The 55,902-nt window shown below is 69.9% G+C and carries 56 protein-coding genes (2 of these 56 cut by a window edge); 28 read left to right on the top strand and 28 right to left on the bottom strand.

Going from position 1 to position 55,902, the window contains the following annotated elements:
* Together ACFWQC_RS00565 and ACFWQC_RS00560 are read right to left on the bottom strand one after the other, a co-directional pair.
* Positions 1-596, bottom strand: partial view of a methyltransferase gene (locus ACFWQC_RS00565; RefSeq protein ID WP_378671686.1) — the 5' end (the start) only. 883 nt of this gene lie to the left of the window's left edge; 596 of the gene's 1,479 nt are visible here — the first part of the coding sequence; it begins with the start codon at positions 594-596; its stop codon lies beyond the left edge, outside the window.
* A 25-nt stretch (positions 597-621) separates the two neighbouring features.
* The gene (locus tag ACFWQC_RS00560) at positions 622-957 is read right to left on the bottom strand and encodes an anti-sigma factor antagonist (protein WP_091044749.1); all 336 of its coding nucleotides are present in this window, start codon (positions 955-957) and stop codon (positions 622-624) included.
* A 186-nt stretch (positions 958-1,143) separates the two neighbouring features.
* On the opposite strand from ACFWQC_RS00560, the gene ACFWQC_RS00555 reads away from it, so the two are divergent.
* The 3 genes from ACFWQC_RS00555 (at position 1,144) to ACFWQC_RS00545 (ending at position 5,791) form a co-directional block, all read left to right on the top strand.
* Positions 1,144-3,474: a DEAD/DEAH box helicase gene (locus ACFWQC_RS00555; RefSeq protein ID WP_378671683.1), complete on the top strand. Its 2,331-nt coding sequence runs from the start codon at positions 1,144-1,146 to the stop codon at positions 3,472-3,474.
* 15 nt (positions 3,475-3,489) lie between these two features.
* Complete coding sequence (locus tag ACFWQC_RS00550; protein ID WP_355017392.1) at positions 3,490-3,786, top strand: hypothetical protein; 297 nt, start codon at positions 3,490-3,492, stop codon at positions 3,784-3,786.
* A gap of 106 nt (positions 3,787-3,892) precedes the next feature.
* Positions 3,893-5,791: a VWA domain-containing protein gene (locus ACFWQC_RS00545; protein ID WP_378671682.1), complete on the top strand. Its 1,899-nt coding sequence runs from the start codon at positions 3,893-3,895 to the stop codon at positions 5,789-5,791.
* Here the strand turns inward: ACFWQC_RS00545 and ACFWQC_RS00540 are convergent.
* The 9 genes from ACFWQC_RS00540 to ssd form a co-directional block, all read right to left on the bottom strand.
* Entirely contained in the window at positions 5,784-6,746 is a 963-nt protein-coding gene (locus ACFWQC_RS00540; RefSeq protein ID WP_378671681.1) for a serine/threonine-protein kinase, read from the bottom strand. The genes ACFWQC_RS00545 and ACFWQC_RS00540 overlap by 8 nt on opposite strands.
* Positions 6,739-7,203, bottom strand: a complete 465-nt coding sequence (locus tag ACFWQC_RS00535; protein WP_378671679.1) for a DNA-binding protein — start codon at positions 7,201-7,203, stop codon at positions 6,739-6,741. The genes ACFWQC_RS00540 and ACFWQC_RS00535 overlap by 8 nt, the downstream gene beginning before the upstream one ends.
* 130 nt (positions 7,204-7,333) lie before the next feature.
* Positions 7,334-7,705, bottom strand: coding sequence for an Rv3654c family TadE-like protein (locus ACFWQC_RS00530; protein ID WP_378671677.1), 372 nt, complete (start codon positions 7,703-7,705; stop codon positions 7,334-7,336).
* Entirely contained in the window at positions 7,702-8,109 is a 408-nt protein-coding gene (locus ACFWQC_RS00525) for a TadE family type IV pilus minor pilin (protein WP_378671676.1), read from the bottom strand. The genes ACFWQC_RS00530 and ACFWQC_RS00525 overlap by 4 nt, the downstream gene beginning before the upstream one ends.
* Positions 8,110-8,112: 3 nt before the next feature.
* Positions 8,113-8,289: a DUF4244 domain-containing protein gene (locus tag ACFWQC_RS00520; protein WP_355223688.1), complete on the bottom strand. Its 177-nt coding sequence runs from the start codon at positions 8,287-8,289 to the stop codon at positions 8,113-8,115.
* Between the two features lie 260 nt (positions 8,290-8,549).
* Positions 8,550-9,266, bottom strand: coding sequence for a type II secretion system F family protein (locus tag ACFWQC_RS00515; protein WP_378671674.1), 717 nt, complete (start codon positions 9,264-9,266; stop codon positions 8,550-8,552).
* Positions 9,263-10,036 carry a type II secretion system F family protein gene (locus ACFWQC_RS00510; RefSeq protein WP_378671673.1) on the bottom strand — a complete coding sequence of 258 codons (774 nt, stop codon included), beginning with the start codon at positions 10,034-10,036 and terminating at the stop codon, positions 9,263-9,265. Before ACFWQC_RS00510 ends, ACFWQC_RS00515 begins: the two co-directional genes overlap by 4 nt.
* The gene (locus ACFWQC_RS00505) at positions 10,033-11,199 is read right to left on the bottom strand and encodes a TadA family conjugal transfer-associated ATPase (protein ID WP_378671671.1); all 1,167 of its coding nucleotides are present in this window, start codon (positions 11,197-11,199) and stop codon (positions 10,033-10,035) included. The genes ACFWQC_RS00510 and ACFWQC_RS00505 overlap by 4 nt, the downstream gene beginning before the upstream one ends.
* Positions 11,196-12,251, bottom strand: coding sequence for a septum site-determining protein Ssd (gene ssd / locus ACFWQC_RS00500; RefSeq protein ID WP_378671669.1), 1,056 nt, complete (start codon positions 12,249-12,251; stop codon positions 11,196-11,198). Before ssd ends, ACFWQC_RS00505 begins: the two co-directional genes overlap by 4 nt.
* Before the next feature lie 124 nt (positions 12,252-12,375).
* Here ssd and ACFWQC_RS00495 point away from each other — a divergent pair, with 124 nt between their 5' ends.
* Positions 12,376-13,170, top strand: coding sequence for an HAD family hydrolase (locus ACFWQC_RS00495; protein WP_378671667.1), 795 nt, complete (start codon positions 12,376-12,378; stop codon positions 13,168-13,170).
* A 297-nt stretch (positions 13,171-13,467) separates the two neighbouring features.
* Here ACFWQC_RS00495 and ACFWQC_RS00490 read toward each other — a convergent pair whose 3' ends face one another.
* A complete protein-coding gene (locus ACFWQC_RS00490) occupies positions 13,468-14,199 on the bottom strand; it encodes an oxidoreductase (RefSeq protein WP_378671666.1) in 732 nt (243 codons plus the stop codon).
* A 195-nt stretch (positions 14,200-14,394) separates the two neighbouring features.
* Here ACFWQC_RS00490 and ACFWQC_RS00485 point away from each other — a divergent pair, with 195 nt between their 5' ends.
* Positions 14,395-15,303 (top strand): class I SAM-dependent methyltransferase, encoded by a 909-nt coding sequence (locus ACFWQC_RS00485; RefSeq protein ID WP_378671664.1) that lies wholly within the window; start codon positions 14,395-14,397, stop codon positions 15,301-15,303.
* A gap of 9 nt (positions 15,304-15,312) precedes the next feature.
* Here the strand turns inward: ACFWQC_RS00485 and ACFWQC_RS00480 are convergent, their stop codons facing one another.
* On the bottom strand, positions 15,313-16,143 hold the full coding sequence (locus ACFWQC_RS00480; RefSeq protein ID WP_378671663.1) for a hypothetical protein: 831 nt from the start codon (positions 16,141-16,143) through the stop codon (positions 15,313-15,315).
* Between the two features lie 349 nt (positions 16,144-16,492).
* Between ACFWQC_RS00480 and ACFWQC_RS00475 the strand changes: the two genes are divergently transcribed.
* A complete protein-coding gene (locus ACFWQC_RS00475) occupies positions 16,493-17,692 on the top strand; it encodes a glycosyltransferase (protein WP_378671661.1) in 1,200 nt (399 codons plus the stop codon).
* A gap of 85 nt (positions 17,693-17,777) precedes the next feature.
* Here the strand turns inward: ACFWQC_RS00475 and ACFWQC_RS00470 are convergent, their stop codons facing one another.
* Complete coding sequence (locus ACFWQC_RS00470) at positions 17,778-18,650, bottom strand: S1 family peptidase (RefSeq protein ID WP_378671660.1); 873 nt, start codon at positions 18,648-18,650, stop codon at positions 17,778-17,780.
* A 195-nt stretch (positions 18,651-18,845) separates the two neighbouring features.
* On the bottom strand, positions 18,846-19,718 hold the full coding sequence (locus ACFWQC_RS00465; RefSeq protein WP_378671658.1) for a S1 family peptidase: 873 nt from the start codon (positions 19,716-19,718) through the stop codon (positions 18,846-18,848).
* Positions 19,719-20,102: 384 nt separating this feature from the next.
* On the opposite strand from ACFWQC_RS00465, the gene ACFWQC_RS00460 reads away from it, so the two are divergent.
* Positions 20,103-21,008, top strand: coding sequence for a hypothetical protein (locus tag ACFWQC_RS00460; protein ID WP_378671657.1), 906 nt, complete (start codon positions 20,103-20,105; stop codon positions 21,006-21,008).
* A gap of 61 nt (positions 21,009-21,069) precedes the next feature.
* On the opposite strand, the gene ACFWQC_RS00455 is transcribed toward ACFWQC_RS00460, so the two are convergent.
* A complete protein-coding gene (locus ACFWQC_RS00455; RefSeq protein ID WP_378671655.1) occupies positions 21,070-21,903 on the bottom strand; it encodes a hypothetical protein in 834 nt (277 codons plus the stop codon).
* Positions 21,904-21,955: 52 nt separating this feature from the next.
* Positions 21,956-22,729 carry an IclR family transcriptional regulator gene (locus ACFWQC_RS00450; RefSeq protein WP_355223666.1) on the bottom strand — a complete coding sequence of 258 codons (774 nt, stop codon included), beginning with the start codon at positions 22,727-22,729 and terminating at the stop codon, positions 21,956-21,958.
* Positions 22,730-22,878: 149 nt separating this feature from the next.
* On the opposite strand from ACFWQC_RS00450, the gene ACFWQC_RS00445 reads away from it, so the two are divergent.
* The gene (locus ACFWQC_RS00445) at positions 22,879-23,562 is read left to right on the top strand and encodes a maleylpyruvate isomerase family mycothiol-dependent enzyme (protein ID WP_378671653.1); all 684 of its coding nucleotides are present in this window, start codon (positions 22,879-22,881) and stop codon (positions 23,560-23,562) included.
* A gap of 12 nt (positions 23,563-23,574) precedes the next feature.
* Here ACFWQC_RS00445 and sigJ read toward each other — a convergent pair whose 3' ends face one another.
* Positions 23,575-24,456 (bottom strand): RNA polymerase sigma factor SigJ, encoded by an 882-nt coding sequence (gene sigJ / locus ACFWQC_RS00440; protein WP_378671651.1) that lies wholly within the window; start codon positions 24,454-24,456, stop codon positions 23,575-23,577.
* Between the two features lie 138 nt (positions 24,457-24,594).
* Between sigJ and ACFWQC_RS00435 the strand changes: the two genes are divergently transcribed.
* The 3 genes from ACFWQC_RS00435 (at position 24,595) to ACFWQC_RS00425 (ending at position 27,010) form a co-directional block, all read left to right on the top strand.
* The gene (locus tag ACFWQC_RS00435) at positions 24,595-25,047 is read left to right on the top strand and encodes a carboxymuconolactone decarboxylase family protein (protein ID WP_378671649.1); all 453 of its coding nucleotides are present in this window, start codon (positions 24,595-24,597) and stop codon (positions 25,045-25,047) included.
* Positions 25,048-25,246: 199 nt separating this feature from the next.
* The gene (locus ACFWQC_RS00430; RefSeq protein ID WP_378671647.1) at positions 25,247-26,011 is read left to right on the top strand and encodes a hypothetical protein; all 765 of its coding nucleotides are present in this window, start codon (positions 25,247-25,249) and stop codon (positions 26,009-26,011) included.
* Positions 26,012-26,107: 96 nt separating this feature from the next.
* Complete coding sequence (locus ACFWQC_RS00425) at positions 26,108-27,010, top strand: endonuclease/exonuclease/phosphatase family protein (RefSeq protein WP_378671645.1); 903 nt, start codon at positions 26,108-26,110, stop codon at positions 27,008-27,010.
* 4 nt (positions 27,011-27,014) lie between these two features.
* Here the strand turns inward: ACFWQC_RS00425 and ACFWQC_RS00420 are convergent, their stop codons facing one another.
* Positions 27,015-28,238: an alanine racemase gene (locus tag ACFWQC_RS00420; RefSeq protein WP_378671644.1), complete on the bottom strand. Its 1,224-nt coding sequence runs from the start codon at positions 28,236-28,238 to the stop codon at positions 27,015-27,017.
* A gap of 98 nt (positions 28,239-28,336) precedes the next feature.
* Between ACFWQC_RS00420 and ACFWQC_RS00415 the strand changes: the two genes are divergently transcribed.
* Positions 28,337-28,942, top strand: coding sequence for a TetR/AcrR family transcriptional regulator (locus ACFWQC_RS00415; RefSeq protein WP_378671642.1), 606 nt, complete (start codon positions 28,337-28,339; stop codon positions 28,940-28,942).
* Positions 28,943-28,951: 9 nt separating this feature from the next.
* Here the strand turns inward: ACFWQC_RS00415 and ACFWQC_RS00410 are convergent, their stop codons facing one another.
* The gene (locus ACFWQC_RS00410) at positions 28,952-30,160 is read right to left on the bottom strand and encodes an amino acid deaminase/aldolase (protein WP_378671641.1); all 1,209 of its coding nucleotides are present in this window, start codon (positions 30,158-30,160) and stop codon (positions 28,952-28,954) included.
* A 128-nt stretch (positions 30,161-30,288) separates the two neighbouring features.
* Between ACFWQC_RS00410 and ACFWQC_RS00405 the strand changes: the two genes are divergently transcribed.
* Both ACFWQC_RS00405 and ACFWQC_RS00400 read left to right on the top strand, forming a co-directional pair.
* Positions 30,289-31,596: a D-arabinono-1,4-lactone oxidase gene (locus ACFWQC_RS00405; RefSeq protein ID WP_378671640.1), complete on the top strand. Its 1,308-nt coding sequence runs from the start codon at positions 30,289-30,291 to the stop codon at positions 31,594-31,596.
* Positions 31,597-31,641: 45 nt separating this feature from the next.
* On the top strand, positions 31,642-33,687 hold the full coding sequence (locus ACFWQC_RS00400) for an acyltransferase family protein (RefSeq protein ID WP_378671639.1): 2,046 nt from the start codon (positions 31,642-31,644) through the stop codon (positions 33,685-33,687).
* On the opposite strand, the gene ACFWQC_RS00395 is transcribed toward ACFWQC_RS00400, so the two are convergent.
* The 3 genes from ACFWQC_RS00395 to ACFWQC_RS00385 form a co-directional block, all read right to left on the bottom strand.
* On the bottom strand, positions 33,684-34,976 hold the full coding sequence (locus ACFWQC_RS00395; RefSeq protein WP_378671638.1) for an MFS transporter: 1,293 nt from the start codon (positions 34,974-34,976) through the stop codon (positions 33,684-33,686). The two genes, ACFWQC_RS00400 and ACFWQC_RS00395, sit on opposite strands and share 4 nt — an antisense overlap.
* Before the next feature lie 181 nt (positions 34,977-35,157).
* On the bottom strand, positions 35,158-36,081 hold the full coding sequence (locus tag ACFWQC_RS00390) for a serine hydrolase (RefSeq protein WP_378671636.1): 924 nt from the start codon (positions 36,079-36,081) through the stop codon (positions 35,158-35,160).
* On the bottom strand, positions 36,078-36,941 hold the full coding sequence (locus ACFWQC_RS00385) for a LysR family transcriptional regulator (RefSeq protein ID WP_378671635.1): 864 nt from the start codon (positions 36,939-36,941) through the stop codon (positions 36,078-36,080). Before ACFWQC_RS00385 ends, ACFWQC_RS00390 begins: the two co-directional genes overlap by 4 nt.
* A gap of 108 nt (positions 36,942-37,049) precedes the next feature.
* On the opposite strand from ACFWQC_RS00385, the gene bla reads away from it, so the two are divergent.
* Positions 37,050-37,928: a class A beta-lactamase gene (bla, locus tag ACFWQC_RS00380; protein ID WP_378671633.1), complete on the top strand. Its 879-nt coding sequence runs from the start codon at positions 37,050-37,052 to the stop codon at positions 37,926-37,928.
* Positions 37,929-38,006: 78 nt separating this feature from the next.
* Here the strand turns inward: bla and ACFWQC_RS00375 are convergent, their stop codons facing one another.
* Positions 38,007-38,888 carry an SDR family oxidoreductase gene (locus ACFWQC_RS00375; protein ID WP_378671631.1) on the bottom strand — a complete coding sequence of 294 codons (882 nt, stop codon included), beginning with the start codon at positions 38,886-38,888 and terminating at the stop codon, positions 38,007-38,009.
* 81 nt (positions 38,889-38,969) lie between these two features.
* On the opposite strand from ACFWQC_RS00375, the gene ACFWQC_RS00370 reads away from it, so the two are divergent.
* Genes ACFWQC_RS00370 through yidC form a run of 5 tightly spaced genes read left to right on the top strand, consistent with a single transcriptional unit; the run spans position 38,970 to position 42,558 of the window.
* Positions 38,970-39,713: an enoyl-CoA hydratase family protein gene (locus ACFWQC_RS00370; RefSeq protein WP_378671630.1), complete on the top strand. Its 744-nt coding sequence runs from the start codon at positions 38,970-38,972 to the stop codon at positions 39,711-39,713.
* Complete coding sequence (locus ACFWQC_RS00365) at positions 39,710-40,780, top strand: NAD(P)H-dependent flavin oxidoreductase (RefSeq protein WP_378671628.1); 1,071 nt, start codon at positions 39,710-39,712, stop codon at positions 40,778-40,780. Before ACFWQC_RS00370 ends, ACFWQC_RS00365 begins: the two co-directional genes overlap by 4 nt.
* A gap of 16 nt (positions 40,781-40,796) precedes the next feature.
* Positions 40,797-41,366: a GNAT family N-acetyltransferase gene (locus ACFWQC_RS00360; protein ID WP_378671627.1), complete on the top strand. Its 570-nt coding sequence runs from the start codon at positions 40,797-40,799 to the stop codon at positions 41,364-41,366.
* A gap of 35 nt (positions 41,367-41,401) precedes the next feature.
* A complete protein-coding gene (locus ACFWQC_RS00355; RefSeq protein WP_378671625.1) occupies positions 41,402-41,689 on the top strand; it encodes a hypothetical protein in 288 nt (95 codons plus the stop codon).
* A gap of 56 nt (positions 41,690-41,745) precedes the next feature.
* Entirely contained in the window at positions 41,746-42,558 is an 813-nt protein-coding gene (yidC, locus tag ACFWQC_RS00350; RefSeq protein WP_378671624.1) for a membrane protein insertase YidC, read from the top strand.
* 70 nt (positions 42,559-42,628) lie between these two features.
* Here the strand turns inward: yidC and ACFWQC_RS00345 are convergent, their stop codons facing one another.
* The 3 genes from ACFWQC_RS00345 to ACFWQC_RS00335 form a co-directional block, all read right to left on the bottom strand.
* On the bottom strand, positions 42,629-43,777 hold the full coding sequence (locus ACFWQC_RS00345) for an acetyl-CoA C-acetyltransferase (protein WP_378671623.1): 1,149 nt from the start codon (positions 43,775-43,777) through the stop codon (positions 42,629-42,631).
* A 140-nt stretch (positions 43,778-43,917) separates the two neighbouring features.
* Positions 43,918-44,727, bottom strand: coding sequence for an SDR family oxidoreductase (locus ACFWQC_RS00340; protein WP_378671622.1), 810 nt, complete (start codon positions 44,725-44,727; stop codon positions 43,918-43,920).
* Positions 44,724-45,902: an acyl-CoA dehydrogenase family protein gene (locus tag ACFWQC_RS00335; protein ID WP_378671620.1), complete on the bottom strand. Its 1,179-nt coding sequence runs from the start codon at positions 45,900-45,902 to the stop codon at positions 44,724-44,726. Before ACFWQC_RS00335 ends, ACFWQC_RS00340 begins: the two co-directional genes overlap by 4 nt.
* A 47-nt stretch (positions 45,903-45,949) precedes the next feature.
* Between ACFWQC_RS00335 and ACFWQC_RS00330 the strand changes: the two genes are divergently transcribed.
* From ACFWQC_RS00330 to ACFWQC_RS00305, 6 genes are read left to right on the top strand one after another with little or no spacing between them, the layout of a single operon-like run.
* Positions 45,950-46,795 carry an enoyl-CoA hydratase gene (locus tag ACFWQC_RS00330; protein WP_378671618.1) on the top strand — a complete coding sequence of 282 codons (846 nt, stop codon included), beginning with the start codon at positions 45,950-45,952 and terminating at the stop codon, positions 46,793-46,795.
* Positions 46,792-47,922: an acyl-CoA dehydrogenase family protein gene (locus ACFWQC_RS00325; protein ID WP_378671617.1), complete on the top strand. Its 1,131-nt coding sequence runs from the start codon at positions 46,792-46,794 to the stop codon at positions 47,920-47,922. The genes ACFWQC_RS00330 and ACFWQC_RS00325 overlap by 4 nt, the downstream gene beginning before the upstream one ends.
* A complete protein-coding gene (locus tag ACFWQC_RS00320; RefSeq protein WP_378671615.1) occupies positions 47,919-49,019 on the top strand; it encodes an acyl-CoA dehydrogenase family protein in 1,101 nt (366 codons plus the stop codon). The genes ACFWQC_RS00325 and ACFWQC_RS00320 overlap by 4 nt, the downstream gene beginning before the upstream one ends.
* Positions 49,016-49,972 (top strand): acyl-CoA dehydrogenase family protein, encoded by a 957-nt coding sequence (locus ACFWQC_RS00315; protein WP_378671613.1) that lies wholly within the window; start codon positions 49,016-49,018, stop codon positions 49,970-49,972. The genes ACFWQC_RS00320 and ACFWQC_RS00315 overlap by 4 nt, the downstream gene beginning before the upstream one ends.
* Entirely contained in the window at positions 49,969-50,805 is an 837-nt protein-coding gene (locus tag ACFWQC_RS00310; RefSeq protein WP_378671612.1) for a CoA transferase subunit A, read from the top strand. The genes ACFWQC_RS00315 and ACFWQC_RS00310 overlap by 4 nt, the downstream gene beginning before the upstream one ends.
* A complete protein-coding gene (locus tag ACFWQC_RS00305; RefSeq protein WP_378671610.1) occupies positions 50,802-51,551 on the top strand; it encodes a CoA-transferase subunit beta in 750 nt (249 codons plus the stop codon). Before ACFWQC_RS00310 ends, ACFWQC_RS00305 begins: the two co-directional genes overlap by 4 nt.
* 159 nt (positions 51,552-51,710) lie before the next feature.
* On the opposite strand, the gene ACFWQC_RS00300 is transcribed toward ACFWQC_RS00305, so the two are convergent.
* Positions 51,711-52,328, bottom strand: coding sequence for a TetR/AcrR family transcriptional regulator (locus tag ACFWQC_RS00300; protein ID WP_378671608.1), 618 nt, complete (start codon positions 52,326-52,328; stop codon positions 51,711-51,713).
* Positions 52,329-52,374: 46 nt separating this feature from the next.
* On the opposite strand from ACFWQC_RS00300, the gene ACFWQC_RS00295 reads away from it, so the two are divergent.
* Positions 52,375-53,940 (top strand): FadD3 family acyl-CoA ligase, encoded by a 1,566-nt coding sequence (locus tag ACFWQC_RS00295; RefSeq protein ID WP_378671606.1) that lies wholly within the window; start codon positions 52,375-52,377, stop codon positions 53,938-53,940.
* A 70-nt stretch (positions 53,941-54,010) separates the two neighbouring features.
* On the top strand, positions 54,011-55,902 hold the 5' portion of the coding sequence (locus ACFWQC_RS00290) for an FG-GAP-like repeat-containing protein (RefSeq protein WP_378671604.1). It continues 898 nt past the right edge of the window; only the first 1,892 of its 2,790 coding nucleotides appear in the window; the start codon lies at positions 54,011-54,013; its stop codon lies off the right edge, out of view.

Below are 55,902 nucleotides of genomic sequence, written 5' to 3'. Positions count from 1 at the left end.
TCCGCCACGTCGTTGAGGGCGGCGTTGAAGGTGGTGATCCACAGAGCTCGCTGGTTGACGTCGGTCGCGACCACCCGGTCGCTGTGCGTGGCGAGGTGAAGGGCCTGGACGCCGCAGCCGGTGCCGAGATCGAGCGAGGTGCCGACCTGGTCGCGGATGGTCAGCTGCGCCAGGGAGGTCGAGGCGGGGCTTATCCCGAGCACGTGCTCGGGGCCGACGCGCTGGGGGCCGCCATCGAGCCCCGGCGTGAGGTCGGAGACCACCCAGAGGGCGGTGTCCTCGGTGGCGTACGGACGTACGTCGAGGCGGGCGGCGACCTCTCCGACCGACTGCTCCAGGATCCCCTCGACGGCGAGCCGGTCGACGAGCCCGGGCAGGGCTGCCTCGGCGTGGTCCAGAGGGACGGTCGTCTGCAGCAGGAAGAGCCGGATGAGGGTCTCCAGCGGGGTGCCTCCGTGGGTGCGCCGCCTGCCCGGCAGCGTCTCGTTGCGACTCAGCGCGCTGTGCGCGGTCGGACCGAGCAGCTCGGCGACGGAGTCGTAGGAGAAGTCGGCCTGCTGGAGGGCGTCACGGAGCCGGTGCGGGAGGTCACTCACACCTGGAGCCTAATGTGGGCTCGGGTCAGCCCGCTGCCGCGCCCTCGGCGCTGGCGTGGATGTCGAAGACCTTGGCAAGACCGGTGATCCGGAAGATCTTGAGCAGCCGCTCCTGGGTGCAGACCAGGCGGAGCATGCCGTTGTGCTGGCGCACCTTCTTCAGGCCACCCACCAGGACGCCGAGGCCGGTCGAGTCGAGGAACTCCACGGCTTCGAGGTCGACGACGATGTCGTAGTGACCCCGCGCGACGAGCTCGGTGATCTTGTCCCTCAGCTTCGGCGCGGTATAGACGTCGATCTCGCCGCCCACGGCCACGATGGTGGCCGAGTCGAGCTCGCGAGTCGCAAGCGTCAGATCCACTTCGAAGTTCTCCTGCCAAGGAACGTGAGACAACCAGCTCCGGTCGACATGCCTGGTGTCCGATACCCGGAGTCGATCGTAATGTAACCACGGCTCACCAGGATGCGCGCAAGAAACTCGCAACGTCATGGACACGATGCGGGGCCGCAAGCGAGGCGGCCACCAGGATTCTGGGAGAATAGACAGGTGTTGACGACAGCGACCGGTGACCCTTCGACAGGCTCAGGACACCGTCTCGTACGCCGGCTCGCGGACGTCCCCGGCCGCGAGGACCGGCTGGCTCACCTCGAGCAGATCCCGCCACGAGAGGCCGTCTTCGCCGACTGGCCGACGTGGGCTTCGACCGATGTGGTCGCCGCCTTCGCCGCTCGCGGGATCGAGCGTCCTTGGCAGCATCAGGCGGTGGCCGCCGAGGCCGCCCACCAGGGCACCCATGTGATCGTCTCGACCGGCACCGCCTCCGGGAAGTCGCTGGCCTATCAGCTGCCCGCACTGACCGCGATCCGAGACGGGCGTGGTCCACGTGGTGAGCGCGGGGCCGGCGTCCTCTATCTCGCGCCCACCAAGGCGCTCGCTCAGGATCAGCTGACCGGGCTGCGCGAACTGGGCGTCGACGTGCGCGCGGTGACCCACGACGGTGACAGCACCCGGGAGCAGCGGGACTGGGCGCGCGACTTCGGCGAGTACATCCTGACCAACCCCGACATGCTGCACCGTTCGCTGCTCCCCGGTCATCAGCGATGGACGTCCTACTTCCGCTCGCTGCGCTACGTCGTCATCGACGAGTGCCACCACTACCGCGGCGTCTTCGGGGCGCACGTCTCGCACGTGCTGCGGCGGCTGCGGCGCATCTGTGCGCTCTACGGCTCATCGCCGACGTTCATCCTCGCCTCGGCGACCGTCGCCGAGCCGTCGATCGCGGGCGAGCGGCTCACCGGCCTTCCGGTGCTCCCGGTGACCGCCGACGCGTCACCACGCGGGGAGCTCTCGATCGCCCTGTGGCAGCCGCCGCTGACGTCGCACGCCGGCGAGAACGGCGCTCCCGTGCGCCGCGCGGCCTCGGCCGAGACCGCCGACCTCCTCGCCGACCTGGTCTCCTCGGACGTACGCACCCTGGCCTTCGTACGCTCCCGGGTCGGTGCCGAGCAGGTCGCCCTGACCGCGGCCGCCGAGCTGGAAGAGGTCGACCCGTCGCTGCCCGGGCGGGTGGCGTCCTACCGCGGTGGTTATCTGCCCGAGGAACGCCGGGCGATCGAGGCATCGCTCCGCTCCGGCGAGCTGCTGGGGCTGGCGGCTACGAACGCGCTCGAGCTCGGCATCGACATCAGCGGTCTGGACGCCGTCGTGCTGGCCGGCTATCCCGGCAGGCGCTCGGCCTTCTGGCAGCAGATCGGCCGGGCAGGTCGGGGGGCGGGTGACGCGCTCGGCATCCTGGTCGCCCGCGACGACCCGCTGGACACCTATCTCGTCACCCATCCGGACGCGCTTCTCGGCCAGCCGGTCGAGGCCACCGTCTTCGACCCGGCGAACCCGTACGTCGTCGGCCCTCATCTGTGTGCCGCGGCGCAGGAGCTGCCCTTGACCGAGCCGGACCTGCCGCTCTTCGGACCGGGTGCCAGGGAGATCCTGGACAACCTGGTCGCCTCGGGGCTGCTGCGCAAGCGGCCGCGTGGCTGGTACTGGCCCGACCGCCGACGCGCGGCCGACCTCGCCGACATCCGCTCCTCGGGTGGGTCTCAGGTGCAGCTGATCGAGGCCGAGACCGGCCGGGTGGTCGGCACGGTCGACGCGGCGAGCTCACACGCGAGCGCACATGCCGGCGCCGTCTACGTGCACCGTGGCGAGACCTATCTCGTGCACGAGCTCGACCTGGAGGAGAACGTCGCGGTCATCTCCCGCGACGACCCCGGCTACTCCACCTTCGCCCGGGAGATCACCGAGATCTCGATCATCGCCGAGCGGGAGCAGGTGGCGTGGGGAGAGTGCCGCCTGGCGTACGGCGACGTCGACGTCACCCACCAGGTCGTCTCCTTCCTGCGCCGCCGACAGCCGAGCGGCGAGGTGCTGGGAGAAGAGCTCCTCGACCTCCCCGAACGTACGCTGCGCACCTCCGCCGTCTGGTGGACCGTGCCCGCCTCTGCCCTCGAGGCGGCCGGCCTGGAGACGGCGGACATCCCGGGCGCCGCCCACGCCGCCGAGCACTGCTCCATCGGGCTGCTCCCGCTGATCGCGACCTGTGATCGCTGGGATATCGGTGGCGTCAGCACCGCGTCCCATCCGGACACCGGCATGCTCACCGTCTTCGTCTACGACGGACATCCCGGCGGGGCCGGATTCTCCGAGCGTGGGTTCCGTGCCGCCCAGGAGTGGCTCGGCGCCACGCTGGAGACCATCGAGGCCTGCGAGTGCGACGACGGCTGCCCCTCCTGCGTGCAGTCGCCCAAGTGCGGCAACCAGAACAACCCTCTCGACAAGCAAGGCGCGATCGTGTTGCTGCGGCTGCTGCTGCACAAATAGGCCTACTCTGGGGAAATGCTGATCCTGGGCCTTGTGCTGATCGTCGTTGCCGCAGTCCTCATCGTGCTGGGTCTCTTCACCACCGGTAACGGTGATCTCGACGACCCGACCGCCACCCTGCTCGGCCTCCCGGTCGGCTCGACCACGATCTTCGTGATCGGCCTCGTCGCCGGCGTACTTCTCCTCTTCGGCCTCTCGCTCACCAAGTGGGGCGGCAAGCTCCAGGCGAAGAACATGAAGGAGAAGCGTCAGATGCGGAAGCTGACCAAGACGCTGCAGGACGTGACGCCCGAGTCGAAGGACGAGGCGTAGTCCTCGCTTCGGAGCATCGCTGGAGTCTCTGCGGGCCCCGGATTTGCTATTGCAAAGATGGTCGGGCGGCCGCTAAGTTTGCGATAGCAAACTACAAGGAGAATACGTGACCCCCACACGTCGCAAGCCCCGACTAGCCCTCGCGTTCACCATCATCGCCCTTGCCCTGACCACCAGCCCCGCTGTTGCCGATGAAGCCGGCGGCACCGGCAACACCGAGAACCAGCGACTCCAGCTGGTCCTGGACGCGTCCGGTTCGATGAAGGAACCCGCAGCCGAGGGCACCAAGATCCAAGCCGCCCGCAAGGCTCTCGGCCAGGTCATCGACACCCTGCCGGACCAAGCCCAGGTGGGCCTGCGGGTCTATGGCGCCAAGGTCAGCACCGGGCCCAAAGCCTGCACCGACTCCCAGGAGGTCGTTGCCCCCGGAACCGACAACCGCGACCAGCTCCGCGACGCGGTCACGGCGTACAAGCCCCTCGGTGAAACCCCGATCGGATATGCCCTCCAGCAGGCAGGCAAAGACCTCGGCAGCGAAGGCAAACGCACCATCGTCCTGGTCTCCGACGGCGAGCCCACCTGCTCCCCCGACCCCTGCAAGGTCGCCAAGAAGCTCTCCCAGGACGGCATCGACCTCAAGATCGATGTCGTCGGGCTCTCGGTCGACGCCAAGACCCGCAAGAAGCTCCGCTGCATCGCCGACGCGGGACACGGCAGCTACTTCGATGCCGACGACGCCGAATCGCTCACCGAACGGCTCACTGTCACCTCCACCCGGGCCTTCCGCCCCTTCGACTTCTCCGGGACTCCAGTGACCGGATCGGCGAACCCACTGGACGCGCCCGAGATCGGCGTGGGCCAGTACCTCGACCGGCTGCCGGCGAAGGACGGCGTCACCTTCTACAAGATCCCGCGCACGGTCCCTGGTTCCACCCTCCATGTCGGCACCACCGCCCGTACGACAGTCGAAGGCGGCGGCACCGGCCTCTTGATGACGCTGAGCGACGACCCCAACGGCGTAACCGAGTGTGACCGCGCCACCTCGTTCGATGGGATCTCCGGTGGCGTCAGGCTGTTGAACGCAAGCCTCAACAGCTGGTCGTCCATCCCGGACGACAGCTGCGCCACGGCCGACTTCCTGGTGCTGGGCATCAAGCAGTCGATCAACAACGACCTCGAGGACAGCCCCGTCGAGATCGTGGTCTTCGAGGAGCCTCCGCTGGCCGAAGGCACGGAGCAGAGCCTTCCGCCTGCCGACAAGGCCATCGAGTGGGAACCGATGACTCCCGGCACGCCGGCCGGCGAGGTCGTCCCCGGGACCAGCATCGCGAGCGCCCCCGAGATCGAGCCCGGCAGCTACACGCTCGACATCCGCTCCGGCGAGCGTCAGGTCTTCGCGATCCCTCTGAACTGGGGCGAGCGCCTTCAGGTGCAGATCGACGCCGATCTGTCGGAGAAGACCATCAACAGCCACAGCGTCAACGGCGGGTTCGAGCCCAACATCATCAGCCCGACCCGCGGCGACGAGACCTACAACTTCGGCGTCCACATGCCTGACGACTGGTCCGACCTTCCGCTCGCCAACATGCCGAACGTCGACAGCTGGCATTGGCGAAAGGGCGCGGCCAGCCACCCGGTGAGCTACCTCAACCGCTCGGTCGTCGACCAAGACATGGTCGCCTCTTCTCTGGCCGGCTATCGCTACATCGACGTCGGCTACAACATCGACAACCCAGATGCCGTCGTCGAGTACGACCTGACGGTCAAGGTCCTCGGTCAGGCAGGCGACGGTGTGCCCGAGTACGCCGAAGGCGGCGACGCGGTCGCGCCGGACGGCGACCAGGACGTCGCGGCCGAACCGCAAGAGCCCGCCAAGTCGGGCTCGGCAACCGATGACGACTTCCCCGTCGTCGGTGCGACACTCACCGGCGTCGGCGCGCTCGTGCTGGTCGGCGGGATCATCGCCATCGTTCTGGCAACGCGCAAGCGCCGTCAGATCAGCTGAAGAGAATCCAGACGCCCGTCGACAGCAATCCCAACCCCACGATGGTCGCCAGCATGCCGAGCACCGCTGATCGGGACCACGGGGTTCGAGGAGGAGATTGAGCTGGAGGTTGAGTAGGCAGGTCGAGATGCTCCAGCACCTCGACCTGCCTGCCCTCGTCGTTGGGCGCAACGCCCTCGGGTGGAACCTGGCCGGTCTGCGCAAGCAGGCGACGGGCATCCAGGGCAGAGGCCGGCCGGAGGGCCGGGTCTCTGCTCGTCAGAGAGCGCGCCACCTTCCACAGCCGCTGGTCGACGCCGTCAGGAGCGACCGCCGCCAGGCTTCCGCTTTCTGCCGGCGGTCGGGTAGCCGTCAGCATCTCCATGAGTACGACGCCAGCCGCCCACAGATCCTGCGCTGGACTCGGATCACTCATCACGCCCTGCTCGGGGGCGCGATAGCCAGGCGTTCCCAGCAGCTGATAGGCCTCGGTCAACCGCGGCTCCTCAGCGGCGATCGCAATGCCAAAGTCCGAGAGACGCAGATGCGGGCGCCCCAGCCCGGTCGGCTCCAACAGCAGGTTGCCGGGCTTCACGTCGCGATGAACGATCCCGGCACTGTGCACCGCGTCGAGCGCGACGAGCAGCTGATCGAGCAGGCATGCGGCCCATTGCCCGGGCAAGGGGCCGTAGTCCTTCAGCAGGCTGTGCACCGATCCACCGCGTACGAGGTCCATCGTGAACAGGACCCGATCGTCCTCGGCCGACCAGCCCAGCGGTGACACACAATGCTCACTGTCGATCCGGAACGACTGCTCACGGACAAAGCGGATCAACGACGCTGCGTCGCTGTGGCGCAGCATCTTGGCAGCACGATGAACGCCCTCACGCTGGTCCCAGGCGAGCCAGACCGTCCCCATGCCGCCTTCGCCGATAGGGTCGAGAAGCTCGTAGCGGCCCGCGAAGACCTCACCCATCGTTGACGCCGAAGGTCTGCAGGAGCTTGGCAATCGCCGGATGACTCGCTCGCAGCTGTTCGGCTGCCGCTTCGAACTCTTGGGATGACGCGGCAGCGCGGAACACCGCACGTACGGCCGCAGGGTCGGCTTCGGTGTGATGCGTGACGACCGCCTCCGAGGTGCGCGCGGCCTCGAGTTGTCGTACGGCATCGTCGAGCGACTGCTCACCAGCGGCGACGCGGCACGCAGCGGCGTACATCAGCTGCAGGCGTTTGACCGCCGCAGGATTACCGATCTTGACCCTCCGCGCATTCATGAGCTGAGACAGCATCGGCGCTGAGATGCCCAACAGATCGGCGACCCTGACCTGCGTCAACGACAACACCGAGGAACACCGCTTGATCAAGTCACCGAGCGGCTCGCCATAGAGGTGGGCCTGTGCCCGTCGGTTGTCATCCGCGCTACTTGCGGTCATGGCGGTCACACTATCGAGATGAGCCTCGTAGCCTGACCCGGACCGACCCCGCCTGGACGCGGCCTCTGCGGCCTCTACGGCATGTCTGGTAAAGACACGGCGTAGCGGGCGTGGATTTGTCAGACCTGCTCTAATCCGGCCGAGGCTCGGTCGGACCGGCCCTCGCCTCGGCCACCGGATCTCCGGGCTGACCGAGCCAGCGCGGGCCCTCGACCCGCACCGTGACGGTGACGTCCTCTCCTGCGAGTTCGCAGGACTCCAGTGTGGCCCCGTTGCGGTCGGTGATCCTCGCCGCTGCCGCGCACGCGTCGCCGGCGACCTGGAGCGCGTCGGCTCCCGCCAACGCGGCCAGGTCGGCCGCTGACTGCGCGGTGCGGTGGGCGACGAAGACCGCGCCCACCACACCCAACGCCGCGCCTAGGAAAAGCAACAGGCCGATAGCACCGACCGCGAACGGGGCTGCCGACCCGCGTTCGTCCTCGCCCGCCCGCAACGTGCTCACTGCTCCCCCTGCGCGGTGTCCTGAGCCTGTCGAAGGGTCGCCTCGGTCGCAGCGACCGCCTCGCCGCGAACGGTCACGCCCGGCATCCAGCTGAAGATCCCACCGGGCCCGGTCACCCGGGCTCGGGCCGAGGCGACGACCTCCTCGGTGCCGGCGCTGACACTCACCTGTGTGCCCGCAGGCCCGACCCGACGTCCGCGGGCGGCGGCGGAGCCGCTGTCGTCCCCTCGGGCGACGGCCCGGGCGGTCTCCCGGGCTGCGTCGACCACCTGGATCTGCGCCGCTCCCACTGACAGCAACCACACCAGCCCGATGGTCACGGCCACCAGGAGCGGGATCACCATCACCAGCTCCGCGGTGGCGGCGCCTCGCTCGTCCCGCTCGACCCACTGCCCGCGGACCACGGCTCAGATCCCCAGCAGGCTGAGCACGTGCTGGAACAGCCTGTTGAGCAGGTCATTGCCGAGGCCACCGGTGAGCAGCTTGTAGAGCAGGCCGGCGAGCCCGGCACCTGCCGCCGTCCCGACGGCGTATTCGGCCGTCGTGATCCCCTTCTCGTCCTTCCGAAGATGTGCCTTGGCCATGGTTGGTCCTCTCTGGTCGATGGCCGTCGGTACGGCCGCTCATGACGACAATGACCCGCTCCACCGACATCCGCGACCGCTATGTCGCCGGCTGTGGACAACCCGATCCCGAACCCGCCCTGTGGATGACAAACGGCCCGATGACCAGGGAAAACAACACCGCCGAGACGTCACGTACGTCGGCCGAGTGGGCAGTCGACTGCCCACTCGGCCGACGCGGGTGACGTCTCGGCCGACGCGGGTGACGTCTCGGCAGGGGGTCAGATGCCGAGGTTGGAGAGGAGGCCGCCGACGACCGGGACGACGCCCAGCAGCAGGAAGGCGGGGAGGAGACAGATGCCGAGCGGTACGGCGGCCTTGACGCCCACCGCACGGGCGCGGTCCTCGACGTCGGCGCGGGCGTTTCTGGTCAGATCGTCGGCAAGGCGCTTGACCGTCGTGGCCACCGGGGCACCGGTCGCCTGAGCTCGGGCCAGTGCTCGGCCCAGCGGCGCCAACGCGGGATCGTCCACCAGGGTGCGCCAGGTCTTCTCCGGATCGGCTCCCAGACGAAGCCGCGACGCCGCCGGCAGGAGTCGGGCGGCTGCCGGCCCGGGCAGCGCTGCGGCGACGGCCACGAGCGCCTCGGCGGGCGCCGCGCCGGAGGAGAGCGCGGCGGAGAGCAGGCGGACCAAGGCAGGCAGCTCGGCCTTCGCGGCCTCCCGCTCGCGCCGGAGCTCGGCGGGCTCGACCCGGCCGATGACCAGCCAGCAGACGACACCCGCCGGAGCGGCGAGTACGGCACCCGCCGAGCCGCCGACGAAGGAGTAGACGGCGCCGGCGGCGAGCAGCGCCAGCACCGGCCGCCAGCGCATCATCCAGCCGCCGGGGTCATCCCGGTCCGCAACGGCCGCGATCCTGCCGGGAAGTGGTGAGGCCGGCGCGGGCAGCAACGCTGCTGCCAGCCCGAGCGAGACAGCCGCGAACCAGATGCTCATCTCGCCTCCACCCCACGCGCGATGCCCTCGATCCACCACAGCCCCAACCAGCCGAGCAGCAGGCCGAGACCGAGACAGGCCAGACCCACCGGCGATCCGAAGAGGAACGCGAGCGGGTCGCCGCCGACGCCGCTGCCCATCGCCAGGGCAGCCACCGGCAGCCCTGCGATCAGGCGGGCGGTGGAGCGCGCCGAGCCGAGCTCGCCGTCGACGACCCGCTGGGTGGCGGCTGCGGCCCGCAGGTCCAGCGCCACCCGGTCGAGTGCGTCCGCGAGACCGCTCCCGGTCTGGTGAGCGATCTGCCAGGCCGCGGCGACCACACGGAGCGATCCCGCCCCAGGCACCTCGGCGACCTGCCGCCACGCGGCGGGGACGTCGGAACCCATCCGCTGCGCCTCCGCGACCGGCTCGATCACCGGCCACTCCGTGGCGAGCTGCGTCAGCGCGGGACCAGGCGGGTGCCCGGCGGCGAGCTCGGCGGCCATCTGCTCGCAGGCCTCGACGACACGGTTGGCCGTACGCCCAGCCTCGATCCGCTCGCAGCGGCGCCGCCACAGGGCGACACCGCCAAAGGTGGCGATCCCGAGCAAGACAGCCGCGACGACCGCCTTGCCCGGGAAGACGATGGGGATCAGGGCGACCAGGAGGAACGACCACCGCGGCACCCGCCACTCAGGCGACCGTGGTCCGACGGCTGCTCGTGGGCGGAGCATCAGCGCAGCGGCGGCACCGACCAGGCCGGCGACCACCCCGAGGCTCAGCCCGCTCACCGCTCGGCTCCGAGCAGCGCTTCGAGCCGGTCCGCGGCCGGTCCGGCGACCACGACGTCACCGGCGGCCACCGAGAAGGCGGTCTCCATCCGGACCAGCCCATCGGCTCCGCGACACGGGACCGCGATCTCGGTCAGCACCCGGCGGCCGTCCCGTCGCCGCAGGTGCACGACCACGTCGACACCGGAGGCGAACTGGCTGTGCGCCGCCTCCCTGCCGAGACCGGCGGCGAGCGCCAGCGCCTCCACCCGCGCCGGCACATCGGCAGCGGAGTTGGCGTGCAGCGTGCCGCAGCCGCCCTCGTGGCCGGTGTTCAACGCGGCGAGGAGATCGACGACCTCAGCGCCACGCACCTCCCCCACGACCAGCCGGTCCGGCCGCATCCTGAGGGCCTGGCGGACCAGCGTATGGAGCTCGACGGCGCCGGCGGCCTCGATGTTGGCCGGGCGCGCCTCGAGGCCGACCACATGCGGGTGGTCCGGACGCAGCTCGGAGGCGTCCTCCACCAGCACCAGCCGCTCCTCCTGCGGTACCAAGGACAACAGCGACGCCAGCAAGGTGGTCTTCCCGGTGCCGGTTCCTCCGGAGACGAGAAACGCCGACCGTGCCAGCACCAGCCGGCGCAGCAGGTCGGCCACGCGGGGAACGACCATCCCCGAGACCTCCAGCTCGGCGAGCGTGAACGCCCGCGCCGACGGCACCCGCAGCGAGATCACCGTGCCTGGTCGAGCCAGCGGCGCCAGCACCGCATGGAACCGGCTGCCGTCGCCCAACCTCAGGTCGACGTAGGGCGAGGCATCGTCCAGGCGGCGGCCGGCCCCGGCGGCCAACCGCTGCGCCAGCCGCCGAACCGCGTCGTCGTCAGGAAACGCGACCGGAGCGGGCTCCAGACCGGATCCGCGGTCGATGAAGACCTGGTCGGGCCCGTTGACGAGGACGTCGGTCACCCCCGGCAACCGCAGCAACGGCTCCAACGGCCCCGCGCCGACCACGTCGCGGCGCAGCATCTCGAAGACGGCCAGCACGGTCGCATCACCGACGATGCGTCCCTCCGCACGGAGAGCTTCCTGGACCCGGTGCGGGGTGAGCTCTCCCGACGTACGCGCCAGGTGGTCGCGGACGAGGTCGACGACCTGGGGCGCGATGTCGACAGCGCCGATCATGCGACCATCACCCCCGCGCGGACCCGGCAGCGCGTCAGCACCTCGGCCGCGGCGCGGGCCAGCGGCGCCCGCTTCGAGCGGATCGGCCCCAGACCCAGATCGATGGCCTCCGAGAGTCCGCGCTGGTCGGACATCGACGCGATCACCGGGAGCCCGAGCGCACGCCCGACGGCCTCCGGTTCGGCAGCGCGGCCACGGACGACGACCCGCACCCGATCCCGCTCGGGAAGACGGGCGATCAGCCGGGCGGCGGACGCCGTGCCGGTGACGTTCGCCCGAACGACGACGAGGACGATGTCGCACCCGGTCAGCAGCGCCTCGGTCCCGGCATCCGGCTCGCGTGGCAGATCGACCACGACCAGGTCATGGCCGCGGCGCGCCGCGGCGAGCACCTCGCGCACCACCTCCGGCCGCGGTGGCACAACGTCGCCGCCCGGCCACCCCAGCAGGCCCAGTGACCCGACGTGCGGCACCGCCTCACGCAACGCCCGGGCGCCCAGCCGCCCGGCGGTCTGCCCGAGATCGCCCCAGGTCACGCCGGGGATCTCGTCGAGGCCGAGCACCCGCCCGGCTCCGGGGCCGAGCCGGTCGGCGTCGATCAGCAGCGTCGACCCGCGGTCGGCCCCCAGACTGGCCAGCGCCGCGGCGTACGTCGTCGCACCGGCGCCACCCGATCCGGCCATCACGCCGACGACCAGGCCGGCACCACCTTCGCCGTCGCCGATGTCGGCGAGCAGCCCGGCGACAGCGGCCTCGCCCGAGGGCAGCTCCAACAACGTCTCCGCGCCGATCTCCAGCGCGGCCCGCAGCAGCGGCTCCCCGGTCGACCCCCAACCCACGACATAGACCCCATCCCGGCGAGGTGGGCGCAGCGATGCCACCTCCGCCAAGAGGTCTGCGCCGACGAGGATCAGTGGTGGTCGTTGCCATCGGCGCAAGGCACCGACGGCGTCGGCGCACTCCTCGACGGTGACGCCCGAGGCGGCCGCCAGACGAGCCGCCTCAGCGGCCAGCAGCGAGTCCGAGGTGATGACGAGAGGTTCCGAGGTCATGACAGCAGGATCCGCCGGGACACCGACAATTCCACTCGCAAATCCAGGACCTGTGGATAACCCCGTCCCGGACCCGCCCTGTGGATGGTGATCGGCCCGCCCAACGGCCGTCTACGATGTGCCCATGACACGCATCGCTGCGTTCTTCGACCTCGACAAGACGATCATCGCGAGGTCGAGCACGCTTGCGTTCTCCAAGCATTTCCAGGCCGGCGGCCTGATCACCCGCGCGGCCATGATCCGCTCGGCCTACACGCAGTTCGTCTACGTCGTCGGCGGTGCCGACCACGACCAGATGGAGAAGATGCGCAAGGCGCTCTCCGAGATGGTCACCGGCTGGGACGTGGCGACCGTCAAGGAGATCGTCGCCGACACCCTCCACAACGTGGTCGACCCGCTCGTCTACGAGGAGGCGGTGCAGCTCATCGAGCAGCACCACGCCCAGGGTCACGACGTCATCATCGTCTCCGCCTCCGGCACCGAGCTGGTCGAGCCGATCGGCACGATGCTCGGCGCCGACCACGTCGTCGCGACCCAGATGGAGATCGAGGACGGCCGCTACACCGGCGAGATCGCGCTCTACGCCTACCGCGAGGAGAAGGCCCGCGCGGTCCAGCAGCTTGCCGAGCGCTTCGGCTACGACCTCGAGCAGTCGTACGCCTACTCCGACTCCGTCACCGACCTCCCCATGCTGGAGGAGGTCGGCCACGCGTTCGCGGTCAATCCCGACAAGGACCTCCGCAGGGCCGCCAAGGAACGCGGCTGGGACATCCTGGTCTTCAACAAGCCGGTCGCGCTGCGCAGCCGCGTGCTCACCCCGTCCACGCCGACCCTGGCCGCGCTGGCCGTCGGGGGCGCTGTGGCGATCGCCGGCGGCGTCATCTGGGCGGGCACGAAGCGTCGTCGCCTCGGCGCCTGACCTGCTCGAGAACAGGGATCGTGCAGACGCGGCATCATCCTCCTCATCCTGCAGAATTTCCAGCCTTGTATCTGGCCGCCGATCGGCGTAGAAACAGAGGTGTAACAAGACGTACACGAGTGAGAGGCACCCACGCGGCGATCCACCCATCTGATGGGGTGCTGTAGCCGGGGAGAAATCCCGACGCAGTGACCAGACCTTGCACGCTTGGTAACCAGAAACGCTCGTGTCAGCGGTGGCACCCGGTGCTCACAACCCACCGGGTGCCACCTGCTTTTGCCCTCTACTGGGCCACCTCTATGGGGCCGCGTCCAAGCGCAGCGGCGAGGCCTCGGCCCCGGCTGCGAAAGCCTCGGCCGCGTAGAGCAGCCATGAGTGCGCGCCCGCCAGGCCACCCTCCCGGAAGCCACGCAGGTTCGACTCGTAGGCGGCCCGCAGCGCCAGATGGCCGGCCTCGGGCACGACCAGCGACTTCTCGTCCACGCCACGCGCGACCAGGATGAGCCGCTCCGCGGCACGCGCGACCAGCCCGTTGTGGGACGCGAACGGAGCCGCGGTCGCCAGATCAGCGTGCACGAACGCCGCCACGACCAGCGCCGGCGCGGACGTCGGGGCGAGCAGCAGATCGGAGAGGCGCCGCAACCGCTCGGCCGACTCGGCCGAGCGCGGACGGCCCAACTCCTCAGGGTCCAGCGACGCCGCCGCCGCCAGCGCGTGCAGCCGCGCGAAAGCCTGCAGCGGCGCGTGCTTCACCACCGGCACCAGCGAGAGCAGCTCGGTCGAGAGCCGTACCGCGTCCTGCGCGATCGCGTCCCCGCCCGAGCCGCGAACCTCGCCCAAGGACGACGAGGAGCCTTCCAGCACGGCAGAGGCGTGCGCACCGCGCAGCAGCGACTCGGCGGTGGTCTCCGGAGACGTACGCCGCAGCCCCCGGTCACGCAGCATCACGTCGATACCGTCACGAGCTGCGGCGAAGCCCGAGGCCACACCTTCGAGCGACACCAACCGGGCAAGCGGATCGTCCTTCACGCGTCAACCTTATGGCCTTATCCGCCGATCGCCGACGTCGCGAGCGTCACGAGACGGGTGTGATGGCAAGGCGACGCCGCGAGGGCATACCGGGTGTCTGTTGAGCGGCGTCAACGCCGCCAGCGCGCCCGTATCGTGGCGCGCAGCAGGCGGAGATCGGCGGATATGGCCATCCCGCGCGTTACCCTGACCGAGATGACGGACCCAGCCAACCCCGATCCGGCACGCTCCTTCGGAGGCGTGGCGGACAGTTATGACCGCGGGCGCCCGTCCTACCCGGTGGATGCGGTGAAGTGGCTGGTCGGCGCGGAGCCGTGCTCGATCCTCGAGCTCGGGGCCGGGACCGGCAAGCTCACCGAGGTGCTGGTCGGCCTGGGCCACGACGTCTTCGCGACCGACCCGGACGACGCGATGCTCGACATCCTCTCCGGGAAGCTCCCGGACGTACGCGCCACCAGCGGCACCGCCGAGCAGATCCCGACCGGCGACAGCCTCTACGACGTGGTCGTCGTCGGCCAGGCGTTCCACTGGTTCGACCACGCCAAGGCGCTGGCGGAGATCGGGCGGGTGCTGCGTACGGACGGACGACTCGCCGTGGTCCAGAACGAGCGCGACGAGCGGATCCCCTGGGTGCGCAAGCTCGGCAAGCTGATCGGCAAGCAGACTGGACTCACAGAAGAGGGCGGCTTCGACCCGACCTCGATCCTCGACGACTCCGGGTTCTTCTCCGCGGTGGAGGCGCAGACGTTCCGGCACTGGCAGGTCGTCGACCGCCACTCGATCCAGGACCTGGTCCAGTCGCGCTCCAACATCGCCACCCTCGAGCCGGAGGCTCAGCAGCAGAAGCGGCGCGAGGTGCTGGCCTTCTACGACGACTACGGCCGCGGCATGGACGGCATGCAGCTGCCCTACAACTGCCGCGCCTGGCGTGCGCAGGTGCTCCCGCACGCACAGGTCAAGCACACCGTCGTGGTCGTCGAGACGGACGAGGAGCCGGAGCCGAAGGTGCCGCTGGCCAAGCGCACCGACACCGCCGTACGCCTCCCCCGCGTCATCACCGACCCCGAGAACGGCGACGACGACCTGCTCATCGACTTCCAGTGAGCCCCGCGATCAAAGCACTGTTCTCGGACGCGTCGTGAGCGCGTCGCGCTCCGGGTCCATCAGGTCGAAGCTCTGGATGACCCAGAAGATCGTGAAGCAGACCAGCAGCGAGACCTCGGTCGCCAGCAGCCAGTACGTCCAGCCGGTCAGGCCCAGCACGATGCCCGCCGCCAGCAGCACCACCATGGCCACGACCAGCGCCCAGTAGGTCTTGTCCAGCCGCGTACGCGCCTTGTCGGCCTCCCGCGCGATCCTCCGCACGCCCCAGTCGGTGTTGAGCACGACCGCCAGCGCGAACGGCGTGAAGGTGAAGATCGCCGCGAGCCCGTGCGCCTTGGTCGCGAAGGTCTCCTGGTCGATCAGCAGCCAGCCGACGCCGACGACCCATGCCCCCGCGACCGAGACCAGACCGATCAGCCCCCAGCGCGAAGGCCAGGCCCCGGCGGCGGCGCGCTTGCGCAGCCCGAAGATCAGCACGACCACCCAGCCGATCGCCATCACCGCCAGGTAGCTCCAGGCGTTGTTGACGATGGCGGCCTTGTCGATCTGCTGCCCGATCTCCGGGGTCGGCACGAAGCCGACCATCGGCGCCGAGAGCCCGGCGAGGTTGAGCGCGGTGTCCTCCGCGTCGGTATAGCCCCGCAGCACCACCAGGCACACGCCCAGCGCACACAGCACCGCGGTGAAGACCGGGCCCGCCGGGGTGTAGTAGTAGGACGAGATGGAGGTCTGCCACTCCCCGCTCGTGATCGTCTCGGCGCCCACCGAGATCGCGAGCCCCGCGAGCAGACAGCACAGAGCGAAACGGACATAGCGGTACGTCGTCACCTCGGTCGTCATAGCCCCGAACGTAGCGGGATCCGGCCACCCTCGGGGCCCTATTCAGCAGCGCGTCCGAGACCCGCGCCAATCGTTCACCGAGCAATGTCGAGGAACGCATAGCGTGACGAACGCCACATCAGATACCGTAAATCGAACCCGGATCCCCGCCGGTTTCGATAAATCCTCCGTCGCTCCTACGATGCGCGCGTGAAGATGACGATCAAGTGAAATCCTTCGCCCCGAGCCGATGATGTCTTGGGATGCGCCCGCGGACGCGTTAGCGTCCGGACGAAGCCGCATATCTCTGCCGTAGCCCCACCACCATCACCGCTCGGGCGATGCCTCCTGCGGAAAAAGTGAGGTCGACATGTCCACCGTGACGTTCCTTGAGGACGGCCCTTCCGTTCTCTCCCTGTACGAAGGTTTCTTCGCCGGTGGCGCCCGGATCCTGCACACCGCAGTCGTCCGCGCGCTCGACGCCACCACGCCTCAGCAGCACAGCGTGCTGAGCCTCAGCGACCGCGTGCAGCGCGAGTTCACCGCGCAGCGGATCTCCTCCGACAACTCCTACCGCCGCCTGACCTCGGCCGGCGTGCCGGTGCGGGCATTGAGACGTACGCCTTCGGGCCCCATCACCACCAGCCAGCTCAAGCGCGTGGCGCAGTCGGTGGCGAAGGCCGACGTGGTGCTCTCCCTCAAGGAGCAGCCGCTCACGGTGCTGGGCAGGGTCGGCACGTCGGGGACGCCGCTGATCACCTGCCTGCACCGCTCCGACCCGGAGCACCAGGGGGCCGGGGTGCAGGAGCTCATCGACCTCGACCGGGCCGGGCTGCTGACCGCGGCCGTGTGCTGCGCGGAGTCGACCCAGCGGGCCTACCACGAGGCGACCGGGATCCCGCTGGAGCGACTGCCGGTCTTCCCCAACGGGGTCGACCTCCACAAGTTCCGCACCGACGCCGACCTGCGGGCCGGCAAGCGGGCCGAGCTCGGCGTGGACGGCGACGCACCCGTGGTGATGATCGCGGCCCGCTTCGACGAGATGAAGAACATCCCGCTCTTCGTCCGGGCGGCGCGCCGGTTCGTGCGGGAGCACCCCGACGCCCACCTCGTCATGTGCGGCGCCGGGATGACCGCGGACAACCCGGCCTTCGCCCAGCTCATCACCGAGGAGCTCGGCGCGTGGCCGGCGCTGGAGACCAACCTGCACGCCCTCGGCATCCAGAGCCAGATGGCGCCGCTCTACAACGCCGCCGACCTGATCACGCTCACCTCGGCATTCGGCGAGGCCGCCCCACTGTGCCTGCTCGAGGGGATGGCCTGCGGCGCGGTCCCGGTGACCACGCCGGTCGGCGACGCTCCGGCGATGGTCGGCGACCTCCGCCTGGTCTCGAGCTTCGACCCGGCCGAGATGGCCGAGTCCTGGGAGGCCGCCTTCGCCCAGCGCGAGGAGCACTTCGAGCGGATCTTCCGCAACCGGCAGCGCCTCTCCGAGCAGCGGCTCTTCGATGCGTACGCCCGGCTGATCAAGGACTCCGCCGCCGCGGCGCCGATCCCGGTCGCGGTCTGAGTTCACCACCGTTGGTCGAGCCCGGCGAGCGCCAGCGAGCCGGTGTCTCCGGCGGCTCGACCAGCGGGCTCGACCAGCGTGCGAGTCAGTAGATGTTCACGTCGTAGGCGTTGAGGGCCTCGCGGACGGGCTGGAAGAAGGTGGTGCCGCCCGAGTCGCAGTCACCGGAGCCGCCCGAGGTGATCCCGAGGGCGGTCGAGCCGGCGTAGAGCGGGCCCCCGGAGTCGCCCGACTCGGCACAGATGTCGGTCTGGATCATGCCGCGGACGGTGCCGGAGCCGCGGTAGCGGACCGAGACGTCGAGCGCCTCGACCCGGCCGGAGTGCACGCCGGTCGACGAGCCGTCGCGGGTGACCCGCTGGCCGACGCGGGCGTCACCGACGGAGTAGCCGCCCTGATGCGTCAGCGAGGTGTTGTCGTAACGCACCAGCGCGTAGTCGTTGCCCGGGAAGCTCGACTTCACGGTCGGCCCGATCCGGGTGGTCCGACCGGAGTTCGTGTACCAGGTCCCGACGTCTTCGGCGCAGTGGCCGGCGGTGAGGAAGTAGTGGGTGCCGCCCTTGCGTACGTTGAAACCGACCGAGCACCGGAAGCCGGAGCCGTAGATCGCGTCGCCGGCACCGAGGAACGGCTTGAACTCGCCCTTGGCGCGCTTGATGGAGATCGCGTCGGCGTCGGCCCCGACGGTCTCGGTCAACCTGCTCAGCGCGGACGCGGGGACGGTGGAGTCCGCGGTCACGACCACCTTGCCGGTGGCCTCGTCGGTGTACCAGGCGATACCGGACAGCGCGGACCTGTTGACCGCGGAGTCGACTGCGGCGTAAGCGGCCGCCAGCGCCTTGGCGCTGGCCCCCGTCTCCGCGGGCGCAGCGACCGCCGGCGTGGCTGCGGCGCTAGCCGCCAGCCCTAGTCCGACCGCTGCTGCGAGCAGACGGTTACGTGACCTGGTGAACCTCATACGTTCCTCCACCGCGATTGTGCCCGAACACGACCACAGTGAGTATGTCGTTGTAAGCACCTCATCGGCCAGTCGTTGGCAAAAAACTTTCGTAGTTCGACGAAATTTCGTACGCCGCAGGGCAAAGTGGCCCAAACCACCTCACCCCGCGGCGTACCTGTGCTTGATCAGTGACGCTCGGTCAAGAGCACTTGATCAGTAGATCGTGGCGCCGTACACGCTGAGCGCCTCGGTCACCGGCTGGAAGAAGGTCGTTCCACCGGTGCTGCAGTTCCCGCTGCCGCCGGAGGTCAGCCCCAGCGCGGTCGAACCGGAGTAGAGCGCGCCGCCGGAGTCACCCGGCTCGGCGCACACGTTGGTCTGGATCAGGCCGCTGACGGTGCCCTCGGCGTAGCGGACGCTGGCGTTGACCGCCGTCACGGTGCCGGTGTGGACACCGGTGGTCGAGCCGTCACGCGTGACGCTCTGGCCGACCCGAGCGGTGCCCGCGGTGAAGCCACCGGACTTCGAGATGGAGGAGTTGTACTCGACGATGCCGTAGTCGTTGCCCGGGAAGCTCGAGCCCGCGGTGTAGCCCAGCAGCGTGGTGTTCGACGAGTTGGCGTACCAGGTCGAGACGGCGTTGGTGCAGTGGCCCGCCGTCAGGAAGTAGTCGGCGCCGCCGACCTTGACGTTGAAGCCGAGCGAGCAGCGGGAGCCGCCGCCGTAGATGGCGTCGCCGGGGCCGATGAGCGGGCTGAACTCGCCCTTGGTGTGCTTGACGGTCACGGCCTCGTCGCCCTGGCTCGTCCTCTCGGCGGCAGCCTCCTTGACCTCGGCGATCTCGGCCGCGGAGACGGTCTCGTCGACGGTGACGACGACCTTGTTGGTGGCCGGGTCGGTGTACCACGACGAGCCGACCGGGGCGGACTCGGCGACGGCCGACTTGACCGACGCGACCTCGGCCTTGCTGAACTCGGCATCCGCGGCGGCTGCCGGGACGGCGACGGCGGCGGAGGCCGCGAGACCCACACCCGCGGCAAGCGCCGCGATCGTGCGGGGACGGAAGGTGGTGCGTTGGAACCTCATACGTCTCCTCCTGGGGGAAAGGCCCATGTGTTGTGGGCTTCCGCACCCGAATCCACGGGTTTCGCGGCTTACCGGGGGCGGGTAACTGAGTTTCGTGTTCTTTCCCTTGCCCCGCATCACAATCGATTCCCCAAGAATTCGCATTGCAAAGACTCGTTCATCGAATTCCTGCAATGCAGCAACACGCGATTCCGCAGGGTTTGCGGCGCCCCGCCCACAGAAGAGGATTGGGTAAGCATTGCCAAGTTGTAGGTACCCGGGTCCTGGGCCGCGTACGGTGGGTATCCGTGTTCATCTCGCTGCTCGAGCGAGGATTCGGGCGGGATTTCGTCCGTCTTCCAAACCTTCGGCGTGGCGACTGTTGATAGATGGTAGACAAACCCCATGCCGTATCCGCCGCCCCCAGGCTCCCCCGGTTCGGGCGCGCCTGACGAGGAGCCGCAGAAGCAGCCTGCGCCTTTCGACTACAACGAGCGCCTGATCGGACTCTCCGACGACGGCGGCAACCGACCGGCGTTCAACGCCCGCAAGGAGCGCGCCGGCCAGGGCGGGCCGCTGCGGCAGGTCCTGACCATCGCCGTCTCCCTCGGGCTCGTGGTCGTGTGTGGGGTGGTCGTCTACGCCCTCTTCACCCGCGGCGACGACGCGGCCACGACCGCCGGAGCACCGACCGCGAGCGACACGGCTTCGGCCGACCAGACACCGAGCGAGTCGCCGAGCCAGGGCGGCGGAAGCTCCGACGTAGGCGGTGGGTCCAGCGGCAAGCCCGACTGGCCCGCGACCAGCTCCCCGGCCGACCCCAGCGACGGCGCCACCAGCTCGCGTTCGACCATCGGCCCCGAACACCTCTCCAAGGACGACGTCCCCCGCCCCTGGGAGTTCACCTACGGCGACGTCACCCTGAAGGCCCGCTACCTGAGCGGCAAGGACTACTCCGGCTGCAAGGCGACCCTGAAGCCCGCGATCCGCAACCTCGGCTGCGACTACGCCGCGCGGGTCTCCTACAAGGCTCAGCGGGGCAACCTGCGGATGACCCACTTCATCTACGACTTCAGCACCGTCGAGGCCGCGGGGAAGGCCGCCAAGAAGATCGAGCCGCGGCACGTGATCCCGCCCACGGAAGCCTCCCTGCCCGACTACACCCAGGGCTGGTTCAAGGTGAAGGACTACGGCAAGTACGTCGTCTACACCATGGTCACGGCCAGCGATGGCATCACCGTGGCCCAGGGCAAGGAATACACCTCCTACGGCAACACCGACCTCGGCGCGGAGATCCTCTTCCGGATGTGAGCCCGGAGGTTGGCGAGTAGGGGCGGCCGTCGCGAGCGTCGCGTCTACTCGCCGAACCTCGTCAGGGAGTCGCCTGGTCCCCTGCTCCGGGCGAGGCTCCTACCGTGGGCGAAGGCTCCGCCGAGACGCCGCCACCCTCGTTCGGCTGCGCCGACGGCGAGGCGCTCGACCCGGTCGAGCTCGACGGCTCGGCGCTCGGCGTCTCCGTCGCGGCCGACTCCGACGGCTCGGTCGGCTCCGAGGGTTCAGTGCTCGCACCCGCGGACTCCTCCGGAGTCGCGGTCGCGCCCGGCGACGGATCCTCGTCCCGCTTCTCATCCCGCTTCTCGGAACCGCCGCCGGTCACCCGGGAGATCGTCGTGCTGCTGTCCCCATCACCCACGATCGAGCTGACGCTGCGCCCGGCCGCCAGCTCGAAGATCGTGATCGCGACGACCACGACCACGAACATCGCCAACGAGAGCAGGGCGATCCGCTTCCAGGGCAGCGTCTTGAGGCGCTCCTGCCACGACGGCGTCGGCTCCGTGTCGCCACCCTCGGCCGCATCGCCCACCTCCGCGGCCTCCGCCGCCTCCGCCACGGAGCCCGAAGTCCGCTCGGTCGCAGTCTCCGAGCTGGCCCGTACGCCGGCGAGCCCGGCCGACCGCCACCGGCCCAGGGCCTGGACGCTGGTCACCTTCTCGTGGCTCTTCGCGAGCCACTGGGAGTAGAGGTTGGTGCCGACCGTCGCCGCGACGCTGCCGAGCGCCGCCCCGACGAGGGTTCCGACGGCACCGAGCGTGGAGAGCAGCACCGCGGAGGTGACGGCAGCAAGGGCACCTGCGGTGGTCGCGAGCCAGTCGATGCGGGCCGGTTTCGATTCGCGGGTATCGCTGGAGGGCGGGGTGTTGCTCATTAGGCCCAGGTTAACTCGCGAACCGATGCTACCGGCACCAACTTGACGCAGATCACCCCTGACTCAGGTCACGCTCCAGAGCCGCTGCGCCGGACATCAGGGTGGCCACGACGCTCGGCAGGGACTCCTTGTCGTAGCGGACGCTGGGCATGGAGATCGACATCCCGGCGACGACATCGCCACCGGCGCCACGGACGGGGACGCCGACGGCGACCACGCCCCGCTCGGAGCGACCGTCGTTGAAGGCGAAGCCGTTGCGGCGTACGCGCTCGAGCTCGGTACGCAGCGCGTCGATGTCCGGGCGATCGGCCAGGTGGTCGGCGTACCTCTCCCGGGAGTAGATCGAGGCGACCTCGTCGTCGGAGATCTGGGCCAGGAGCAGGAGGCCGGCGGTGGTGCGGTGCGCGGGGAAGACCATGCCCTCGCGGGAGCCGACCTTGAGCGACTGCGGCGACTCGACCGAGGCGATGAAGCGGCAGGTGTCACCGGTGCGTACGGCGACGTTGGCGGACTCGCCCAACAGGTCGACCAGGCGCTGCAGATGCGGCAGCGCGACCTGGCGGAGCCGGGATGCGGTCGAGCGAGAGTGGGCGGCCAGCTCCAGCACCGGTCCGGCTCGGTAGACCTTGTCCTCGTCCTGGACAGCGAAGTCGCGGTAGACCAGCATCGCCAGCAGCCGGTGGGCGGTGGAGCGGGCGACGTCGAGCCGAGCCGCTGCCTCCGAGACGGTCAGGCGGCCTTCGAGCTGGAGGATCGCCGCCAGCTTGAGTGCGTGGTCGACGCTGGTGATCGCATACGGGGGCCGGGTCTTGAGCGGCTTGTCCATCCCACCTCTTCCTGATCACACCAAACCAAGCATCTATCGCTCGCCTCCGCAGGAGATTGACCGAGCTGAGGAGGGGGCTGTGACAATGACCACGTCTTCGAGGCACTCCCGCCCCGACTCACCGACATGATCGTGAAAGGCTGAACGCGATGTCCGTCCTGATCGGCACCACTCCGACACGTACGTTCGACGACGCCCGTCGCTGGGTGGCGGAGGGCACGGCTCTGCTGACCGGCGCGGTCGACGGTCTGGACAGCTCCGCCCCTTCGACAAGCTCAGGACATCGCTTCGACGGCGACTCGCGGCTGCCGGGCTGGACCCGCAAGCACCTGGTCGGCCACGTCGCCGCCAACGCCGATGCCCTCGGCAACCTGATCTCCTGGGCCGAGACGGGCGTGGAGAAGCGGATGTACGCCTCCGCGGAGCAGCGCAACGCCGACATCGAGGAGGCAGCGACGCGACCGGCCGAGGAGCTCCGCTCGTGGTATCACCGCGGCGCCGCGGAGCTCGACGCGGCCATGGACCGGCTGACTCCCGAGCAGTGGGAGCACGAGGTGATCACCGCCCAGCTCGTCACCCGGAAGGCGAGCGACGTCCCGTGGATGCGGGCCCGTGAGGTCTTCGTCCACGCCGTAGACCTCGGCGTCGGAATCACCTTCGCCGATCTGCCCGACGACTTCCTGCTCGCCCTCGCCGACGAGATCCGTACGAAGCGGGGACTCTCCGACGACGACCTGATCGGTGTCGAGGGCCCGCTTCCCGAGGTGGCTGCCTGGCTCGCCGGGCGACCGCACGACCTCGTGGACGCACCGACGCTCGGGTCGTGGCTCTGACCTTTCCTGGGATCAGCTCCAGCGGGCGAGCTTGTCCGGGTTCAGGACGATCCAGACGTCGGTGACCCGGCCGCCGGCGACCCGCAGGTTGGCGACGCCGCGGTGAGCTCCGTCCTCGATGAACGTGAACCCGAGGCCGTCGGCGGTGGCCTCGGTCCGGATCTCCCAGGTCGGCCGCTTCGTGAGTACGCCCAGCAGGAACCGCGCCACCTTCTCCGGCCCGGCGATCGGGTTGAGGGCAGCGCTGACCCGGCCACCGCCGTCGGAACGGAGCGTGATCGACGGGTCCAGCAGCGTCACCAGCCGGCCGAGGTCACCGCCGGCCGTGGCCGAGACGAAGGCGCGTACGACGTCGTCGTGCTCCGGCAGCGGGGCGACGTCGTCGCGATGCTGGGCGACCCGGCGGCGTGCGGAGGCGGCGAGCTGCCGCACCGCGGCCGGCGAGCGGCCGACCACCCCGGCGATGTCGCCGAACGGGACGGCGAAGATGTCATGGAGCACGAACGCGACCCTCTCGGCCGGAGTCATCGCGTCGAGCACGACGAGCAGCGCGGTGCTCACCGTGTCGTCGAGGGTCGCTCGGTCGGCCGGATCCTCGGGGGCTGCCAGGAAACCCGGCCGGACCGGCTCGGGCAGCCAGGGGCCGACGTACCTCTCCCGGCGGCTGCGCGCCGACTTGAGTACGTCGAGGCAGACCCGGCTGGTCACGCGGCTCAGCCAGCCGGAGGGGTTGTCGATCGCCGCCCGTTCGTCGTCGGAGAGGCGATACCACCGCAGGTAGGTCTCCTGGACCGCGTCCTCGGCCTCCTCGACCGTGCCGAGCAGGCGGTAGGCGAGCGCGATCAGGCGGCGGCGCTCGATCATCACCTCGCCCAGGTCGTCCATGTCAGGCATCGTGGCATCTCCTCCGGGTTCACCCAGTGTGACGAGCCAGACATCGCGATTGTGAGGTGGCGACCTCACATTCGGCTCCGCCACCTCGTCAACCTGACGAGTGCCCGCGCTGTGGCGGGCCAGACCCGAAGGACCCCGATGCTCGCCAACGTCAACGTGACCAAGCTGTTCCCCGCCGCGTACAACGCCCAGATGGCCGTCGAGGAGGCGGTCGAGGAGGCCATCACCGTCGCCGGCCTCGACCGGCTCACCGTCGACCTGGTCAAGCTCCGCGCCTCCCAGATCAACGGCTGCGCCTTCTGCCTGCGGATGCACACCCAGGACGCCATCAAGAACGGCGAGACGGCCGACCGTCTCGCCCTCGTCGCCGCCTGGTGGGAGTCGCAGTACTTCACCCCCGAGGAGCAGGCCGCCCTCACCATCGCCGAGCAGATCACCCGCATCGGCGACCTGCACACCGCCGCCGCCCCCAAGGTGGACGTCGAGAGCGTCCTCGACGCCAAGCAGATCGCCGCCCTGACCTGGGTCGCGATCTCCATCAACGCCTGGAACCGCATCGCGATCTCCAGCCACTACCCGGTCGCTCCGTGATCAGGACTGTGAGAACGAGATAGTCCGGGACGTTTCTGCCCATTACCTGCGGGTAGAGGGGCAGAAACGTCCCGAACTACCTTTCGGCCGCTACCGACTGCTGTCGAGACAGTCAGGTGTTTGGGGGGCGTACGAGAGAATCGTGGAACCGCGTGGGAACGTTTCTCCTACGTGAATCTTTACTCGGCCAGGGGGTCCGATGACTACGCCGACACCACCACCGCCGGACGGATACGGCGCGATGCCTCCTGCGCCGAACCTCCAGCCTGGGTCACCGGCCCCCTTGCCGACGAACGAGAGTTCGTTCGCCGCCGGAGGGCCACCGCCGGAGAAGCCGCACAACCCGTGGCCCATCGTCATCGGGCTCGGTGCGATCGCGGTCGTGCTCGTGATCGGCGTGATCATCACGGCCGCTCTCGTCGTTCTCCGCGGCGAGGAGGACCCGACAGCCAAGCCCGGGCCGCTGACGGTGACGGCCACGCCGAGCACGTCGGCGACCGCTCCTGCCCCGGGCGGACTGGCCGCGGATCTGTTCGAGGGTGACTGGAGGTTCAAGCTCGGCGACGTGAGCATGGACGCGACGTACGTGGCTTCCCAGGACTATCCGGACTGCGGGCCGATCGCGTCGGCGGCCCTGGAGAAGAAGGGCTGCGGCTATGCCGCGATGGGGATCCACGACGCCGAGCGCGGCAAGCTGCGGATGCTCCGGGTGATCTACGTCTTCGACAGCGAGGCGGAGGCGACTGCGGCCGCGGAGTCGGTCAAGGAGACCGACTTCGACCTGCCCACCGGCAGCCTCATCGCGGACGACGTGATCGGGAAATGGGTCGCCAAGGACTCCTCCAAAGCGGTCGTCGTCGGCTTCGTGACCGCACAGAAGGGCGTCCCGGAGTCGACCGTCGACGACTACCTCCACTACGGCACCGCCGACATCGCGGGCGCCCTGATCTTCATGGATCTGTAGAGCATGGACCTGTAGACGCCGGAGTTCACCCGAGGTTTCCGAGTATTCGAAAGCGTTTGGTTCGGCGCACACGGCGGACTCATACCGTCGGTAGGCGTGTCCCCCACTGCCTCGGACGGTCTCGCCAAGCTCGACCACCGATGGCGGGCCGTCGTGCCCGCGGTCGCCCTGTGCGGCGTCATCGCCGCCGCCTCGAGCCTCCTGGCCCCGACGACCGCGTCCGCCGGGCCGACCGTCAAGGTGGCCCAGGCCGGGCCGGTTCAACCCGGCTTCCAGCGCTTCGCCTGGCTCAACGCCTGGGCCGACCACCACACCGCGCCCGGAGGTGCTGCTGCCGGCCGGCTCGACGGCGTGCCGCGGATGCGGATCGTGGTGGGTCACCTGCGGCGTACGGCCATCGACTTCGGCGTGCTCGCCGAGGTGGAGGCCCCGCAGCGGGAGGCCTTCGAGTCGTTCGGACGTGAGTTCGGCCTCGTCTCCACGCCCGATGCCACCGACGACGCGGTCTTCTACCGGCGCTCGGTGTTCCGGCTGGTCAGCAAGGACACGGTCACCATGTACTACCGCCACGGCGCTCGGGTCAGCGCGCCGGTGGTCGTGCTGGAGGAGCGTTCCTCGGGACAGCGCGTCGGGGTCCTGCCCGTGCACTTCCCGGCGACCCTCCCGTCCGCCCCCAGACAGAAGAAGTGGCGAGACCTGAACGCCCGGATCGTCAAGGAGGCGGTCGCCCGCGCCGAGGTGCCGATGGTCGTGGCCGGTGACTTCAACCAGCGCAACGACATCCTCTGCGACCTGACCTCGCCGGGGACCGGTCTGGTGAGTCCGCTGGCACCGCACGAGGAGTGCGCCACCGCCCGCCGGGCGCCGATCGACCAGGCCTTCCTCAGCCCGTCGCTGCGGCCCGACCGCTACCAGGTCTACTCCGGCCCGTCGGCCCGCCGGGCCACCGACCACGGCGCGTTCTACCAGGTCAGGCTGCGACTCTCCGACATCGCCTGAACCCTCAGAAGTACGTCCGGACCAGGTCGGTCACGGTGTAGTCGAGATCGACGACCGGGATCAGCCGCCACTTGTCGAACGCCGTGCACGGGTGAGAGATCCCGAAGCTGACCAGGTCGCCCGGCCGCAGCCCGGCGTCGGTGCGCAGGAAGGCGTGCTGGTCGGCCAGCTTCTCGACGGTGCCCTCGAGCGGCTCCGCGCCACCGAAGCCGTCGCGTCGCGCCGCGAGCGGGACAGGCAGGCCGTGGTCGAAGGGCGCGTCCCGCCTGCCCATGCCGACGATGACCAGCCCCTCTTCGGGGGCCGAGATCACCTGGGCCCACACCTCGATGGCCGGGTCCAGGGTGCCCTCGATGCGGCCGTAGGGCGTCTCGCCGGCGTAGAGACCGTGGTCGTGGGTGACGTACGCACCGCTGCGCAGCACCTTGCGAGGCGTCATCCCGTCCGGCCAGCCCGTGGACCAGCGCTCGGCGAGGACGTCGAAGAAGGCGCTGCCACCTGCGGAGACGATCGCGTCGGCAGCGGTCAGGCCCTTGGTGTAGAGGCTCGAGGCGAGCTCCTTGAGACGGTCGAAGTAGTCGCCGACCGCCTCTGCCGTCCGCAGCCCGCCCTCGTAGCCGGCGACTCCCGCCAGGAGTACGCCCGGCGTGGAGTCGACCACCCGCGCGAGCTCGACGGCCTCCTGGACGGAGCGACAGCCGGTCCGTCCGCCCGGGAAGCCCAGGTCGATCAGTACGGCCAGCGGCCGGTCCTCGACCCCGACCAGGGCCGACGCCTCGGCCGCAGCCTCGACGCCCTCGACCGAGTCGACCCAGTGCAGGTGGAGGAACTCCGGGTCGGCCGCACGCTCGGAGGCCACCCAGCTCAGTGCGCTGTGGTCGAGGATCTCGTTGGCGACCATGACCCGGCGTACGCCGGCATGGCGGGCGACCAGGGCCTGGTTGGGCGAGGCGACGGTGATCGCCCACGCGCCGGCGTCGAGCTGTCGCTGGTAGAGCGACGGCGCCATCGTGGTCTTGCCGTGCGGCGCGAGCAGCAGGCCGTGCCCCTCCGCGAAGCCCGCGAGGGTCGGGATGTTGTGCTCCAGCACGCTCTTCTTGAGCACCATCACCGGCCAGGTGAACGAGCCGTCGAAGAGGTTGCGGCCGGAGGCTGCGTACGTGGTGAGATCGACGGCTTCTCCCGGCTCCCAGAAGCCCTTGTCCGCCCAGGTCACTTGATCATCCATCGGGACAGAACCTACCGAGGGCCCAGTTGCGATACACCGGGTTTTCGAGAAACTGTGGAAATCCCCAGGGAGGTATCGGCGTCGCTTATCGTGACGCCATGGCCAACCGTGCAGCTCAGAGGGCGATGACACGCCAGCTCCTGCTGGACGCGGCGATGGACCGGTTCGTCGCGAGCGGCTACGCGGCCACGACGATCGATGAGATCGCCTCGGCGGCAAGCACCACTCGGGTGACGTTCTATGCCTACTTCCCCTCGAAGTCCGACGTCATCAAGGCCTTGATCGCCGAACGCCTCGAGGACGAGATGGTCCAGCTCCGCTCCCCACAGGGCAGCTCGCTCGGCGGCCTGGCCGACGCGGAGGCGGCCGGCACCCGCGAGCAGCTCGGTGCCTGGATCCGGCACGCCGTGGCTCGATGGCCGGCGGTGCGTCCGATCGTCACGATCGCCCGGGCCGCCCAAGCCGTCGATCCCGATCTCACCCGCATCGTCGACGCCTGGACGGACGAGACGATCGAGGACGTCAGCGTGGGTCTGGACAAGGCGGACCGGTTCGACGCCGACAGCCGGCGCCTGCGCGGCGCACTGGCGGTCGGCCAGCTCGACTATCTGTTCCAGCGCTGGGCGGACGGGTTGTGGGGTGTCGAGCACGACCGCATGTGCGAGCTGGTCACCGAGAGCTGGTTCCAGCTGCTGGGCGAGTGATCCAGCAGGTCACAGGAAGGTCTGGCCCTCGCCCCGGTAGGTCGGCGCGACGGTGATGATCGAGTCGCCCTCGATCAGCTGGAGCGTGTCGAGCCGCTCGCAGACCTCGCCCGCCTTCGCGTGCCGGAACCAGACCTTGTCACCGATCGCGAGCTCGTCGGCGGCATGCCCACGCAACGGTGTCTGGACCTCCCCGGCGCCTTCGGTGCCGACGTACTCCAGGCCGAAGGGGTAGGTCGGGCTCGGGACGCGGTCGAGTCCGGGCGGGCCCGAGGCGATCCAGCCACCACCGGCGACGGTGACGATGCCGGGCGCGGGGCGGCGGACCACGCTCAGCCCGAAGTAGGCCGCGGGGTGGGGCGTGAAACCGTCGTAGCGGTCGAAGAGAGTCGGACCGTAGAGCCCGGAACCGGCCGCGATCTCGGTCACCGAGGGGTCAGCGTGGGTGGACTCGATCGAGCCCGTGCCGCCGCCGTTGACGAACTCGAGGTCGGCCAGGGAGCCTACGGCGGCGACGATCTTTCCGCGGCGCTCGGTGATCTCGGCGATGGAGGCCTTCTTCATCCTCCTGATGACGGCCGGGGGCGGGTTGCCGCCGAGCGGACGGTCGACGGTGCCGGCGACCTGGCCCTCGTAGGCCATCAGCCCGACCAGCTGGAAGTCGGGGTCGTCGGCGACGATCCGGGCAAGCGCGACGGCGTCCTCGGGGGTGCGGACCGGGGAGCGGCGGGCGCCGAGCCAGATACGGCGCGCGATGACCAACGCCGCGTCGAGGTCGATGGCCACGCGTACGGGGGCGGCCGGGGTGCCGATCGCGGCCTTGACCAGCGACAACCCCTCGGCGCTGTCGACCATCAGGGTGACCCGGGCAAGCTTCTCCTCGTCGTTCGCGAGGGTGGCGAGCGCGGCCCGGTCGGCGGTCGGGTAGCCGACCACGACGTCGTAGTGCGACTCGGCCAGCCACAGCGCCTCGAACAGCGTGAAGGCCAGGATCCCCTCGTATCCCTCGCTGGCGAGCACCCGGTCGATCAGCGCCCGGCAGCGTACGGACTTGCTGGCCACTCGGATCGGGGTGCCGGCGGCGCGGCGCACGAGATCGTCGGCGTTGGCGTCGAACGCCTGCAGGTCCACGGCCCCGACGGGACCGTCGAGGCAGGCGGTCGCCCGGTCGAGGCGTTCGTGCTGCTGGGCGGAGAGATGGTGGGAAGTCGTGACCACGACGCAAGTGTCTATGCCCCGCGTGGCAGTCGCGTCAACGGCAGATGACCAACTGTGCCATCGCGTGGTCCAAACCGATCGGGGCGAAGACGTTGACCGAATGCCCCCGAAGCGACACCCTTTGCGGCGTGAGCGAGTGGCAGAACTGGGCAGGCAACCAGCACGCGGGCGCTGTCGAGGTCGTAGTGCCTCGCGACGACGCAGAGCTCTCGGCGGTCGTCGTGGCCGCAGCGAAGGCCGGGCGGAGGATCAAGCCGATCGGCGCGGGGCACTCGTTCACCGCGATCGGGTCGCCGGTCGATGTCCAGGTCAGCCTGGACCGTCTCTCAGGGATCGTTCGAGCGGACTCGACGACCGGTCTGGTGACGGTGCGCGGGGGCACCCGCCTCAAGGTCCTCAACCGGGCGCTCGAGGCGCTCGGTCTGTCGATGACCAACCTCGGTGACATCGAGGAACAGTCGATCTCCGGGGCGATCTCGACCGGCACCCACGGCACGGGAGCGCGTTTCGGCGGCCTGGCGACCCAGGTAAGCGGCCTGCGGCTGCTCCTCGCCGACGGCTCCGTGATCGCCTGCTCGGCTGAAGAGAATCCCGAGGTCTTCGACCTCGCCCGCGTCGGGCTCGGCGCGCTCGGGATCATCGTCGAGGTAACCCTCCAGACCGAGCCTCTGTTCGCGCTGAACGCCCGCGAGGGCAACGGCGAGCTCGCCGCGGTGATGGCATCGTTCGACGAGCACGCCTCCGGCACGGACCACTTCGAGTTCTACTGGTTCCCGCACACGACCCGGGTCCTGACCAAGCACAACACCCGGCTGCCGCTGCCGGAGACTCCGCTGGCGCCGGTGGGCCGGCTCCGGGGCTGGTTCGACGACGAGCTCCTCTCCAACCAGGCCTTCGGCGCGACCGTCGGTCTCGGTCTTCGGGCCCCTGGCCTGGTGAAGCCGCTGGCCCGCTTCGCCGCCTCCGCCCTCTCGCCGCGCGAGTTCACCGACATCTCCTACCGCGTCTTCACCTCGCAGCGGAAGGTGCGGTTCGTGGAGAGCGAGTACGCCGTCCCGCGTGCCGTCGGCATGGAGGTCCTCGCTTCGCTGCAGCGTGCGGTCGAGGCGTCCTCATGGAACATCTCCTTCCCGGTCGAGGTCCGGGTGGCCGGCGCCGACGACATCCCCCTGTCCACCGGGTTCGAGCGCGAGAACGTCTACATCGCCATCCACACGGCGCCCTCCTCGCCCTGGCGCGAGGAGTACTTCGCGACCTTCGAGCGCATCGCAGGTGAGGCCGGCGGCCGCCCGCACTGGGGCAAGATGCACACGCTCTCGGCCGTTGACCTGGGCGAACGCTATCCACGGTTCGGCGACTTCGTCGCGCTCCGCGACAAGCTCGACCCGTCGCGGACGTTCGGAAACCCCCACCTCGAGCACATCCTCGGCTCTTAACCTGCGCTTCTCCCGGGGGTCACCGGCGGCCCTTAGCGTGACGCGATGCCACAGCCTCCGTCGTCTCAGCGCATCGGCGAGATCCACGGGCTGCGGGGGCTGGCGCTGACGCTCGTGGTGGTCTTCCACCTCTTCGGCAACGGCCGGGTCTCCGGCGGCGTCGACGTCTTCCTCGCGCTGACCGGGTTCCTGGTGACCCGGTCGCTTGTCCGCCGAGTCGCGGCCCCTGAGCTGCGTCTGGCCGACCACTACGGACGTACGTTCCTGCGGCTCTCGGCTCCCACGCTGGTCGTGCTCGCGGGAACGGCGGCGCTGATGGTGACGGTCATGCCGCGGTCGATGTGGAGCTCGACGTTGCGGGAGATCGCTGCATCGGCGGCGTACGTCCTGAACTGGGAGATGATCCGGTCGCAGCTCGCCTACGGGGCGGCCGGGCCGAGCGCGAGCCCGCTGCAGCACTTCTGGTCGCTGGCGGTGCAGGGACAGTTCCTGCTGGTCTGGCCGGTGGTGGTGCTGGTGATCTGGCGGGTCGCGCGGGCGCGGCTCCGGCTCGTGCTGGCGCTCGTCGTGGCGGTGGGGACGGTGGCCTCGTTCGGCTTCGCGTGGCGGCTGGGGATCGCCGACCAGCAGGTGGCGTACTTCCACACCGGGGCACGCTTCTGGGAGCTCGGCGTCGGCGCGCTGCTCGCGCTCGGGCTCGACCGTCTCCGCCCGCCGGGGGCCGCGCGGCCGGTGCTCGCCTGGGCCGGGCTGCTGCTCGTCGCGAGCTCGGGGTTCCTACTCGATGGTGCCGCGCTCTTCCCCGGACCGTGGGCGCTGTGGCCGGTCGGCGGGGCGCTGCTGGTGGTGGTCGGCTCCGGGTCCGCGGTCCGTTGGGGACCCCAGCGGCTCCTCGCGGTGAGGCCGCTGCGGTTCGTCGCGGACATCTCCTTTCCCCTCTATCTGTGGCACTGGCCGCTGCTGGTGGCGTGGCTGAGCTGGACGTACGCCACCCGGACCACGCTCCTCGCGGCGGTGGTCGTGCTCTCGGCGGCGGTGGTCCTGGCCTGGCTCACCCACCGGTTCGTCGAGGTGCCGATCACCCGCTTCGGGCCGTCTTTCGCGGGCCTGGGACGGCTCGTGACCATCCCGATCGTGCTCGCGCTGGTCACGGGCACGACACTGGCCGGCGCCACCGCGGTCGAGCGCCAGGACGCGGCGGCGAGGGCGGCCGCCGTCGCCGCGGCGGAGAAGCACGCCGGCTGCATCGGCGCCGCCGCCATGGATCCCGCGACCGCCGGCTGCGAGGGTCCGGATCGGCTGCTCGACGCAAGCCTCGGCTACCAGGCGCCCGACGGGTCGGGCTGCTGGTCCAACAAGGAGCGGCCGGTGCGGCTCGAGGTCTGCACGCTCGGGCCGGCGCGGGACTATTCGCGCCGGCTCCTCGCGATCGGCGACTCGCACAACCACCAGCTGGTCCCCGCCTACCGCGAGATCGCCGAGCGGCGTGGCTGGCGTATCGACGTCGCCAGCCGCGCCGGCTGCCACTGGAACGCACGCGATCGCGTCGGCGCGCCCCGGACCACCGTCGAGCTGTGCCGACAGTGGAAGTCGCGGCTCGCGACCTACCTCTCCGAGGAGCGGGGGATCGATGCGTACGTCGTCATCCACTCCAGCCAGGTCTCGGTCGAGGCCGTCGGTGACGAGACGCCCGGCGAGGCGCTCGGTCGTGGTCTCGCGGAGGCATGGGCGCGTCGGCCGGACCCGTCTGTGCCGGTCATCGCGATCCGGGACAGCCCGATCTTCGAGGGCAGCACCACCCGGTTCGCCCGCGTGGTCCAGCCGTGCATCGATGACGCCGGCCTCGCGGCGGGGTCGACCTGTGCTCGCGACCGGGAACGGGTCGTACGCGACGACGGCAGCGCCGACGCGGTTCGCCTGACCCCGAACGCCCATCGCATCGATCTCACCGACTACTTCTGCGAGCCCGACACCTGCTCCCCCGTCGTCGGCAACCTGCAGGTCTACCAGGACGGCTTCCACATCTCGCCGCTCTACGCCGCCACCCTCGCGCCCTACCTCGGCGACCGGCTCGCGAAGATCCTGCGTTAGGCGACAGCCGGCTCCGGCTCTTCCTCGCGCGGGAAGTGGGTCTGCTTGAAACGTACGGCCATCCTCGTCGAGGGCCCCATGGCGGCAGCGGCAGCGACGATGATGGCGCCGATCACGAGCCAGCCGGCACCGCTGTAGAGGTCGGGGTGCCAGCCCATGGCGAGGAAGGTGAACAGAGCGGGTGCCCAGGCGCCGCCGAGCTGGCGGCCGATGCCGGCGACGCCCTCGTACTCACCCCGCCGTTCGGGGTCCATGAGCTCGGCCTGGAAGGCCCACGAGGCCGAGCCGATTGCCAGCTCGGCGCCGGTCACGGCGACATGGCCGAGCCAGACCAGGAAGATGGTGAGGAACCCGCGGGTGTCGTGGGTGACCAGCGTGATCGCGCAGGCGGCGACGAAGAACGCGCTGCTCCACCACACCCGTCGCAACGCGTCGCGGACGTCGTGGACGCCCTTGGACGTGTAGGCCGGGAGGATGATGCACAGCACCGTGTTGGTGGCGAAGAGCCAGGCCAGCAGCCAGCGCGGGGAGTCGGTGTATTCGACCAGCCACAGCGGGATCACGGTGTGCAGCAGCACCTGGTTCGACCACAGCGTGCCGGTGAAGGTGGTCACCAGGAGCCAGCCGACGTTGCGCAGCGCGCCCGGACCCGGCAGCTTCTCGGCGACCACGCCGGCCGCGCGGCGCTCGTCGTGGGGCGCCCTCGGCAGCCGAGAGATCCAGACGGAGTTGGCGATCCCGATGGCCAGCGCGAAGAACGGCACTCCCCACTTGAGGACCGTGTCGGTGTCCAGCGCGAGCGCGATGCCGGCGATCAGGGCGCCGATGGTGAAACCGAGGTTGAGGCTGGAGTACATGAACGCCTGGGTCGCGACCCGCTCCTTGTCGGGCAGCACATCGAGGACGTACGCATTCCGGCCGGCGCCGCCCGCGTTGTTGACCACCTCGAAGACGACGATCACCGCCAGATAGGCCCAGAAGCCGTGGATGAACGGCATCGTCGCGAACATCAATGCGCTGATCAGCGCGCTGATCGCCCAGATCCGCTTCGGGCCGATGAAGTCGGCCAGCCGGCCCATCGGGTAGGCGGTGAGGAACGACGCGATCCCCGCCACCGTCAGGCCGACGCCGATCTGCGCCGGGCTCAGCCCGACGAACGCGACCAGGTAGAACGCCGCTGCGGTGTTGAACGTGCCGTCCCCCGCCGCGAAGAGCAGCGACTGCGTCGCCAACCGCCGCGACAACGGCGTCGGCGGGATCAGGTTGCTGAGGAAACCGGGCAGGGGCACCGGCCAATTCCACCACCGAGACCGGGTGGTTGCCGACTGGTTTTCTGCCGAGATGTCACCCCCGTCGGCCGAGACGTCAGGCGCGTCGCTCGAGGTGGCATCGGCGTGCCGAGTCGGCCGACGGGAGTGACCTCTCGACCTGCGTACGTGACGTCTCGGGCGACGTAGGTGACGCCTCGGCTCAGGCTCGGCGGGAGCCGAGGGCTTCGACGGCGTCGCGGGCGGTGGCGGCGATGGCGAGATCGACGTCGTTCTGGACCCGGGCGGTGCGGTCGGAGTCGGTGAGTACGGCGATGGCGACGCGGCCGGCGGGATGGGTGACCACGGCGATCTCGTGCCGCAGGGTGAGGAACCCGCCGGTCTTACCAGCGAGGTGGATGTCGTCGGCGAGCAGGTCGGCGGCGATCCGATGGGTGAAGACCTGCTTGCCCATCAGCCGCCGCACCAGCTCGGTCGCCTCGGGCTTGGCGATCTCGTCGCGCCAGATGCGCTCGAGCAGGTCGACGCAGGCGCGCGGCGAGCCGATCGTCGCGCGTCCGACGTCGAGCGAGTCGATGACGTGCCGGCCGCCCGGCCGACGGCCCTCGACCGCGAGCTGGGTGGCGAGGGCGAAGTCGTGGCCGGCGACGCGGGTGGCGTAGTCGTACATCGGCTGCATCCGGTGCCGTACCCGCAACCCCTCGACGCCCCACTCGGCGAGCTGCTCGTCGACCTCGCGCGTCGAGACCAGGTCGAAGAGGGCGTCGGCGGCGGCGTTGTCGCTGAGGCCGAGCATCATCAGCATCAGGTCGGTGACCGAGCAGGTCGCGTCGTGGGTGAACGCCGAGATGCCGTACGGCCCGTAGCTCCGCTCCGCCGCGGTCAGCGTCACCATCGCGCCCCCGTCGATCTCGCCGCGGGCGATCCGGTCCGCCACCACCAGCGCCAGCGGCACCTTCGCCACCGACGCCAGCGGCATCGACCGGTCGACGCCGACCCCGACCTCGTGGCCGGTGTCGATGTCGCGGGCGAGGAACGCGACCCGGACCTGGAGCTCTCGGAAGCGCTCGGCGGTCACCTCGGCGAGGTCGATCAGGCCCCGGTCGCTGCCGACGAGCGGGCTCATCCGCGTCCTTCCTCAGGTGCACCGACGCACGCGCCGAGCAGGGCGAGCGCCTGCTCCCGCACGGGGCCGGTCGCCAGTGGTCCGGGCGGTGGTGGCTGCTCGACCAGTCGGTGGCCGCGCGCCACCTGGTCGACGAAGGGCGACCAGCTCAGTCCGTACGTCACCGCCTCATGCCGCGCGCAGACCAGGCTCGCGCGCCCCGCCATGGTCTCGGCCACCCCGAGCTGGTGCGGGGCGCGGCGCAGGGTTGCCGGTCCGATGCCGGCACTGTCCGCGAGCCGTCGCAGCCGGCCGGCCGGATCGTCCAGGTCTCGTGGGAGGGCCACCACCTGCGTACGTTCCCCGCCTCGGCGGGGTCGCAGCGAGCTCAGCGACACCGGCCCTTCGACGCTTCCGGGAGGGCTGGCCGCGCCCAGCTGGGTGAGCCAGGTGGCCGCGTCGGGGTCGCACGCCTCGACCGTCCAGGCGGCCGACTCCGGCATCTCGTCGCTGTCGCTCGCGAGGCGTACGTCGACTCCTTCGGCTTCCAGCAGCGCGACCAACCGCGCGAGCGGGGCGGGATCGCAGCCGGGCGGCACCGCGACCACGAAGCTCTCCCGGTCGTGCCGGCGGATGCTCCGCAGCAGATGGTCGGCCTGGTCGAGCAGATGCCTGGCCCGTGGCAGCAGCGCCGTGCCGGCCGGGGTGAGCGCGATCTGACGCCGGGTGCGGTCGAGCAGCTCCACCCCGAGCTCCCGCTCGAGAGCACGCAGGCGACGACTGAGGAGCGGTTGGTCCACGCCCAGCTCGAAGGCGGCCTCGGAGACGCTCATCTCGTCGGCGACCGCGGCGAAGCCGCGCAGGTGAAGCAGTAGGTCCACGCGTACAGGATGGCTGATCGCCCCCACCTCGTCCCATGTCGGCGATGCATGTGTCCATGCCGGATCGTCCTTGGACGCCGTCGCTGCGGCGGCATCACGATGCTCAGCATGACCACACCGATCCTCAGCCGCCGTGCCATCCTGGGCGGAGCCGCCACCGCGGTCGCCGTCGCCGCGACCGGAGTCAGCAGCTCCGTGGCGTACGCCACCGACAGCCCCTCGATCGCCGCACTCGAGCAGAAGCACCAGCGCCACCTCGGCGTCTGGGCCAGGAACATGCGGACCGGTCGCGTCATCGAGCACCGCGCCGACGAGCGCTTCCCGATGCTGTCGACCTTCAAGACCCTGCTCGCGGCCTCGATCCTGCGCGATCATCCCGCGCGTACGCTCCACCAGCGCCTGACCTGGGAGGCGGCCGACGTCGTCGTCAACTCACCGGTCACCTCGCTCACGATCCGCAACGGCCTGACCGTCGCGCAGCTCGCCGAAGCGACGATGACGCGCTCCGACAACACCGCCGCCAACGAGCTGCTCCACCTCATCGGCGGCCCCTCCGGCATCACCAGGTTCGCCCGATCGCTCGGCGACACCGTGACCCGGCTGGACCGCTGGGAGCCCGACCTCAACAGCGCGATCCCGGGCGACCCGCGCGACACCACCTCGCCGCGCGCCATCGCACAGACCTACACCAAGCTGGTGCTCGGCGACGCCCTCGACCGCTCCGACCGGGGCCAGCTGATCACCTGGATGCTGGCCAACCAGTCGACCGTCACCAGGTTCGGCGCCGGAGTTCCGGCCGGCTGGCGGCTCGCCGACAAGACCGGCGGCGGCGACTACGCGTCGCGGAACGACGTCGGTGTCACCTGGACCCCCGACGGCGCCCCGATCGTCGTCGCCGCTCTCACCCGCTCCGACGACCCCGCCGCTCCGCCGCTCGACACGCCGCTCGCGGACATCGCGGCGACTGTCTGCGCTGAGCTCGGCTGACCTGCCGAGGCGTCACCCGCGTCGGTCGAGTGGGCACTGACCTGCCAACTCGGCCGACGTACCTGACGTCTCGGCGGGTCAGGCGCCGTACACCGGCTCCGGCTCGGGCGCCTCCCCGAGCAGCTTGCGGAGCGCGGGGCCTACGTCGGCGGCGTCCCAGCGGGCTCCGGCGTCGGCGGAGGGGCCGTGGGACCAGCCGTTCTCGACGGTGATCTTCGGGCCGTCGATCTCGATGACCCGGCCGTTGATGTCGCGGGCGTCCTCGGAGGCGAGCCAGGCGACGACCGGTGAGTTGTCCTCGGGCAGCGCCATCGCGGAGGTGTCGAAGGCGCCCTCGGTCATCCGGGTCTTGGCGACCGGGGCGATGGCGTTGACGGTCACGCCGTAGCGGGACATCTCGGCGGCGGCGACCAGGGTGAGCCCGGCGATCCCGGCCTTGGCGGCGGAGTAGGTGCCCTGTCCGATCGAGCCCTGGAGGCCGGCGCCGGAGGAGGTGTTGATGACCCGAGCATCCCGCTGCCGCCCGGCTTTGGACTCCGCCCGCCAGTACGCACCCGCGTGCCGCAGCGTCGCGAAGTGACCCTTCAGATGCACCCGGATGACCGCGTCCCACTCCTCCTCGGAGGTGTTGACGAGCATCCGGTCGCGGACGAAGCCGGCGTTGTTGACGAGGATGTCCAGGCCGCCGTACGTCTCGACGGCCTGACGCACCATCGCCTCGGCCTCCGCGAAGTCGGCGACATCGGCGGCGTTGGCAACCGCCTCCCCACCTGCGGAGACGATCTCGTCAACGACCTGCGAAGCGGGCGACTCGCCGGTGCCCTCGCCCGCCAGCGAGACGCCGAAGTCGTTGACGACCACCTTCGCACCGTGACGTGCGAGCTCGAGCGCGTGCGCCCGGCCGATGCCTCGCCCCGCTCCGGTGACGATCGCGATCCGGCCTTCGAGCAGTCGAGCCATGGTGGCGTCCCTTTCCAGTCTTGCGTTCAGAAACCAAGCAACTGCTAGGCTACCAAGCAATCGCTAGGTTAGGAACGGACCATGGGCATCTCCACCGAGATCACCGACGAGCAGATCGCCGTCGTCACGATGAACCACCCACCGGTGAACGCGCTGCCGGTGAAGGGCTGGTTTGAGGTCGCCGACGCCGTCACGACCGCCGCCGACAACAACGCGCGAGTCGTGATCCTGCGCGCCGAGGGCAAGGGCTTCAACGCCGGCGTCGACATCAAGGAGATGCAGCAGATCGAGGGGTTCGAGGGCATCCTCGGCGCCAACCGCGGCTGCTACGCGGCGTTCAAGGCGATCTACGAGTGCCCGGTCCCGGTCATCGCCGCGGTCAACGGCTTCTGCCTCGGCGGAGGCGTCGGTCTGGTCGGCAACGCGGACACGATCGTGGCCAGCGACGACGCCTTCTTCGGCGTACCCGAGGTCGACCGCGGAGCCCTCGGCGCCGCCACCCATCTGAGCCGGCTGGTGCCACAGCACATGCTGCGTACGCTCTATTTCACCGCCCAGACCATCACCGCCCAGCGCCTCCATGAGCTCGGATCGGTCCACCAGGTCGTTCCCCGCGAGGACCTCGACGAGGCCGCCCTCGAGGTCGCACGACAGATCGCGGCCAAGGACCCGCAGGTCATCCGCGCGGCCAAGGCCGCGCTCAACGGCATCGACCCTGTCGACGTGAACGCCTCCTACCGCTTCGAGCAGGGCTTCACCTACGAGCTCAACCTCGCCGGCGTGGCCGACGAGCGCCGCGACGCCTTCGTGAAGGACGGACGATGAGCACCGCACAGACATTTCGTACGCAGCTGACCGAGCTGACTGGGGTCGACCACCCGATCGTCCAGACCGGCATGGGCTGGGTCGCCGGCCCGCGCTTGGTCTCGGCCACCGCCAACGCAGGCGCGCTCGGCATCCTGGCGTCGGCAACGATGACCCTCGACGAGCTCGAGAAGGCGATCGTCGAGGTCAAGGGCCGCACGGACAAGCCCTTCGGCGTCAACCTGAGAGCCGACGCCTCGGATGCCCCCGACCGCTGCCGGCTGCTGATCGAGCACGACGTGAAGGTCGCGTCCTTCGCCCTCGCACCGAAACCCGAGCTCATCGGCAAGCTCAAGGAGCACGACATCGTCGTGATGCCCTCGATCGGCGCGGCCAAGCACGCCAAGAAGGTGGCGGGCTGGGGCGCCGACATGGTGATGATCCAGGGCGGCGAGGGCGGCGGCCACACCGGAGCGGTCCCGACCACACTGCTCCTCCCCAGCGTCCTGGACGCCGTCGACATCCCCGTCGTCGCCGCGGGCGGCTTCTTCGACGGCCGCGGACTCGCCGCAGCGATGGCCTACGGCGCCGCAGGCATCGGCATGGGCACGCGCTTCCTGCTCACCGCCGACTCTGCCGTCCCGGAGGACGTCCGACGGCGCTACCTGAGCTTCGGCCTCGACGGCACCGTCGTGACCACCAAGGCCGACGGTATGCCGCATCGCCTGCTCCGCACCGAGTTCATCGACACGCTCGAGAAGGAGGGCATCACGGCGAAGCTGGCCCGCACGATCAAGCGAACAAGGCAGTTCAAGGAAATGTCCGGCCTGCCCTGGAAGACCCTCATCAAGGACGGCCGGAGCATGGTCCATGGCGGCGACCGCACCTGGGCCGAGGTCGTACTCGCCGCCAACACCCCCATGCTCCTCCGCGCCGGCCTCGTCGAGGGCGACACGAACGCCGGGATGCTCTCCAGCGGCCAGGTCGTCGGTCTCCTCGACGACCTCCCCACCTGCGAGGAGCTGGTCGACCGCATCGTCGCCCAGGCCGCCGACCGCCTCAAACACCTGGACGCGACCCGAGCCTGAGCCTCAGGGTGGACCCATGGCCATCGAGGTTCGCCCGGCGACGGTGTTCGAGGACGTACGCACTCTTGTCGGTCCCAAACGACCCGACGCCAGCGTGTGCTGGTGCCTGAGCTACCGGATCCCGTCGAAGCTCAACAACGACCTGCACGGTCCGGAACGCGGCGAATATGTCCGCACTCTGCTCGAGAAGGGGCCGCTGGGGGTGCTCGCCTACGACGGCGACGACCCCGTCGGGTGGGCCGCGATCGCACCCCGCGCGGACACCACCTTCGCCCGCAACCGCAAGATCCCGCACGTCGACGACCTCCCGATCTGGGCGCTGTGGTGCATCCGGGTCCGCCCGGGCCATCGCGGCAAGGGCATCTCGCACACGCTCATCGAGGGTGCCGTCGACTTCGCGCGCGAGCGCGGCGCCCCGGCCGTCGAGGCCTATCCGCTCGACAACCAGGGCGCCAAGGTCGACCTGACGATGGCGTACGCCGGGATCCGCAAGAACTTCGAGGCCGCGGGCTTCATCTGGGCGGCCGACACCACCTCGGTCCTCGCCGGGCACCCGCGTGTCCTGATGCGGCGCGTCCTGGAATGATGCCCCGGTTGACCATGATCGGTACACTGACCTGCGTGAACACCGAGACGAGCCGCGTACGCATCGCGCTCGTCGCGCTTTTCACGCTGATGCTCCCGGCGCTGATGAGCGTCGACCCCGAGCAGGCGCTGCTCACCATCGCCGTCTCGACCGCGCTCGCCGCCGTCGCGGTCGGAGCGGTCCACAACGTGGGCGCGTTCGCCCTGGTCAGGGCCCGTTCCACGGCCCCTCGCGACGCTTCCGGCGGACCTCACCATCTCGCTGCCCGGGTCACCGACCCGTTGTGCTCCCCGCGCCGCCCGCGCGCTCCTGAGCAGGTCTGACCGCTCGCCCACCGGCGAGCCCGTCAGGCCTACCCACTCATCTCAGGAGCGCATCCATGTCCGTTCTCGCCCCGTTGTCGCACGCCCTCGCCGCCGTCCTCGCCGGCGCCCACCACGTTCTCTCCTTCGTCGGCCCCAACGTCAGCTGGCTGCTGGCCATCGCCGCCGTCGTGGTGCTGGTCCGGCTCGCCCTCCTGCCGCTCACCATCCGCGGCGTACGCACCTCCCACGCCTCTGCCCGGGCCCGCCCGCAGCTCCAGGCACTGACGAAGAAGTATCAGAAGCAGACTGCCAAGGGCAGCGCCAGCCAGGCCGACATGATGGCGATGATGGAGGAGCGGCGGAAGATCAACGAGGAGCACGGCGTACCCCGCTTCGCCCTGCTCGCCGCCTTCGCCCAGCTGCCGATCTTCCTGGCGCTCTACCACTTGCTCTCCGACGTCAGCCGTCAGCACGCGGTCGGCGCGATGGGCGACTCGCTGGTCGCCTCGCTCGGGGCCGCGACCTTCCTCGGCACACCGCTGACCGGTCACGGCTACCTCTCCGGTGACACGACCCACCTGGTGATCACCCTCGGTCTCGCCGCGACCGCCGCCGCGGTCAGCTACCTCAGCCAACGGCTGTGGGTCCTGCCCAACATGGTGCGTGCCGACATGCCCGAGTCGATGGTGCGGATGCAGGAGCTCATGCCCGTCATCTCCGCCGGCGGCATGCTCCTCGCCGGCAGCACCGTCCCGCTCGCCCTGCTCGTCTACTGGGTCATCAGCGGCCTGTGGACCGCCGGCCAGGCCGCGGTCATCCATCACTGGTTCCCCACCCCCGGCTCCCCCGCCGCCGAGCGTCGAACACTCAGGTTGCAGCCGGCCTGACCCCGGTCGCCCGAAGGTTGTGAAGCTGAGAGTGGCCTATGGACCACTCTCAGCTTCACAACTCCAACCCTCAGAGCCGCTCGATGATGGTGACGTTGGCCTGACCGCCGCCCTCGCACATCGTCTGGAGGCCGTAGCGGCCGCCGCTGCGCTCGAGCTCGTTGAGGAGGGTCGTCATCAGCCGGGCGCCGGTGGCGCCGATGGGGTGGCCGAGGGCGATGCCGCCGCCGTTGACGTTCACCTTCTCGTGCGGGACGTCGAGCTCCTTCATCCACGCCAGGGCGACGGAGGCGAACGCCTCGTTGCACTCGAACAGGTCGATGTCGTCGACCGTCAGGCCGGTCTTGGCGAGGGCGTGTCGGGTGGCCTCGATCGGGCCGGTGAGCATCCAGACCGGGTCGTCGCCGCGGACCGAGAGGTGATGGATCCGGGCTCGTGGAGTGAGGCCGAAGGTGCGTACGGCCGCCGCCGAGGCCACCAGCAGCGCCGAGGACGCGTCGCAGATCTGGGAGGCGACCGCCGCGGTGATCCGCCCGCCGGGAGCGAGCGGTTCCAGGGAGGCCATCTTCTCGAGCGAGGTGTCGCGAGGACACTGGTCCGTGTCGAAGTCTCCGACCGGCACGATCTCCTGGTCGAACCGACCCTCCGCGATCGCGGTCTTGGCGCGCTGGTGCGAGGCGAGCGCATAGGCCTCCATGTCCTCGCGCGAGATGTCCCACTTCTCGGCGATCATCTCGGCGGAGCGGAACTGGGAGACCTCCTGGTCGCCGTAGCGCTTCACCCAGCCGGGAGACTCGGCGAACGGAGTGGTGAACCCGTATTGCTGACCCACCAGCATGGCCGCCGAGATCGGGATCGCCGACATGTTCTGCAGCCCACCCGCGACGACGAGGTCCTGCGTCCCCGACATCACTCCTTGGGCCGCGAAGTGCACCGCCTGCTGCGAGGAGCCGCACTGCCGGTCGATGGTCACGCCCGGCACGTGGTCGGGCAGTCCGGCGACGAGCCAGGCCGTCCGCGCGACGTCGCCGGCCTGGCCGCCGATGGTGTCGCAGCACCCCATGATCACGTCATCGACGGCCCCCGGGTCGATCCCGGTGCGGTCGATGAGCGCGGCCAGCGAGTGGGCGCCGAGGTCAGCGGGATGAATCCCGGCCAGCGCACCGCCACGCTTTCCCACGGGCGTACGGACCGCATCGACGATGAATGCCTCAGACATCGAAACTCCTCCTGTGCGCTGGTCGAGCCGCCGGAGCCGCTAGGCGAAGGCGTGTCGAGACCAACACGGTCGCGTCGGCGCTCGATAGGACTGTGTTGATCTCGACACGCTCGCTTCGCTCGCGGCTCGATCGACGGTGGTCAGGCATGCTGGCTGCTCACGGAGACGACCTCGCCGGTCATGTAGGACGAGTAGTCGCTGGCCAGGAAGACCATGACGTTGGCGACCTCCCACGGCTCGGCGGCTCGGCCGAACGCCTCGCGGCCCTTGAGCTCGACAAGAAGCTCGGGCGAGGTGACCTTCTCGAGGAAGGGATGCATCGCCAGTGACGGCGAGACCGCGTTGACACGGATGCCGTGCGGAGCGAGGTCGGCGGCGGCGGAGCGGGTCAGCGCCATCACGCCGGCCTTGGCCGCGGCGTAGTGTGCCTGCCCCTCCTGCGCCCGCCAGCCGATCACGGAGGCGTTGTTGACGATCACGCCACGCTTTCCGGCGGCCACGAACCGCTGCCCGATCGCCCGTACACAGCGGAACGTCCCGGTCAGGGTGATGTCGAGAACGCGCGACCACTGGTCGTCGGTCATCTCCAGCACCGACGCGGTCCCGCCGAGACCCGCGTTGTTGATCATGACGTCGACCCCGCCATGGGGCTCAGCGGCGTCGAGCAGCGCCTGGACCTGGTCCTCCTGCGTGACATCGCAGGTCACGGCCGTGATCCGGTCCTCGCCGAACTCCTCGGCGAGGGCGTCGCGCGACTCCTTGAGCCGCCGCTCGTGGGTGTCGGAGACGACGACCGCCTTCGCGCCCTCCTCGAGCACCTTCCGCACCACCGCCGCCCCGATCCCCGCACCGGCGGCAGCCGTCACGACGACGACCCGTCCGTCCAGGAGCGAGTGGCCGGGGACGTACGCGGGGGCTGGCTGTTCGGCCTTTACTTGTGGGTACTTCATGCACGGGCCTCTCGTGGCAAACCGAGCACGCGCTCGGCGATGATGTTCCGTTGGATCTCGTCCGAGCCGCCGTAGATCGTGTCGGCGCGGGAGAAGAGGTAGAGCGACTGCAGCCGGTCGAGCGCGTAGCCCTCCCCGGTGGTCAGCCCGGCGAGCCCGACGACGTCCATCGCCAGCTCACCGAGCTCGCGGTGCCACCGCGCCCACAGCAGCTTGGAGACGCTCGCCTCGGGACCCGAGGAGCCGGAGTCGTACGCAGAGAGCGTCCGCAGCGCGTGCAGCCGGAGCACCTCCAGCCCGACATGGGCCTGGCTCAGCCGCAGCGCGATGTCCGGTTCATCGATGACACCGGAAGCCCGGGCTGCCTCCTCGACCGTCTCCAGCTCGCGCGCGAACCCGACCTGCTGGCCGATCGTGGAGACCCCGCGCTCGAACCCGAGGGTCGCCATCGCGACCTTCCAGCCGTCGCCGGGCTCACCGACGACAAGGTCGGCCGAGGTCACGGCGCCGTCGAAGAAGACCTCGTTGAACTCGGAGGTGCCGGTGAGCTGCTCGATCGGGCGTACGTCGACACCGGACTGCGCCATCGGCACCAGCAGGTAGGACAGCCCGTGGTGGCGGGAAGAGCCCGGTTCGGTCCGGCACACCACGAAACACCAGTCGGACAGGTGGGCGTTCGACGTCCAGACCTTCTGCCCGTCCACCACCCACCGGTCGCCGTCCAGCCGGGCGCGGGTGCGTACGCCGGCCAGGTCGGAGCCGGCACCGGGCTCGGAGTAGCCCTGGCACCACAGCTCCTCCACGGCCACGATCTTCGGTAGGAACCGCTCCTTCTGAGCGGAGGTTCCGTGCGCGATCAAGGTCGGGCCGAGCAGCTCCTCGCCGAGGTGGTTGATCCGGACCGGGGCGTCGGCCCGGGCGTACTCCTCGTGGAAGACCACCTGCTGAAACAGCGGCAGGCCGCGGCCGCCGTGCTCCTCGGGCCAGCCAAGGCACGTCCAGCCATGTGAAGCCAGGTAGCGGTTCCAGGCCAGCCGGCCCTCGTACGACTCGTGGTCGCGGCCGTTCCCGCCGGTGCCGCGCAGCGCGGCCCACTCGCCAACCAGATGGTCGGCCAGCCACTCGCGCACCTCGGCGCGGAAGGCCTCGTCCTCGGCGGAGTAGGTCAGGTCCATGCCGGACAACCTACCAAACCAAGCACTTGTTTGGTAGCGTCTGCGGCATGAGCGCCACTCCAACCGAGACCAGTGTCGTGACGTACGAGACCCACGGACCCGTCGCGGTGGTGCGGCTGAACCGCCCCGAATACCGCAACGCCCAGAACTCGAAGGTGACCTACGCGCTCGACGAGGCATTCACGCGGGCGACAAACGACGACGACGTCAAGGTGATCGTCCTCGGCGGCAACGGCAAGCACTTCTGCGCCGGCCACGACATCGGCACCCCGGGCCGCGACATCGACGAGAGCTTCGAGCGTAAGGCCGTGATGTGGTGGGACCACGTCGGCAAGGAGGGCGTCGACTCCCGGTTCGCGCGCGAGTCCGAGGTCTACCTCGGCATGTGCCGCCGCTGGCGCGAGCTGCCGAAGCCGACGATCGCGATGGTGCAGGGAGCCTGCATCGCCGGCGGCCTGATGCTGGCCTGGTCCTGCGACTTCATCGTCGCCTCCGACGACGCCTTCTTCTCCGACCCGGTGGTCAAGATGGGCATCCCCGGCGTCGAGTACTTCGCCCACCCGTGGGTCACCAACCCCCGCGCCGCCAAGGAGATGCTCTTCACCGGCGGCCGCTTCTCCGCCGAGCAGGCCGAGCGCTGGGGCATGGTCAACCATGTCGTACGCCGCGACGACCTCGAGTCCGAGACGCTCGCCCTCGCCGGGCGGATCGCCGAGATGCCGCGCCTAGGGCTGGCGCTGGCGAAGAAGGCGGTCAACCAGGCGGAGGACCTGATGGGCATGCGCGCCGGGATGGACTCGGTCTTCGGCCTCCACCACGCCGCTCACGCCCACAACGCCGAGGTCGGCAAGGACTCGCTCGCGGGCATGGACGCGAGGTCGATGAAGAAGTGACGACGCTGGAATTCACCGAAGCCGAGGAGGCGTTCCGCCTCGAGGCGCGCGAGTGGCTCGCCGCCAACAACCCCGGTCGGCTGCCGTCGATGGACACCGCCGAGGGCGCCGCGGCGCACCGGGAGTGGGAGCGCACCCTGGCCGCCGGTCGGTGGTCGGTGGTCACCTGGCCCGAGATCTATGGCGGCAGGGACGCTTCACTGACCGAGTGGGTCATCTTCGAGGAGGAGTACTACCTCGCCGGCGCCCCCACCCGGATCAGCCAGAACGGCATCTCGCTGCTCGCGCCGATCATCTTCGGCCACGGAACCGAGGACCAGAAGTCGCGCTATCTGCGTGACATGACCGACAGGTCGTTGGTCTGGGCGCAGGCCTGGTCCGAGCCGGAGGCCGGGTCCGACCTGGCCTCGCTCCGCGCGACCGCGACCCGGGTCGAGGGTGGCTGGAGGCTCAACGGGCAGAAGACCTGGAGCAGCCGGGCGCCGTTCGCCGACTGCGGCTTCGGGCTCTTCCGCTCGGATCCTTCCGCGGAACGGCATCGCGGTCTGACGTACTTCCTCTTCGACCTGCACGCCGACGGCGTCACGGTCCGCCCGATCGACCAGCTCGACGGTACGCCGGGGTTCGCGGAGATCTTCTTCGATGACGTCTTCGTGGCCGACGACGACGTGCTCGGTGGGGTCGGTGACGGCTGGAAGGTCGCGATGTCCACCGCCGGCAACGAGCGGGGCCTTTCCCTGCGCTCCCCCGGGCGGTTCTGCGCCGCGGCCGATCGGCTGCTCGACCTGTGGCAGACCGACCCGCAGCCGCACCTGCGCGACCAGGTCGTCGACGCCTGGATCGGGGCTGAAGCCTACCGCCTCTACACCTGGGGCACCGTCACCCACGTCGAGGCCGGCGGCTCCGTCGGCGCCGAGGGCTCGATCAACAAGCTGTGGTGGTCCGACCTCGACCTCTCCCTGCACGAGACCGCGCTCTCGCTGCTCGGCGCCGACGCCGAGCTCTCCGGCCCCTGGGTCGACGACTACCTCTTCTCCCTCTCCGGCCCGATCTACGCCGGCACCAACCAGATCCAGCGCAACATCGTCGCCGAGCGTGTCCTCGGCCTGCCGAGGGGTGGCCGATGAGATTCGGACGTACGTCGGAGCAGCACGCCTTCTCCGAAGCACTCGACGACCTCCTCGGTGCTGCCGACGTCCCATCGGCCTCGCGCGCCTGGGCGAGCGGTGACCACTCCTCCGGGCTCAAACTCTGGCAGCGGCTCGCCGACCTCGGTGTCACCGGGCTGCTGGTGCCGGAGGAGGACGGTGGCGTGGGAGCGACCCCCGCGGACCTCGCCGTCGCCTTCGAGCGGCTCGGCTACCACGGCGTCCCCGGTCCGTGGATCGAGTCCGTCGCCGTCGCGCCCCGACTCCTCGCCGGTACACCGGACGCGGACGTCCTCCCGCGGCTGGCCGCCGGCGAGGCGATCATCTCGGTCGCCCTCGCAGCACGAGCTTTGGATGCCGACGTCTGCGAGCGGACGTACGCGCTGAGGAACCGTGTTGGTCTCACTGGGTCCAACACTTCGGGGCCTCCGCCTAGCGGCTCCGGCGGCTCGACCAGCGGGGTCCCACCGCTGGTGGAGCCCGGCGAGCGCCAGCGAGCCGGTGTCGAAACCAACACGGTCACTTCCACGACCCTCCACCACGCGGTCCTCGGAGCGGAGCGGAAGTCGGTCGACCCGACCCGACGGCTCTTCGAGGTCACCGTCGGCGAGGAGATCGCCACGGTCGACGCGACGGCAGCGCTCGACCTCGGCACCCTCGCCTGCTCGGCCCAGCTGCTCGGCGCCGGGCTGAGGCTCCTCGACGATTCGGTCGCCTACGTGAAGCAGCGGACGCAGTTCGGGCGTTCGATCGGCGAGTTCCAGGCGGTGAAGCACCTTCTCGCGGATGTCCGTGTCGCACTGGACTTCGCGGCACCGCTGGTGCACAACGCGGCGGTCGAGGTCGACGCCGGGGCCCCGACAAGCGGTCGCGCGGTCTCGGCCGCGAAGGTGGCGGCCGGGGACGCGGCGTACCTCGCCTCGCGCACGGCGCTCCAGGTCCACGGCGCGATCGGCTACACCCGCGAGTTCGACCTGAGCCTGTGGATCCTGAAGGTGCGCGCGCTGGTCGGCGCCTGGGGCACCCCGGCGGAGCATCGTGCGCGGATCCTCGAGTCGCTGGCGGAGGGCCGATGAGGTTCGCGCTCACCGAGGAGCAGACCGACCTGGTCGCGACGGTCCACACCCTCATCGCCAAGCGGGCCGTGTCGATGGATCTGCGTGCGGCGATCGCTACACCCAAGGGCTACGACACCGCCCTGTGGCATACGCTCAGCGAGCAGATCGGGGTGACCGCGCTGGCGGTCCCCGAGGCGTACGGCGGGGTCGGCTGCTCCTACATCGAGGCGCATCTCGTCCTCGAGGAGCTCGGCGCCACGCTCACGCCCTCGCCGTTCGTTGGCACGCTGCTGGCGACCCAGGTCCTGACTGCCGCCAACACCCCACAGGCCGGCGAACTGCTGGAGCAGATCGCCGCCGGCGCCACGGCCGCGGTGGCCGCCCCGGGGTCCGATCTCGTCATCGACGCGGCCGGCGCGGAGATCCTTCTCGTGCTGCGCGGCGACCAGGTCCACGCGGTGGATCCTTCGGCGGCCACGGTCACCCCGACCCCGGCGCTGGACCCGACCTGGAGGTTCGCGACGGTCACCGTCGACGACGCCTCAGGTGTCCTCGTCGGCACGGTCGACCCGGTGTACGTCACCACCGTCGGCGCCACCATGATGACCGCACTCCAGGCCGGGGCCGCGCACGAAGCGCTGGAGCGTACGGTCGGCTATCTCAAGGAGCGCCACCAGTTCGGCCGCCCGCTCGGCTCGTTCCAGGCACTCAAGCACCGGTGCGCCGACCTGCTCGTCCAGGTCGAGACGGCCAGGACGATGAGCTGGGCGGCGGCCTGGGAGCTCACGCAGGCGACCCCGGATCGACGCCTCATCGGTGCCGCCAAGACCTGGTGCTCCGATGCGTTCTCGCAGGTCGCGGCCGAGATGATCCAGCTCCACGGCGGGGTGGCGATCACCTGGGAGCACGACGCCCACCTCTACTTCAAGCGCGCCCACGCCACCGCCCAGCTCTTCCGAGGAGACACGTGAACAAGACCCCCATCGACAAGACGCTGCCCCTCACCGAGGTCAGCAGCAAGCTCGAGTCCGGGATGACGATCGGCATCGGCGGCTGGGGCTCGCGGCGCAAGCCGATGGCGCTGGTCAAGGAGATCCTCCGCAGCGACATCACCGACCTGACCGTGGTCGCGTTCGGTGGCCCCGACGTCGGCCTGCTCGCCCGCGCGGGGAGGATCCGCAAGCTGGTCTACGGCTTCGTCAGCCTCGACTCGATCCCGCTCGACCCCAACTTCACCCGAGCCCGCGAGCGGGGCGAGATCCCGGAGACGAGCGAGTACGACGAGGGCATGTTCGTCGCCGGCCTTCGCGCCGGGGCGAACCGGCTCTCGTTCCAGCCCATCCGTGCCGGCCTCGGCAGTGACGTGATGGTGATGAACCCCGACCTCAAGACGGTGAAGTCGCCCTACGACGACGAGGAGTACGTCGCCGTCCCCGGGCTTCGCCTCGACGTCTCGCTCATCCACCTCAACCGCGCCGACGCGGCCGGCAACGGGCAGTACCTCGGTCCCGACCCCTACTTCGACGACCTCTTCGCGATGGCCGCCGACACCACGATCATGTCGGTCGAGCAGATCGTCTCCACCGACGACCTGACCGCCAAGGCCCCGCCGCAGAGCCTCCTGGTCCCGCGGATCTTCGTCAACCACGTCGTCGAGGCCCCCGGCGGCGCCCACTTCACCAGCTGCGAGCCGGACTACGGCCGCGACGAAGAGTTCCAGAAGACGTACGTCGCCGCAGCCAAGGCCCCGGAAAACGATACCGGCGACAGCGACTGGACCGAGTTCGAGGAGCGTTACCTGTGACCCTGCAAACGATCAGCCGAGCAGACATCTGCGTGGCCGCCGTCTCCGACGCCTTCAAGGACTCCGGCGAGGTTCTCGCCCACGCCGTCGGGATCGTCCCGGCCATCGGCGTACGCCTGGCCAAGGCCACCCACACTCCCGAGCTCGCGCTCAGCGACGGTGAGGCGTTCATGATGGCCGAGGCTCCTCCGCTGCTGAAGACCGCGGCCGCCGGCGGCACCCCGGAGGCCTGGGTGCCGTTCCGCAGCATCTTCGACATCGTCGCCAGCGGCCGCCGGCACTCGATGATGGGCGCCAGCCAGATCGACCGCCACGGCAACCAGAACATCTCCTCGATCGGCGACTGGCGGCGGCCGAAACGCCAGCTGATCGGCGTACGCGGCGCCCCCGGCAACACCGTCAACCACCGTGTCGACTACTGGGTCGCCAAGCACTCAGCCCGGATCTTCGTCGACCGCGTCGACGTCGCCAGCGGCGTCGGCAACGATCGCGCCACCGGCACCGCCGGGCGCTTCCACGACCTCGGCGTCATCGTCACCAACCTCGCGGTCTTCGGATACGACGATGCGGGCCTGGTCAAGGTCGACTCGATCCACCCCGGCGTCACCCCCGAGGAGCTCCAGGAAGCCACCGGTTTCCCGATCGACGCCACCAACGCGCCCCTCACCCGCGAGCCCACGCCGGACGAGCTGAAGATCATCGAGGCAGAAGACCCCAAGGGCCTCCGCTTCAAAGAGGTCCCCTAGTCCGCTCGCCCTCAACCGCTGGTCGAGCCGTGAGGCCGCCTGCGGCCGAGCGTGTCGAGACCAACACGGTGCGATCGAGCGCGGAGCTCACCGTGTTGGTCTCGACGCGCCTCCGCCTAGCGGCTCCGGCGGCTCGACCAGCGGGGTCGACCAGCGGGGTCAGGCGAGGATGCCGGCGTGGAGCAGCTTCAGATACTGCTCCGAGAGCGTCTCGGGGGTGTGGCGACCGCCGGGGCGATACCAGGAGACGGTGGACCAGACGCCGTCACGGATGAACCGGTAGGTCAGCGCAGGGTCGAGCCCGGCCTGAAAGGCTCCCGAGGCCTGGCCGGCCTCGAGGACCCGGATCCACAGCGCCTCGTTGTCGCGCGAGCGCTCGGCGACGAACTCGAAGCCCTCGACGGTCGCCAGGAAGGACGCCTCGTTCTGGTAGAGCGCCACCGCCAGCCGCTCCCGATGGATCGTCCGGAACGACTCCGTGATCAGTCCGTCCAGGTCGGCCTGCGGGTCGACCCCGCTCTCGACGATCTCGGTGAACCGCGCGTTGAGCCCGTCGAGGAACCCCGAGAGCAGCTCCGTCAGCATCGCTTCCTTGGAGCGGAAGTGGTGGTAGAGCGAGCCGGACAGGATCCCGGCGGCGTCTGCGATGTCGCGTACGGTCGTCTGGGCGAAGCCCTTGGTCGCGAACATCTCGGCAGCCAGCGTGAGCAGCTCGGCCCGCCGCGACGACCCCGACGCCGTCCCCCGCCTTCTCGGCGCAACCCCCGTGTCAGTCATGGACGAAGCCTACCAAACAAGCAGTTGCTCAACTACGCTAGCGAGGGTGACCCCGCGCACGATCCCCGCCCTGATCGAGAAGGCCAAGCAGACGTACGCCGACCACCCGGCGATCGCCGACGGCCCCACGACACTCACCTACGCCGAGCTCGCCGAGGCAGCGGACAGAGCCGCGCGCGCCTTCCTCGCCAGTGGCGTACGCAGCGGCGACCGCGTCGCCATCTGGGCGCCCAACCGCTGGGAGTTCCCGGTCGCGGTTCTCGGTGCGCAGACGATCGGAGCGGCCGTGGTGCCGCTGAACACCCGCTACCGGGGCCATGAGGCGCGCGAGATCCTGGAGCGCTCCCGCGCCACGGCGCTGGTCACCGTCAACGGCTTCCTCGGCACCGACTACGTCCAGATGCTCCACGACGCCGGCCCGCTCCCGGAGCACCTGCTCACCATCGTCGACCTCGCGAGACAAACCGCCTCGGGCTCCGCTTCGGCCACTGACTGGGACGACTTCCTCGCCAAAGGTGAGGACACGACCGACCAGCGGCTCGAGGACGCGAAGGCGTCGGTCACCCCCGACACCCTCGCCGACCTGCTGTTCACCTCCGGCACGACAGGGAAGCCGAAGGGCGTGATGAGCGCCCAGCGGCAGACGCTCGGCGTCGCCGACGTCTGGGCGCGCGGCGCCGAGCTCACCACGCGCGACCGCTACGCCATCGTCAACCCGTTCTTCCACGGCTTCGGCTACAAGGCGGGCTTCATCGCGGCGTTCACCTCGGGCGCGACGGTCTACCCGATCGCGACCTACGACCCGAGCCAGGCGCTGAAGCTGATCCAGGACGAACGGATCACGGTCCTTCCCGGCGCCCCCACGATCTTCACCACGCTCATCAACCACCCCGACCTGAAGGCGTACGACCTCTCCTCGCTGCGCTTCGCCATCGCCGGCGCCGCGAGCGTCCCGGAGAGCCTCTTCGCCGACATGCGCGACATCCTCGGGATCGACGAGGTCAAGGGTGCGTACGGCCTCACCGAGTGCATGGTCGCCACCACCACCCGTCCCGGCGAGGACCCCGAGCACGTCGCCAAGGTGGTCGGGCCGGCGGTCGAGGGGCTGGAGATCCGCACCGTCACCGCGGCCGGCGACGACGCGGAGCCGGGCGAGGACGGCGAGGTCTGGATCCGCGGCGACAACGTCATGCTCGGCTACTTCGAGAACCCCGAGGCCACCGCCGAGGCGATCGACGCCGACGGCTGGCTCCACACCGGCGACGTCGGCTTCCTCGACGAGCACGGCTGCCTGAAGATCACCGACCGGATCAAGGACATGTTCACCGTCGGCGGCTTCAACGTCTATCCGGCCGAGGTCGAGAACGCCCTAGCCGGTCACCCCGACATCGTCGAGGCCGCGGTCATCGGTGTCCCCGACGCCCGCCTCGGTCAGGTGGGCAAGGCCTTCGTCGTCGTACGCGACGACGTGAGCGCCGACTCGATCGCGACCTGGCTCAAGGACCGTCTCGCCAACTACAAGCAGCCGAGGGCGTACGTCCTGGTCGACAGCCTTCCGCGCAACGCCAGCGGCAAGGTCCGGAAGACGGATCTGCGCGAAACCTCGATATAGGCGAGACACCCCACCCCGCGGGGTATAGGTTCCCTCAGCCCGTTCTTTACTTCCCCCCACGGAGGCTTCGATGCCCCGACGCGCCACGATCGCGTCCCTATCCGGCACCATCCTCGTCATCGGTGCCGCCGCCGCAGTCGCGCTCCCGGCGACGCTGGACCTCGACATCGCCCGCCCCGGATCGAGCACGTCCGGCTCCCTGGCCGCCTTCCAGGCCGCCTCGTCGAAACCGTCGACGCTCCCGGAGGGGCCCGTGAAGGCCCATGTGGACGAGATCGACCTGACCACGAAGACGGGAGAGGAGACCGACAGCACCGACCTGGCGAACAAGCCCGGGAGGACCGTCCTGACCAGCCTCCCCCAGGACGTCACCGGCTTCGGTGTCGTCGGCATGACCTGGTCACCCGGCAGCGACGTCGACACCGAGACCGTCAAGGCCAAGGTCCGCACCGAGACCGACGGCGAGTGGTCGAAGTGGCGGCCGATGGAGGTCCACCTCGACGAGCACGCCCCCGATGTGGGCAGCGCCGAGGCGAAGGGCACCCGCGAGGGCACCCGTGAGTTCCTCGTCGGTCACGTCGACAAGGTCCAGACCCGCCTCGTGGTCCCGGTGGACGCCGGTCTCCCTCAGGACCTCGAGCTCGCGGTCATCGAACCCGGCAAGCCCGAGGACACCGTCGAGGAGCTCCCGGAGATCGACACCGACGAGGGCGCCGCCAAGGCCCCGTCGACCCACAAGAAGAACACCGATGCCGACCTGAACCTCGCGGCCAGCACCTACACCCCCCGCCCGACCATCTACAGCCGGGCCCAGTGGGGTGCCGACGAGTCGATCCGCGAGCAGGTCGCCCCGACGTACCGCACGATCCATGGCGGCTTCGTCCACCACACCGCCGGCACCAACGACTACACCAAGGCCGACGTCCCCTCGATCATCCAGGGGATCTACGCGTACCACGTCCAGACCAACGGCTGGCGCGACGTCGGCTACAACTTCTTCATCGACAAGTTCGGCCGGATCTGGGAGGGCCGCAACGGCGGCGTCGCGATGCCGGTCGAGGGCGCGCACACCTCGGGCTACAACACCGACAGCTTCGCCGCCTCCGCGCTCGGCAACTTCGAGACCGCCGAGCCGACGCCGGAGCTGATCCAGGCGTACGGCGCTCTCTACGCCTGGAAGCTCTCCCTCCACGGCGTCAGCGCGGGCGCGACCAACGTCAAGATCAGCGGCACCACGTTCTCGCACGCGATCAAGGGCCACCGCGACGCCGGCCAGACCCTGTGCCCCGGCCAGAACCTCTACGACGAGCTCCCCCAGATCCGGAAGCTGGCCGCCGGCCTCCAGAGGAGCTGGGCCGGGCGTGACCTGGAGTCCAACATCGCCGGCACCAGCCACTCCGACCTCGTCGCGCGACGGAAGTCGGACGGCAAAGTGTTCACGATGCGTACGGGCGGATTCGCTGGGTTCAACACCACCAAGGCGTCCACGACATTCGGCAGCACAGTCCGCGCCCAGGTCGTCACCCCGGACATCACCGGCGACGGCAAGGCCGACCTGATCCAGGTCCGCAACAACGGCTCGGCGGGCATCCGCAAGGGCCGCGGCAACGGCACCTTCGCACCGGTCTACAAGACCCTCCCCTACACCAAGTTCCGGGGCATATCGCTGATCACGGCGGTCGGCAACATCGGTGGCACCCGGCACAACGACCTCGTCGGCAAGTCATCGACCGGCAAGCTCGTGCGGTTCTTCGGCAACGGCGCCGGCGGCTTCGACCGCAAGACGACGACCCGATCGCTGAGCGGCTTCGGACTCCTGGCCGCGACCGGAGATGTCAACCGGGACGGACGACGGGACCTGATCGGCCGCAAGTCGGGGGCGCTCTACTACATCAAGGGCACCGGCAAGGGCACCTTCACCACCGCCGTACGGATCCCCGCCCGCAGCCCGTCATGGTCGTC

The organism is Nocardioides sp. NPDC058538, assembly GCF_042719275.1.
In the GTDB taxonomy this organism is placed as follows: domain Bacteria; phylum Actinomycetota; class Actinomycetes; order Propionibacteriales; family Nocardioidaceae; genus Nocardioides.
This window is presented reverse-complemented; position numbering and strand designations above follow the sequence as displayed.

Bases quoted from the DNA above. Each gene is read 5' to 3' on its own strand.
- bla (WP_378671633.1), top strand. From the start codon at position 37,050: ATGACCACACCGATCCTCAGCCGCCGTGCCATCCTGGGCGGAGCCGCC.
- ACFWQC_RS00475 (WP_378671661.1), top strand. From the start codon at position 16,493: ATGTCCACCGTGACGTTCCTTGAGGACGGCCCTTCCGTTCTCTCCCTG.
- ACFWQC_RS00455 (WP_378671655.1), bottom strand. From the start codon at position 21,903: ATGAGCAACACCCCGCCCTCCAGCGATACCCGCGAATCGAAACCGGCC.
- ssd (WP_378671669.1), bottom strand. From the start codon at position 12,251: ATGACCTCGGAACCTCTCGTCATCACCTCGGACTCGCTGCTGGCCGCT.
- ACFWQC_RS00515 (WP_378671674.1), bottom strand. From the start codon at position 9,266: ATGAGCATCTGGTTCGCGGCTGTCTCGCTCGGGCTGGCAGCAGCGTTG.
- ACFWQC_RS00495 (WP_378671667.1), top strand. From the start codon at position 12,376: ATGACACGCATCGCTGCGTTCTTCGACCTCGACAAGACGATCATCGCG.
- ACFWQC_RS00550 (WP_355017392.1), top strand. From the start codon at position 3,490: ATGCTGATCCTGGGCCTTGTGCTGATCGTCGTTGCCGCAGTCCTCATC.
- ACFWQC_RS00520 (WP_355223688.1), bottom strand. From the start codon at position 8,289: ATGGCCAAGGCACATCTTCGGAAGGACGAGAAGGGGATCACGACGGCC.
- ACFWQC_RS00430 (WP_378671647.1), top strand. From the start codon at position 25,247: ATGACTACGCCGACACCACCACCGCCGGACGGATACGGCGCGATGCCT.
- ACFWQC_RS00505 (WP_378671671.1), bottom strand. From the start codon at position 11,199: ATGATCGGCGCTGTCGACATCGCGCCCCAGGTCGTCGACCTCGTCCGC.
- ACFWQC_RS00315 (WP_378671613.1), top strand. From the start codon at position 49,016: ATGAGGTTCGCGCTCACCGAGGAGCAGACCGACCTGGTCGCGACGGTC.
- ACFWQC_RS00335 (WP_378671620.1), bottom strand. From the start codon at position 45,902: ATGGACCTGACCTACTCCGCCGAGGACGAGGCCTTCCGCGCCGAGGTG.
- ACFWQC_RS00450 (WP_355223666.1), bottom strand. From the start codon at position 22,729: ATGGACAAGCCGCTCAAGACCCGGCCCCCGTATGCGATCACCAGCGTC.
- ACFWQC_RS00540 (WP_378671681.1), bottom strand. From the start codon at position 6,746: ATGGGTGAGGTCTTCGCGGGCCGCTACGAGCTTCTCGACCCTATCGGC.
- ACFWQC_RS00390 (WP_378671636.1), bottom strand. From the start codon at position 36,081: ATGAGCCCGCTCGTCGGCAGCGACCGGGGCCTGATCGACCTCGCCGAG.
- ACFWQC_RS00360 (WP_378671627.1), top strand. From the start codon at position 40,797: ATGGCCATCGAGGTTCGCCCGGCGACGGTGTTCGAGGACGTACGCACT.
- ACFWQC_RS00470 (WP_378671660.1), bottom strand. From the start codon at position 18,650: ATGAGGTTCACCAGGTCACGTAACCGTCTGCTCGCAGCAGCGGTCGGA.
- ACFWQC_RS00330 (WP_378671618.1), top strand. From the start codon at position 45,950: ATGAGCGCCACTCCAACCGAGACCAGTGTCGTGACGTACGAGACCCAC.
- ACFWQC_RS00465 (WP_378671658.1), bottom strand. From the start codon at position 19,718: ATGAGGTTCCAACGCACCACCTTCCGTCCCCGCACGATCGCGGCGCTT.
- sigJ (WP_378671651.1), bottom strand. From the start codon at position 24,456: ATGCCTGACATGGACGACCTGGGCGAGGTGATGATCGAGCGCCGCCGC.
- ACFWQC_RS00415 (WP_378671642.1), top strand. From the start codon at position 28,337: ATGGCCAACCGTGCAGCTCAGAGGGCGATGACACGCCAGCTCCTGCTG.
- ACFWQC_RS00320 (WP_378671615.1), top strand. From the start codon at position 47,919: ATGAGATTCGGACGTACGTCGGAGCAGCACGCCTTCTCCGAAGCACTC.
- ACFWQC_RS00365 (WP_378671628.1), top strand. From the start codon at position 39,710: ATGAGCACCGCACAGACATTTCGTACGCAGCTGACCGAGCTGACTGGG.
- yidC (WP_378671624.1), top strand. From the start codon at position 41,746: ATGTCCGTTCTCGCCCCGTTGTCGCACGCCCTCGCCGCCGTCCTCGCC.
- ACFWQC_RS00435 (WP_378671649.1), top strand. From the start codon at position 24,595: ATGCTCGCCAACGTCAACGTGACCAAGCTGTTCCCCGCCGCGTACAAC.
- ACFWQC_RS00480 (WP_378671663.1), bottom strand. From the start codon at position 16,143: ATGACGACCGAGGTGACGACGTACCGCTATGTCCGTTTCGCTCTGTGC.
- ACFWQC_RS00535 (WP_378671679.1), bottom strand. From the start codon at position 7,203: ATGACCGCAAGTAGCGCGGATGACAACCGACGGGCACAGGCCCACCTC.
- ACFWQC_RS00445 (WP_378671653.1), top strand. From the start codon at position 22,879: ATGTCCGTCCTGATCGGCACCACTCCGACACGTACGTTCGACGACGCC.
- ACFWQC_RS00460 (WP_378671657.1), top strand. From the start codon at position 20,103: ATGCCGTATCCGCCGCCCCCAGGCTCCCCCGGTTCGGGCGCGCCTGAC.
- ACFWQC_RS00345 (WP_378671623.1), bottom strand. From the start codon at position 43,777: ATGTCTGAGGCATTCATCGTCGATGCGGTCCGTACGCCCGTGGGAAAG.
- ACFWQC_RS00370 (WP_378671630.1), top strand. From the start codon at position 38,970: ATGGGCATCTCCACCGAGATCACCGACGAGCAGATCGCCGTCGTCACG.
- ACFWQC_RS00420 (WP_378671644.1), bottom strand. From the start codon at position 28,238: ATGGATGATCAAGTGACCTGGGCGGACAAGGGCTTCTGGGAGCCGGGA.
- ACFWQC_RS00300 (WP_378671608.1), bottom strand. From the start codon at position 52,328: ATGACTGACACGGGGGTTGCGCCGAGAAGGCGGGGGACGGCGTCGGGG.
- ACFWQC_RS00400 (WP_378671639.1), top strand. From the start codon at position 31,642: ATGCCACAGCCTCCGTCGTCTCAGCGCATCGGCGAGATCCACGGGCTG.
- ACFWQC_RS00375 (WP_378671631.1), bottom strand. From the start codon at position 38,888: ATGGCTCGACTGCTCGAAGGCCGGATCGCGATCGTCACCGGAGCGGGG.
- ACFWQC_RS00340 (WP_378671622.1), bottom strand. From the start codon at position 44,727: ATGAAGTACCCACAAGTAAAGGCCGAACAGCCAGCCCCCGCGTACGTC.
- ACFWQC_RS00485 (WP_378671664.1), top strand. From the start codon at position 14,395: ATGACGGACCCAGCCAACCCCGATCCGGCACGCTCCTTCGGAGGCGTG.